The sequence below is a fragment of the Photobacterium angustum genome (genome assembly GCF_003026365.1).
GTDB lineage: Bacteria > Pseudomonadota > Gammaproteobacteria > Enterobacterales > Vibrionaceae > Photobacterium > Photobacterium angustum.
Genome location: NZ_PYOM01000015.1, coordinates 57,672 through 115,342 on the forward strand (window position 1 = coordinate 57,672; position 57,671 = coordinate 115,342).

Sequence of the window (57,671 nt, forward strand, 5' to 3'; positions counted from 1 at the left end):
CTCCAGTAGAAATTGCTGAAGGTAAAGACCTAGTATTCAAAGCGACTTTCGAAGTATTCCCTGAAATCGCACTTCAAGGCCTAGATAAAGTTGTTGTTGAGAAGCCAGTTGTTGAAGTAACTGAATCTGACGTTGATACAATGCTTGATACTCTACGTAAGCAACAAGCTACGTGGACTGAAGTAGACGCAGCTGCTGATGCAAACAGCCGTGTAACTATCGACTTCGTTGGTACTATCGACGGTGAAGAGTTTGAAGGCGGTAAAGCTGAAGGTTTCGCACTTGCTATGGGCCAAGGTCGTATGATCCCTGGTTTCGAAGAAGGTGTTGTTGGTAAAAAAGCGGGTGAAGAGTTTACTGTAGAAGTAACTTTCCCTGAAGAATACCACGCTGAAAACCTAAAAGGTAAAGCTGCAGTATTCGCTATCAAACTTCACAAAGTTGAAGCACAAGAGCTTCCTGAACTAACTGAAGAATTCGTTGCTAAGTTCGGTGTTGAAGACGGTTCTGTTGACGGTCTTAAAGCTGAAGTTCGTAAGAACATGGAGCGTGAACTTAAGCAAGCTGTTAAAGGTCGCATCAAAGATCAAGTTCTTAACGGTCTTGTTGAGCAAAACGACATCACAGTTCCTGCAGCGCTTATCGATCAAGAAATCGAAGCATTACGTCAGCAAGCTGCACAACGTTTTGGCGGTGATGCTAAGAACATGCCTGAACTACCACGTGAATTGTTCGAAGAGCAAGCTAAGCGTCGTGTAGTTGTAGGTCTTCTAGTTGGTGAAGTGATCAAGTCAGAAGAGCTAAAAGCAGACGAAGAGCGCGTTAAAGCAATCATCGCTGAAATGGCTTCTGCATACGAAGATCCATCAGAAGTAGTTAAATACTACGAAACTAACGAACAGCTAATGAACAACATGCGTAATGTTGCGCTAGAAGAGCAAGCGATTGACGCACTTCTAGCTAAAGCACAGGTTTCTGATAAAGACGTTAGCTTCAACGAGCTAATGAACCCTGCTGCTTAATTTGCTGAAATTGATGTAGAGATTTGACATTATCTCAAGTCTTCTGCTAACAATGGTCCGTGTGAGTCATTTCATTCGGGCCATTTATTTTAGGGAAATAACGTTATGAGCTACCAAGAAAAAAACGCCATGTCACCAATTTTGGATGCGCTGGTACCTATGGTGGTCGAGCAGACTTCTCGTGGTGAGCGTTCTTATGATATCTATTCTCGTCTCTTAAAAGAGCGTGTGATTTTCTTAACTGGTCAGGTTGAAGATCACATGGCTAACTTAGTAGTAGCACAGCTACTATTTTTAGAGTCAGAAAACCCAGATAAAGACATCTTCCTATACATCAACTCTCCAGGTGGTTCTGTTACTGCGGGTATGTCAATTTATGACACTATGCAGTTCATCAAGCCAAATGTGAGTACTGTATGTATGGGGCAAGCATGTTCTATGGGAGCATTCTTACTTGCTGGTGGTGCGAAAGGTAAGCGTTACTGTCTGCCGAACTCACGTGTAATGATTCACCAGCCATTAGGTGGTTTCCAAGGACAGGCATCGGATATTCAAATCCATGCACAAGAAATTCTAACAATCAAACAACGTCTAAATGGTTTATTGGCTGAACATACTGGCCAACCACTAGAGGTTGTTGAGCGTGATACTGACCGTGATAACTTTATGTCTGCAGAACAAGCTGTAGAATATGGTTTAGTGGATGCCGTGTTGAGTCAACGTGACTAAGTACTTATTTAGCTGATTAGCTCTAGATTGTTAACGCAGCAAAATAAGCCGACTTGTTATACACTCAAGACAAGGCAATGATGGGAATACCCCAATAAGAGGTTAGCGAATGACAGATAAGCGAAAAGAGAGTGGTAGCAGTAAGCTATTGTATTGCTCTTTCTGCGGTAAAAGTCAGCATGAAGTTCGCAAGCTGATTGCAGGCCCTTCTGTTTATATTTGTGATGAATGCGTTGATTTATGCAACGATATTATTCGCGAAGAAATTAAAGAAGTGATGCCTAAACGCGATGGCGATGAACTGCCGACTCCGCAAGAAATTCGTAACAACCTAGATGATTACGTAATTGGGCAAGCACATGCGAAAAAAGTGCTAGCTGTTGCGGTATATAATCACTACAAACGTCTACGTAATGGCGATACAACAAGTGAAGGTGTTGAACTAGGTAAGAGTAACATCTTACTTATCGGCCCTACTGGTAGTGGTAAAACGCTATTAGCTGAAACACTAGCACGAATGTTAGATGTTCCATTTACGATGGCTGACGCAACCACGCTGACTGAAGCGGGTTATGTGGGTGAAGACGTAGAAAATATTATCCAGAAATTGCTACAGAAATGTGATTACGACGTGGCGAAAGCTGAGCGTGGTATTGTTTACATTGATGAAATCGACAAGATTTCTCGCAAATCAGATAACCCATCGATTACTCGTGATGTTTCTGGTGAAGGTGTACAGCAAGCATTACTGAAGTTGATTGAAGGTACTGTTGCATCTGTGCCACCACAAGGTGGTCGTAAGCATCCTCAACAAGAATTCTTACAAGTTGATACTTCTAAGATCCTATTTATCTGTGGTGGTGCATTTGCTGGCCTAGATAAAGTTGTTGAGCAGCGTGTCGCAACAGGTACTGGTATTGGCTTTGGCGCAGAAGTGCGTTCAAAAGACCAAACAGATACATTAAGTGATCTGTTTGAAAAAGTTGAGCCTGAAGATCTTGTTAAATACGGCTTAATTCCGGAATTTATCGGTCGTCTACCTGTAACCGCAACATTAGGTGAGCTTGACGAAGAAGCACTAGTTCAGATCCTTCGTGAGCCTAAGAACGCACTAACTAAACAGTATGCTGCGTTATTAGAGCTAGAGAATGTTGAACTTGAGTTTCGTGATGATGCACTGGTTGCTATTGCACGTAAAGCAATGGAGCGTAAAACAGGTGCTCGTGGCCTACGTTCTATTGTGGAAGCGGTACTGCTTGATACTATGTATGAGCTACCGTCTCAACAAGGCGTAAGTAAAGTCGTTATTGATGAGTCAGTAATTAAAGGTGAATCTGAACCTCTACTGATTTACGAAAACACGGAAGCACCAGCAGCTGCAGCTGAGTAAGTGTCTAATAAGTGCACATAAAGGCTAAAAAAAGGAGGCATAAGCCTCCTTTTTTATTTTCTGTTACTTCTTTCGTTGAATAATCATGTTTTACCCCCATATACTCAATATAAGCTAACTTTCTAGTCGTATTAAGTAAGTGACTCAATCAGTTACTTAATACGATTAGTATTGACAGGAAGAGAGATGAATATGAACCTGGAGCGTTCTGAGCGCCTTGAGATCCCGGTTCTGCCACTACGTGACGTGGTGGTGTACCCTCATATGGTTATTCCATTGTTTGTGGGACGGGAAAAATCTATTCGTTGCCTAGAATCGGCAATGGAGAACAATAAACAGATTCTGTTGGTTGCCCAAAAAGAAGCAGCGACAGATGAACCGTCAATCACTGATCTTTATGATGTCGGTACTGTTGCAACTATTTTACAGCTATTGAAGTTACCTGACGGTACAGTAAAAGTATTGGTTGAAGGCCAACAACGTGCCAAAGTTGAAGATTTAGCTGACGATGAGTTCTTTACTGCTCATGCTGAATATTTAGTTACGCCTGAAATGGATGAGCGTGAACAAGAAGTACTTGTTCGAACCGCTATCAGCCAGTTTGAAGGTTTTATTAAGCTAAATAAAAAGATCCCGCCAGAAGTATTAACTTCACTTAACGGTATCGATGAAGCAGCACGCCTAGCAGATACCATTGCTGCGCACATGCCGCTGAAACTGGCTGATAAGCAAAAAGTATTAGAAATCGTTGATATTACAGAACGTTTAGAGTTCTTAATGGCAATGATGGAATCAGAGATTGATTTGCTTCAAGTTGAAAAACGTATCCGCGGACGTGTTAAGAAGCAAATGGAAAAATCTCAGCGTGAGTATTACCTAAATGAGCAAATGAAAGCTATCCAAAAAGAATTGGGTGAGCTTGATGATGCGCCAGATGAGTTTGAAGCGCTAAAGAAAAAGATTGAAGAATCTAAAATGCCAGCCGAAGCTCGCGAAAAAACCGAGCAAGAGTTGCAAAAGTTAAAAATGATGTCACCAATGTCAGCGGAAGCAACCGTTGTTCGTGGTTACATTGATTGGATGCTAAGCGTGCCTTGGTATAAGCGCTCTAAAGTGAAGAAGAGCCTTGCAAAAGCCGAAGAAGTGCTTAACGCCGATCACTATGGTCTTGAGCGTGTAAAAGAACGCATTCTTGAGTATCTCGCAGTACAAAGCCGTGTAAACAAGTTAAAAGGTCCAATCCTATGTTTAGTTGGTCCTCCTGGTGTTGGTAAAACTTCTCTAGGTCAATCGATCGCTGCGGCAACGGGCCGTAAGTACGTTCGTATGGCATTAGGTGGGGTACGTGATGAAGCGGAAATTCGTGGTCACCGTCGTACTTACATCGGTTCTATGCCGGGTAAATTGATCCAGAAAATGGCTAAAGTTGAAGTGAAAAACCCACTTTTCCTATTAGATGAAATTGATAAGATGTCATCTGATATGCGTGGCGATCCTGCATCAGCATTGCTAGAAGTGTTAGATCCTGAGCAAAATAGCGCATTTAATGATCACTACCTCGAGGTTGATTACGATTTATCTGACGTAATGTTTGTTGCTACATCTAACTCGATGAATATTCCTGGTCCTTTGCTTGACCGTATGGAAGTTATTCGTCTATCGGGCTATACCGAAGATGAAAAGTTAAATATTGCTAAGAATCACTTACTTGAGAAACAAATTAAACGTAATGGTTTAAAAGTAGGTGAGTTGACTGTTGATGATTCTGCGATTATTGGCATTATTCGTTACTACACACGTGAAGCGGGTGTGCGTAGCCTTGAACGTGAAATATCTAAACTTTGCCGTAAAGCAGTGAAAGAAATTTTACTTAATAAAGACATTAAACACGTTGAAATCAGCCAAGATAACTTAAAAGATTACTTAGGTGTTCAGCGTTGCGACTACGGTAAAGCTGACGAAAGTAATCGCATTGGTCAAGTGACAGGACTTGCGTGGACGGAAGTGGGTGGTGATTTATTAACCATTGAAACAGAGTCTATGCCAGGTAAAGGTAAGTTAACTTACACCGGTTCACTGGGCGATGTGATGCAAGAGTCGATTCAAGCGGCAATGACAGTGGTACGTTCTCGTGCTGAACGTCTAGGTATTGCACCTGATTTCTACGAAAAACGTGATATTCACGTTCACGTACCTGAAGGTGCAACACCGAAAGATGGCCCAAGTGCGGGTATTGCAATGTGTACAGCACTTGTATCTAGCCTAACGGGTAATCCTGTTCGTGCTGATGTGGCTATGACGGGTGAAATTACACTTCGTGGTGAAGTTTTACCTATCGGTGGTTTGAAAGAAAAACTATTAGCAGCACACCGCGGTGGCATTAAAACAGTGCTTATTCCCAAAGAGAACGAGCGTGACCTGGAAGAGATCCCAGAGAACGTAATCGCCGATTTGGAAGTACGTCCAGTACGTTGGATTGATGAAGTGTTAACTGTTGCACTTCAGAATAATCCAACAGGTATTGAGCTGGTAAATGCTCAAAATAGTGACCTGTAGCAAAATTAACTAAATAAAAAACGCTTTCAAAGACAAAAGTCCTTGTCAGCGTTTTTTTGTCTGGCTATAAGTTAACTCTAATCCGCGCTAAGCGATGTATTATTAAGGCCTGTTAAGTTTCTATTAATACAATCAGGTCTAGAAACTATTTATTGTCTACTATTCACAGCGTCTCAGTGACGAGTTACGGGTAGGCAAGTTCATTAAGGGGATTTAATCGTGAACAAAACTCAACTAGTAGATAAAATCGCAGAAAGCGCAGATATTTCAAAAGCATCAGCGGGTCGTGCTTTAGACGCATTTATCGAAGCGGTGTCAGATACATTGAAAGACGGTGAGCAAGTTGCATTGGTTGGTTTTGGTACTTTCTCTGTACGTGAACGTGCAGCTCGTACTGGCCGTAACCCACAGACAGGTGCAGAAATTCAAATTGCAGCTGCAAAAGTACCTGGTTTTAAACCGGGTAAAGCGCTAAAAGACTCTGTTAACTAAGAAATAGTTAGTTTTTTCTGACTGTTTTGTCATGTTATCATGGCTTAAATATTGCTACTGGAAAGGGTATACTGATCCAGTACAACAAAGGCGCATCGGTTGATGCGCTTTTTTACTTCATAATGATGCCTATTTGACTAGGGATTTATTCTTTTTCTTTTTAATCAATGTAAAGAACATTTCATTAGTCAAATCGGTATCAAGTTATCATACTATGCGCTTTGTGGCTTATTGTGTTAGTGCTATCTTTAGTTTAAAAGCTAATACAACAGGTTATTTACGTTTTAGTCAGTAACAGCTTAATAATATTGATGGTTCGGCTATCGCGTTGATACCGATATTTTGTGCACACATTTGTAGTTCGAAACCGTGCCAGATCGAACAAGTAGGAGAGACGGCAAATTATGATGGAGCGATTGCGCGAAGGCGCTAACAGCATCTGGGTTAAGATCATTCTTAGCTTAATTATTTTTTCTTTTGTATTTGCTGGTGTCGGCAGTTATCTGGCGGGCGGTAATGAGCAAGTTGCAGCAAAAGTTAATGATAAAGAAATTAGTCAGCGTGCATTCGAGCAGGCTTATCAAAATCAACGTAACCAAATGCAGCAACGTTTAGGTGATTACTTCTCAACACTAATGGGTGATCCTGCTTACGTACAGCAATTCCGTAATAGCGTGCTTGAGCGTATGGTTAATGATGAGTTGATTGAGCAACGTGCAACAGAACTAGGCCTTGGCGTGAGCGATGCTCAAGTAAAGCAAGCGATTGTAGCAATGCCTGCTTTCCAAGTTGATGGTGTGTTCAATAATGAACAATATAATTTAACATTACGTCGTGCTGGAATTTCTCCTGAGCAATTTGCAGAGTCAATTCGCAAAGACATGCTACGTCAACAATTTTTAAGCGCATTAGAAGGCAGTGACTTCGCACTTAATAATGAATTGAATGAACTTCGTAAGCTTGAATCACAAGAGCGTGTTGTTCGTACTTTGAAGCTGAATCTTGCAGACTTTACCGATAAAGTAACGGTAACGGATGAAGAAGCTAAAGCTTATTATGAAAAGAATAAAACGCAGTTTACGCGTCCAGCTCAAGTAAAAGTGTCTTACATTGAACTGTCAGATAAAAATCTAGTGAACAATATTAAGATCACTGATAAAGAAGCTGAAGCGTATTACAACGAACATAAGATTAAATACAGCACTGCTGAGAAGATTCAAGTTAGTCATATCTTAGTAAAAGGCGATAGCGATGCTTCTAAAGCAAAAGCGGAAGCATTACTGGCCGAGTTGAAAGCTGGTGCTAACTTTGCTGATGTTGCGAAGAAATCATCCGATGACACTTTCAGTGCAAAAGATGGCGGTAAGCTTGATTGGTTCGGTAAAGGTGTGATGGATCCTGCGTTTGAAAAAGCAGCATTCTCATTAGCAAAACCAGGTGATATGTCTGGCCTTGTGAAGTCATCTTTTGGCTACCACATTATTTTACTGGATGGTATCGAAGAGTCTAAGGTTAAACCTTTTGCTGATGTGAAAGCGAGCATTGTCACTGAACTTCAAGAGCAGCAAGTAGCAGAGCAATTCTATAAGCTACAAAGCAAGTTAGCTGAAACGGCATTTGAATCACCAGACTCTTTAGATGATGCAGCAGAAGCTGTAAAAGCGAAGATCATTAAAACAGGCTTTATTTCATTACAAGATGAGAAAGGTGTGTTAAGTGATAAGAAAGTGCAAGAAGCATTACAAAGCCCTGAGGTTCATGACGACGGTATGAATTCTGATGTGATTGAGATTGCACCAGAGCATGTTGTTGTTGTTCGTGTTGATGATGCGCGCCCTGAATCAGTGCTGCCATTTACCGATGTTGAAGCCAAAGTGAAAACACTACTCGCTCAACAAAAAGGTGAGAAGCAAGCAACTGAGAAGGCTGATTCAATCATTGCTGCACTACGTGACGGTAAGTCAGATGTTGTAGCAAAAGATGGCTTAAGCTTCTCTGGCGATCAAACCATAACTCGTTCAGGTCCTGATGCTAATGTAGCACGTGTTGCGTTTACACTACCTAAACCAAAAGACGGTAAAGTGTCTTATGGTATGACACGTGACAACAAAGGTAATGTTGAAATCATTGCATTAGATAAAGTTGTGAATGTTGCGCCATCGAAAGATGATGTTGATACTCAGTTTGCAACTCAAGTTGAGAATATGTTTGCTCAACAAGATCTATCAGCAACGCTTCAGACATTACGTGAGTCAGCGAAAGTAACTTACCCAATGTTGGACAAGCCAGCAAACTAATTGAAATTTACATTTCTATTAACGGGCCGCCATTGTGCGGCCCGTCGTTTTTTTATCTTTTATTTTTAAATAATCCCCTCATCGTCCTTCTTTTCTTTTTATCCTTTTTAAACACTCATATTATTAAAGGATACAAATATGCTTCTTAAATATCGCTTGTTTAAAGCCATTACGCTAGCGGGTGGATTAGCACTCGTCCCTTTAAGTCACGCTGATGACAACATGCATGAAGGTATTGATATAAAAATTAATATTAATACTGCTAATGTTGAGCAGTTGGATACATTACTAATTGGCATTGGAGCTGAGAAAGCATAAGCGATTATTAATTATCGAAAAGTGAATGGTAAATTTGCGAGCGTCGACGATTTAACAAAAGTGAAAGGGATCGGTGAGGCGACTGTTGATAAAAATAGAAAACGTATTGAATTGTAATTATTAACTGTAACGGGAGCTAGCGTGCTCCCGTATATTGATAGTCATTTAAAGCGGTTATATTCATCTTAAGAGTTGATTTTTTGCTTGATGAGCAAGGCATACAGCATGCCTGTGGTTGCACCAATCAAATGGGCTTCAGTTGCTACACGTACTCCAATCAACTCTTCAGAGCTCACAGAGCCCCCAAAGTATTGTTCCCAGCAGATCTTGGTGATAAGCCCGAGGAGTAAGAGCCATCCCCCCCGCGTTTTTGATTGAATATCACGAATACAACCCCAAGCGAAGATGCCATGTAGTACACCTGAAAATCCAGCATACCAAGTAATACTGGTAGCAAAGAGCCCAATACCTATAGTGAACGATAAAATTAAGATCAATAAGCTATATGACTTAACATTAAAATGGACACGGAAAATATAGCTAATGATTGCAAAGGCGCTAGCATTCATAGCAAGATGCACCCAATTGGTATGCGTGAAATTTCCTGATAGGATCCGCCATAATTCGCCATTAATAATTTCTTGGCGATCCCAAACTAATAATGGCTGACATTGTGGTAATTGAGCTATAACCATCATGATTATCGCAATAACAATATAATTTCGAATAGACAAGGCAACCTCAATGAGTCGGTACTGTGATAACTGTGGTAAAGCAAACAAAGCCTGCATTTGCCACTGGATTAAACCTATTGCAACTCAAACAGAGTTATGGATTTTACAACATCCATCAGAAGTTAAACGAGCAATTGGTACTGCAAGAATACTATCACTTTCTTTACCCAATAGCCGACTTTGGGTAGGTGAAGATTTTTCGCAGCATGAGGAATTAAATGCTGCTTTAGCTGATTCCGAACGTGATGTTTATGTGGTTTACCCAGGAGAACGTGCGACAGCACTGTCTGATGTAGTAGAGCAGGCTCAGCCGTCTCGCAAAAACGTGATTATTTTGCTTGATGGGACTTGGAAGAAAGCCTATAAAATGTGGCAACTATCGACCAATTTACATCAGTTACCGTTAGTCCATTTAGATAATGTAGAGACCGGAAATTATCGTATTCGAAAATCGCCAAAAGAGCAGGGGGTATCAACGGTTGAGGCGGGGTTTTTAGCATTATCAGTGTTAGAGCCAGCATCTTTAAACCTTCAGCCATTGCTTGATGCGTTTGAAAATATGATTAATTTTCAAATTCAACAAATGCCGCCCGGTGTATTTGATAAAAACTATAAAGGTTAGCAGGCACACAAAAGGGAGCATTCGCCCCCTTTTATATTAAATAAGACTATCGATTAAAAACCATAGCCATTATTACTGATGCCTGTTTCAGAAGTTGGTAAGAATAATGTGCTATAGAGACGTTGAGAGAATCCATCGGTCATGCCTGAAATGTAATCGGCGATGATCCTAAGCTCGTTATCTCCTTGTTCTTTAGCTTCTAACCACCGTAAGCGAGTATTATCTGGTAACAATCGTTCAGGATCAGAAGCAAAAGCTTCAAATAGCTCCATGATCAATTGTTGCCCTTTATATTCAGACAGCTGTATTTCAGGTTTTTTTACCACATAGATACTTACGAACTGTTTAAGCACTTCTAAAGCGCGCTCCATCGGCTCGGATAAAAATGCATTCCATTGTAATAATGGCTCATCAAAAAAATCGGTACCGTTTTGAATCGTAGGACTAATGGTTATAGAGGTAAGTAAACCATTGACCAGCGCTCCAATGGCATCTTTGCGCTGATGGTGGCTAGCAAACATTAGCTCACTGATATCACTTATGCGTTCTTCTAGCCATGTATCACCACATTCTGCTATTTTTGAGGCAACAGCTTCTTGCCAATCATCGCGTGTCACTATTCCCATCACGATGGCATCTTCTAAATCATGGACACCGTATGCAATGTCATCTGCTAATTCCATGATTGAACAATCTAATGATTTAAAACGTGTTTTACAGGGCTCTCGTGGCGATAAACGCTCACAACGCATTTGTGCAAAGAGGGTTCTATCTTTGTCTGATAACGGGCTTAATACCCAATCAAAGACCTCTTTATCATCCACATATAAGCCTTTCGCTGGATACCAGTCTTTTGCTTTAAGGTGACGAAAGTTTACGACATCAGGTGCGCGCTCTGGAGCGGTAGTTTCACTGAGTAGGGCTGGATATTTTAGTAAACCAAGTAAGGTGCGCCTGGCGAGGTTCATACCATACCCTTCGGTATAAGGTTCGAGTAAGGTTACAATTCGAAAGGTTTGTGCGTTTCCTTCAAAGCCGCCATGATTTCGCATCATGTAATTTAAGGCGACTTCACCACCGTGACCAAATGGTGGGTGACCGATATCATGTGCTAAGCACAAACTTTCCATCAAACTGGTTGAAGGGAGTAATGATTTAAACTCAGGTTGTTTTAATTTGAGTTGTGCAACAATCCCTGTACCGATTTGTGATGCTTCTAGCGAGTGGGTGAGTCGAGTCCGATAGAAGTCGTGATTACCAGCGCCATGGACTTGAGTTTTTGCTTGTAAACGACGAAAGGCGGCAGAATGAAGAATTCGGGCTCGATCGCGCTGAAAAGCTGAACGATGATCATCACGGCGCATTTTTTGTTCGTTATAAAAGCGCTCTTCCCATGCTGGTGAAATGGTAAATTCTGTCATTAACTAATATCGTCCAAAGTAAGATTAAAGCTATCAGCAAATGTCTCAAGAAAATAGGTCATCTCAGGTGTTTTACGCTGCTCAAGGGTTTCTTCCAATCTTTTCTTCGCACGAGTAAATTCATGGTTCCCTGCACTGAGTTCTTCAAGGCATTTTATATACGCACATAATGTATCGGCTTGTTTAACAATAGCAGCATTCTCAGCATCAATTTTATGGCTATCAAGTAGAGAGGCATAATCATCCTGGAATTCTTCAGGAAGCATAGAAATAAGTCGTTGCTCTGCCGCTAATTCGATTTTCTTATATTCTTCAGCAATTGCAGGATTGTAGTATTTTATTGGGGTTGGCATGTCACCTGTGAGTACTTCACTCACATCGTGAAATATACCTTGCAGCGCGATACGTTCAGGGTTTAGGTTACCACCAAATTTACGATTTTTAATTAGAGCAAGTGCATGAGCGACGAAAGCAACTTGAAGGCTGTGCTCGGAGATGTTTTCAGTTTCGACACTTCGCATTAATGGCCAGCGTTGAATTAAACGCATACGAGCAAGGTGAGCGAAGAAATGACTTTTTTCCATGATGATCAATTCTCTTAAACTAAATGTGCTGATGAGCAGCACCTATAGACGTTATGCACTAAAGGTAACAGAAGTTAGGGAAATATTGACAGCTTTTAGTTAATAAAAAGCCCCGGTTTACCGAGGCTTTAGAATTGTTTGCAAAGGCTATTGACGATAGCTATGTAAGAAGCGCTCTAAGCGTCCCATTGCCAGTTCAAGATCATCGACATGGGGTAAGGTAACAATGCGGAAATGATCCGGTTGTTTCCAGTTAAATCCGGTTCCATGTACAACAAGCACTTTTTCTTGTAGTAAAAAGTCCATTGCCATTTTTTGGTCGTCTTGAATATTAAATTTCTTCTGATCTAGTTTAGGGAATAGATACAACGCGCCTTTAGGCTTAACACAAGAAACTCCTGGAATTTGAGTTAATAGATCATAAGCTTTATTGCGCTGTTCTAGCAGGCGTCCACCCGGTAAGATTAATTCATTAATACTTTGGTAACCACCTAATGCGGTTTGAATGGCATGCTGCATAGGTACGTTGGCACATAAACGCATTGATGACAGCATTTCTAACCCTTCGATGTAACCTTTAGCGCGGTGTCTTGGCCCTGAAATGATCATCCAACCTGCACGGAAACCACATACTCGATATGATTTTGAAAGGCCATTGAATGTTACACAAACCACATCTTCTGCTAGTGGGGCAATAGAGGTATGTTGTGCACCATCGTAAAGAATTTTATCGTAGATTTCATCGGCGAAAATAATCAAATCGTGCTGACGTGCAATTTCAACCACTTTGATCAGAAAATCTCGGCTATATACCGCTCCCGTTGGGTTATTCGGATTGATTAATACAATACCGCGAGTATTTGGCGTGATTTTTTTCTTTATATCATCAAGGTCTGGATACCAATCTGATTGCTCATCACAGGTGTAGTGAACGGGTGTGCCACCAGATAATGAAACCGCTGCAGTCCATAATGGGTAATCAGGAGATGGAACCAATATTTCATCTTTATGGTTTAGCAGTGCTTGCATTGCCATAACGATTAATTCAGATACACCGTTACCGATATAAACATCTTCGACATCAAGATCAAGTAAGCCGCGCTTTTGGTAGTGTTGAACAACGGCTTTACGCGCAGAATAAATGCCTTTTGAATCACAGTAACCTTGAGATGTTGGTAGATTACGGATCACATCCACGAGAATTTCATCAGGGGCATCAAAACCAAACGGTGCTGGATTACCGATGTTTAGTTTGAGTATTTTTTGCCCTTCTTCTTCCATACGCTTAGCGTGTTTCAGAACGGGACCACGTATGTCATAGCAAACATTATTAAGCTTGGATGACATCCCGAATTTTTGCATATGAGGCTTTCCTGATGATTATTAGGTATAACCACAAATTACACTATAAAAGAGGGAGATAGGAACACCTTTTAGAAGATAATTATGTAAAAGAGTATTTTGTTTTATTTTGGCAGAATGAAAATGGCGTGTTTAGCTAGAATAAGCAAAGTTGAATAGAAGTTTCTGCTAGTCAGGTAAGTAATACAATTGTGTTACTTCATTAGTCAGATGCTTTCTTGTGAGGTAGAATGAGGCATCATTCTTCTTTACTAATAGAATTAGTAGTTATTCTCTCTCTTTTAGGGAATAAGTGTCTATTCTTAGTAAAGAAAATATGTCTAAGAGAGTGACATATGTATCTTTCAGCCAGGGATGAGCCGTATTGGTGTAATAGAGCTGAGCGAGGTTATCTTGACTGCGTTACAACAAGCCGTTGAACGATTAATTGCTAAATTAGAGCAAGCATCTGCAACAACCCAGCGTATTTTGGTTAAATTAGAACTATCAAAACATATTGACCTGATTGATTGGATGGATACACAAGCTTTGTATCCTAAATTCTATTGGCAATCGCGTAATTGCCGAGAAGAGGTTGTCGCGCTAGGCCAAATAAAAACATTTACTGATCCTAAAGCCGCTGAGAAAGTGATTTCTAATGAGCAGAGAGTGTGGGGCGGGCGATCTTTTGATGGAAGAACAGAGCGAAATAAACGTTGTCTCTCTTCCTTTTTCTTTTTACCGCTGCTTGAATTAAGCCGTCTGGATAATGAATGGCATATTGCTGTTAATGTCGGTGAAGATCGTGCACGTATTGTAACGGCATTACAACAATTGATGTTTGATACATCGTTGATCAGTGGTATTCACAGTAAAATTTTAAATCGCAGTAATACGCCGGATTTTTCGGGTTGGTCAAATATGCTGACACGAGCATTAGATAAGATTGAACATAAAGAATTTGAAAAAGTAGTGCTTGCTCGACGAACAACGTTGCAGCTAGATAAACCCGTATCACCCGCCCAATTACTGAAAGCTAGCTGTGCCAATAACAGCAATAGTTTTCACTTTTTACTGGCGCTGGATGAAAAGCATGGTTTTGTGGGCTCAACGCCAGAACGTTTATTTCAACGCCATGAACATGCCATTCAGACAGAAGCGTTAGCGGGTACGATTGGTCGTGGTAAAGATGATGTTGAAGATCAGCAATTAGCACAATGGCTATTATCTGATAATAAAAATCGCTATGAAAATCGTTTAGTGGTTGATGATATTGTTAATCGATTAGTGCCATGTAGCCAATCGATGAATGTGTCTCAAACCCCTGAGTTGGTTCAACTCCGTAAAGTCCAGCACTTAAAGCGAAGTATTGATGCTGAATTAAATAGTGGCGTCTTTAGTGCGGATTTATTAGATAACTTACAACCAACGGCTGCGATTGCTGGATTACCTCGTGATCCAGCTCTTCATTTTATAGCTGAAAACGAACCTTTTTCTCGCGGTTGGTATAGTGGTGCAGTAGGTTATATTAGCCAGCAGCATAGTGAGTTTTGTGTAGCTATTCGTAGTGCATTAATCATGGAAGGTGAAGTTCATTTATTTGCAGGAGCAGGTATTGTACCGGGCTCAGTTGCAGAAAGTGAATGGAAAGAGCTTGATCGAAAAACATCAACACTCTGTAGTTTATTTGAGCAAGAGACGGATAGCTCGTTAGCTGCTGAATTGGAGTATAAAAGCGCATCATGCAATTAACCTTATCGAATAGTCTTGCTTATAGGGCTGCATTAAATAGTTGTTGGGCCGAACTGATACTTGAAGAATTAGTTCGACAAGGTGTTCAGCATGTTTGTATTGCACCAGGATCTCGTTCAACACCATTGACGTTAGCGGCAGCAAAACAGCCCAAACTGACTATTCACACTCACTTTGATGAACGTGGTTTAGGCTTTCTCGCATTAGGTTTAGCCAAAGCATCGCAGACCCCCGTCGCGGTGATTGTGACATCAGGCACAGCGGTCGCTAATTTATTACCTGCTGTTGCTGAATCTGGGCTAACAAAAGAAAAGTTAGTGCTGTTAACCTCAGATCGTCCTGTTGAATTACTACAATGTGGCGCGAATCAAGCCATACGTCAGCATGGTATTTTTTCACAGCATGTAACAGACTTTGTTGATCTACCAGCTCCTACACTTGATATCTCTCCTAATTGGTTATTAGGTGTTGTTGATGAGTTGATGCATCAGCAACAGTTACGCGGCGGTGCCATCCATTTAAATTGCCATTACCCTGAGCCGCTATATGGTGAAGCGGTAGATTTTTCGACCTATCTAGCGCCAGTTAAAAAGTGGCAGGCAACCGTCTTACCGTATTGCCAACATCAACAAGCCACGAGTGCTGATATCGTTATTGATTCATCGAAATGGCAGCAGTTGCGCGACAAAAAAGGCTTAATCGTTGCGGGTAAGTTAGCGACCAATGAACTTGCTGATGTGAAAGCGTTAGCTGCCCGATTAGGCTGGCCGTTATTGGTTGATCCTCAAGCTGGAGGCTCCAGCGAATATGCGGGGTTTGATGGTTGGTTACAAAATCCAGCCTGTGCTGAAGTTTTGTCTCAAGCACAAGTGTTACTTCAATTTAGTGCACGGATTGTTTCTAAACGTTTATTACAGTTTATTGGGGATCAGCCGTGGGATGATTATTGGTTAATCGATCCACAACAAGGACGTTTAGACCCTCATAATCATTCTGGCTCTCGTATCCAAGCGAATGTGAGTACGTGGATCTGTGCAGCGCTTCTTAATGAAAAAACATCATCACATAGTGGATGGGCATTACCTTTAGTGGGCGCGTCTAAGCGTTATCGTGAAATAGCGAAGCGGCATTGTGACGATTTATCTGAAATGTCATTAGCGACATTATTGAGAGATTGGCTAGCACCAGATTCTGAGTTGTTTCTCGGTAATAGCATGATTGTTCGACTGCTAGATATGTTTGGTGATTTACCAACAACAGCGACATTTACCAACCGTGGTGCATCAGGTATTGATGGATTAATAGCAACAGCAGCTGGTGTGCAACGCGCTAGAAAAGCACCATTAGTGATGCTGTTAGGCGATACGTCATTTTTATACGATCTCAATTCTCTCGCATTAATAAAACAAACCGCATTACCTATGGTCGTGGTTGTTACGAATAATGATGGTGGCGGTATTTTTGATATGTTACCAGTACCAGAGCAGCAAAAAGATGATTTTTATCGTATGCCTCATGGTTTTGAATTTAGCCATGCTGCTGCCATGTTTGAATTGAATTATCAAAGCCCAACAACAGTCGCTGAAGCACAAACTGCGGTGGTGAATGCACAACAAGTTAACCAGACAACGATCCTCGAAATTAAAACGCCGGCTGGAGAAGCTGGGCAGATGTTAAAAGAGATCTTTTCTGAGGTAAAACGTGCGTCTTTACTCTGAAGTATTTGGAAAACGCCCGCAAGCAAGCCAACCTGTGATTGTTTTTCTTCATGGGTTATTGGGCTCAGGGCGGGATTGGCGATTAATTACTTCAGCACTAATGCATCACTATTGTTGTGTAACTATTGATTTGCCTGGGCATGGCTTTAGTGCGTCAGTATCTATGCCAATAGATGATTCTGATATTGGCTTCAAGCAGAGTTATCAGGCGATACTCAAAACGTTGGAACATCGTGGTATTCAACGTTTTGTGCTGGTGGGGTATTCGTTAGGTGCGCGACTTGCTATGTATCTGGCAACGCAATTAGAGAATGAGGGTACCACTAAGCGTCAGCCAAGGTTGCAAGGTGTCTTTTTAGAAGGTGGTCATTTTGGATTACCGCTTGCAGATCGTGCGGCACGTCTTGATAATGATGAAGCATGGACTGCACGTTTTTCTCAACAATCTCTTATTTCAGTGCTGAATGATTGGTATCAACAAACTGTTTTTTCATCACTGAACCATGACCAAAGACAAAGCTTAGTCGCTAAACGTAGTGATAACCTTGGGCAAGGTGTCGCGAATATGTTGCTAGCAACGTCATTATCTAAACAGCCATTATTACTCACACCGCTACAAAACTTAAAATTACCTGTTCGTTATGTTTGTGGTGAATATGATGCGAAATTTCGTCAGATCGCTATGCAATCAGAGCTAAGCGTAGAAGTGATCCCTGATGCTGGGCATAATATTCATGTAGAACAACCACATGCATTTACATCTGCCTTATCTGCTTTTATTCAAAAGTTGTAACGAGCCATTGTAATTAAAGTGATTTAATATGCCGTTAGACTAAGGTTTAGCGTGTTTTATGCTCTGGTATTAATTAAAGGTTATCAAGAATGCGCAGCGTTAAGTTATATCGATATCAGTTACCGATGGATTCTGGTGTTATTTTACGTGATCAACGTTTAGTAACGCGTGAAGGTTTGGTTGTCGAACTTATTCAAGGTGACAAAGTTGGTGTAGGTGAAATAGCGCCACTGCCTGAGTTTAGCAATGAAACGCTAGAGCAAGCGTTAGATCAAACAAAACAACTACTTGAACTTTGGGTTGAGGGCCAAGACATCCATATAAACGATGCTTATCCCTCTGTTGCCTTTGGTTTTAGTTGTGCAATGGCAGAGTTAGCGGGAGAGTTACCTCTTACTGCAAACTATGCGGTAGCACCATTATGCTCAGGTGATCCTGACGAGTTGATTGAACGTTTAAATACCGAAAATGGTGATAAAGTCGCTAAAATTAAAGTCGGTATGTATGAAGCGGTACGTGATGGTATTGTCGCTAATATGTTTATTGAAGCGATCCCTGAGGTTCAGTTACGTTTAGATGCTAACCGTAAATGGACACCGCTTAAAGCACAGCAATTTGCTAAATATGTGAAACCTGAAAATCGGCAAGGGATCGCGTTTTTAGAAGAGCCTTGTATTGATCCTCAAGACAGCCTGATTTTTGCGGAGCAAACAGGTATTAATATTGCTTGGGATGAAACTGTCCGCGAGCCTCATTTTGAAGTAAAAGCACAACCAGGTGTTGCTGCAATTATTATCAAGCCCACACTAACTGGTAGCTTAGCCCGCTGTATCGAGCTGGTGGAACAAGCTCAAGCGGTAGGGTTAACGGCAGTGATTAGTTCAAGTTTAGAATCAAGCCTAGGATTAAATCAGTTAGCGCGTTTCGCCCAGTGGCAAACACCCAATGTTATTCCCGGTCTAGATACCATGCAGTTGTTTAAAGCACAATTGTTGACACCTTGGCCGGATAGTGAACTTCCAATGATCTCTTTAGCAGAATTAGACCTAGTATGGCAGAAATAAAACACGATTTTCTAACATGGCCTTGGCAGCGATGGGCTGCAGTACGCCCATCAGATATAGCCATCTCTTTAGGTGATAAAGAGCATGATGCACAAACGTACACGTGGGCTGATATATCTTCAAACGTTGATGATTATGCACAAGGCCTAGTTGAGCAGGGCGTTAAGCGTGATCAGCTTGTGGCCGTCATCGCTGATAATTCGATTCAAGTGTTATGGTTGATGCTTGCTATTTTTCGAGTGGGTGCACGCTATGTAGGGCTTAATCCGAAGTTGTCTTCTTCTGAATTGCAGCAACAGCTAGTGATACTCGATAATGATTATATTTGGTCGGATAGTGAACACGATTTAACAGCGCTAACTGGGCAAAATATTGTTCTACAACTACCTACTGTTGCACGTATGGTACCTGTGACATGGCAAGAGCATCGCCCAATGACACTGACATTAACATCAGGTTCATCGGGTGTACCTAAGGCGGTGGTTCATAATGCCGAGTCACATTTAGCCAGTGCTTCTGGCTTGCTGAGTCAAATGACATTCACAGCAGAAGATAGTTGGCTATTATCATTACCGTTATTCCACATTTCGGGTTTAGCGATTGTATGGCGCTGGTTATATCGCGGAGCATGTCTAGTCATTGTTGATAAAGAACAGCAGCAACAAGCATTGCATTGGGTGACTCACGCATCATTAGTACCAACGCAATTACAACGTTTACTCGATAGTATTGATAATACAGCAACACCATCATCTATGATGCTGAAACAAGTGCTATTAGGTGGTGCACATATCTCTGTTACTCTTACTGATAAAGCGCACAGTGCTGGTATTAGCTGTTGGTGTGGTTACGGCATGACGGAAATGGCATCAACAATATCAGCTAAACAAGCGAATGATAGTAGTGGTGTCGGTAACGTATTACCGAATAGAGAATTACTTTTACGTGATGGTGAGATCTTAGTTCGAGGTAAAAGCTTGTGCTTGGGGTATTACCGTAACCATACTATTTTTTCTATTCTAGATAACCATGGTCACGATGGGGAATGGTTTGCAACCAAAGACATGGGTGAGTGGCACGATGATGAGCTATTTATTCATGGTCGCGCAGATAACATGTTTATTTCTGGTGGAGAGAATATTCAACCAGAAGATATTGAAGCGGTACTGTTACAGTATCCAGAGATAGAGCAAGCTGTTGTTTTACCCATTGATGATTATGATTTTGGTCAACGACCTGTTGCCATTGTAAAAACAACTTGTCCGATGGATGCGGTATTTATTGATCATGTGATGACTTATATGGCTGATAAAGTGGCAGCGTTTAAGCGCCCAATTCGTTATCTCGCATTACCTGATGGCGATATATATCAAGGGATAAAACTCTCTCGGACGAAATTAGCCAACTGGTTATCTAAGCAATAATAAAAAGGCGAAGCTAATATATAAGCTTCGCCTTTTTAATCTATTTGTTAGTTAAAATCTAACAAAGAAGAGTTCTATTTTCTATCGCCCCGTAATTGCGTCACTTGTTGATATAACAATTGGCTATTTGCCTCTTGGGAAGATAGACATTCCCCTGCGACGATAGTAACTTGTGACCAGAAACGTTTTGGCCATTTTAAAAATGCAACACCACCCTCTCGGCTAAAATAGCTTCCCCATAGCCCCTGCAGTGCCACAGGGATCACTGTGGCATTAGAACGTTTAATGATTAAATCAATTCCACGCATAAATGGGGCTATTTCGCCATCAAAGGTGAGCTGCCCTTCTGGAAAGACACAAACTATATCGCCATTATCTAAATGTTCTGACACTTTGGAAAAAGCATTACGAATAGATGTACGGTCATTCGCATCGACAGGAATTGCCTTACATGCTTTACAGAACGATTTGACCAGGGGCAGGTTATATATATCACGGTCCATTAAAAAGCGGATAGGGCGTGGACAGCTGCCTGCTAACAATAAAGCATCCATGTAGCTGACATGATTACAGACAAGTAGCACGCTCCCTTGTTCCGGAATATTATTCAAATTCTGTTTTTTTACTCGATACATCGTATGGGTGATCATCCAAACCACAAAGCGCCAAAAAAAGTCAGGCGCTTGGAAGTAGATATAGACAACAACTAATGAATTCACCGCCGCTAAGATTAAGAAAAACTGTGGAATTGAAAGTTTTAAAACAGATAAGAAGACAATGGCTGAAATAGCACTGACGACCATAAATACAGCATTCCATATATTATTTGCTGCAATAATCTGTGCGCGTTCATCTTCTTTAGAGCGCTGCTGCATTAAGGCATAAAGCGGAACAATAAAAATACCGCCAGCAATCCCCAGTAAAAGCAATGACGCAAAGATTGGCCATAGACTTGGTGCCGTCATAAACGCCATTAGGCTCTGAGTTTGCACTGTAGTTGCTGGAGCGAGAAAATATAAACCTGAACCAAATAACGTGATCCCTAAACTACCGATAGGAACTATTCCTGGATCAATTCGGTGTTGAGATAAGCGATCACAACACAGTGAGCCAATAGCAATACCAATAGAAAATAGCATCAGTAAGAAAGAGACCGAAGCGGCATTACCACCTAGGCTGATTTTTGCATAATTAGGAAATTGTGTGAGATAGCAAGCACCTAAAAACCAAAACCAACTAATCCCTAAAATACATTGGAAAATCGTTTTATCTTGTCGTGCGATTGCCATGGTTGAACGAGTTTGTTTAATCGGCTGCCACTTGAAGGTTGTTTTCTTTACCGTAGGAGGCGCGCTCGGAATAGCAAGAGATGCGAGATAGCCTAATATCGCAAAAAAGATCACGGCTCCTGCAGCAATATAGTGAGCGTTATGGCTGTCGGCAATAAAACCTGCGAGCAATGTACCAAGTAAAATAGCTAAAAAGGTCCCTGTCTCAACCAAAGCGTTACCTGATATTAACTCTTCTGATTTTAAGTGCTGGGGAAGTAAGGCATATTTTGCAGGGCCGAAGAAGGCCGATTGCGTTCCCATTAAAAAGAGTAACACCAGCAGAGCAGAATAACTTTGATAAAAGAAGGCTATTGCAGCAAGGCTCATTATCACAATTTCTGCTAGTTTAACTCGGCGCATGATCATTGCTTTATCGTATTGATCGGCAATAACACCAGCAGAAGCTGAAAATAAAAAGAAAGGTAAAATAAATAGCCCAGCGGCAATATTAATCAGTAAATTTGCACTCAGTGGAAGGCTATCAACAGAAGCGTAAGCGATAAGGATTAATAATATATTTTTGTAAACATTATCATTAAATGCCCCAAGTGCCTGCGTTAAAAAATACGGTAAGAAACGCCGCTTGGTTAGAAGACTCGATTGGGGCTTTGTGGTCATTTACGCTATCTCTATTACTATTTCCACTTATTTAGATAAGTATTTAAAAGATTATCAATAAGTGCTTTGCCGTCAACAGGCGTCGAGGTAAATAGCTTATCATCAACAGTCAGTAGTGTAATACCGTGAACACCAGCCCAAATAACACGGCTTGTTTCCAGTACTTCTTTTTTAGACATGTTACTGCTAACTTGACCAATCAATGACTCCAACATACCCGTCATGTTATTGATTCGATCTGATTGCCATTCTGGTAAATCTTCACCATTCATTGTGTGTTGGAAGATTAACTGCCAGCGGTATGGGTGGGCAATTGCAAAGTCGAGATAACAATAGGCAAGACTACGAAGTGCCTGCTCTGGATTGGTTGCCCCAGTTAAACACGTCTGTGCTTCTTGAGATAATTCATCAAGTGTTTGGGCAACTGCGTGTAGTAACAGTAAATTATAGTTACCGAATACATTCACTAATGTACTTGGAACATAACCAATCATAGCGGCGACTTTACGTAAACTTAGCTCATGGTGAGGGTGCTCATTGAGAAAGTTTTTTACCTGCTCCAGTGTCATGCTTACCAACTCTTCACGAGTATGGTCATTTCTTCTTGCCATGGATATTACTCTTTGATGTGTTTGCTTATCGTATTTTACAAAACTAACGTTTTTAATTATAGAACAATGTTCAATACTGTTATTGTTATCTAATTGAAACCATACTTATTAGGAGTTCGATGTCAGAAATAAATTGTTACAAATTTATTTCTAAAGGTCAGAAATGATATCTTGTCACAACAAAAATCACCAACACTAAACGCTATACAGTTTTATTTTTGGTGTTTTCTAAAGAAACTTGATCGTTTAACGTCCAAAAATCGATAAGAATACCTATTAGGAAGAAACCAAAGGTACAAAGATAAAGTATCCCAGTGATCCATTTACCCATGTACATACGGTGGACGCCAAACACGCCAAGGAAAGTAAGCAGTAGCCAAGCGATATTATAATCAATTTCACCACTAGCAAAACGTAAGTCTGATTCTCTATTCATTGATGGGATTAAGAACAAGTCAATCAACCAGCCAATACCGAATAGACCTAAGGTTAAAAACCAAATAGTCCCTGTTACAGGTTTGCCATAATAAAAGCGGTGAGCGCCCGTAAAGCCGAATATCCAGAGTAGATAACCAATGATTTTACTGTGCGTGTTATTATCTTGCATATAAATATCCATGTTAGTGTTGAAAATATCGTAAGATATAAACAACAAAGACTTAACGTTTGATTGCTTATAAAAGACCACTTTTGATGGAGAAAGTGCCATAAAATGAAGAATATTTTTATAAGTCGTTTAAATAAAAAACAGTATACAAAAATATTTAGGTGCTGTATTTAAAAATGATGAAATTATCATCGCTAAATGTTAAAAAATGGTAACAATTTCGCGGCGGCTTTGAATTGACATTCTCCGTTATATGGCTACGATGCATACAGGACATGGATAAGGTACTTCAACAATGATGAAACGCTTTTTTACCGTATTTGCTTTAGTGTTTGTGGTCGCATTGTCGACACCGCATGCTGAAGCAAAGAAATTCGGTGGTGGTAAGTCGTTTGGTAAAAGTTTTAAAACTGCGCCAATGAAAAAACAACAGCCACAACAAACAGATACTATTCGTAAACAAAATTCACCTGCGTCATCGAGCAAGAAAGGCTTAATGGGCGGCCTATTAGGTGGCTTACTTGCTGGTGGCTTACTTGCTGCTTTCTTTGGTGGTTCATTTGATGGTATCCAGTTTATGGATATTCTCATTATTGGTGTGATTGCATTTGTATTGTTTAAATTATTTAAAGCAATGCGTGCGAACAAAGGCACTCCGATGGGGCATCGTGAATCTTATGCAGGAAACTCTCCTCGACAGCAGCCACAACAAGCACAACAGCAATACCGTCAAGCTTCAGGTTCGCAGTCTCAACCACAAAATGGTGGTTTTGAGTCAACCGATAGTGATGTGCCATTTAATTTGCCGCCTAACTTTAATATGAATGCATTTTTAAGTGGTTCTCGTGATCACTATCGTATTATTCAAGGCGCATGGAACCATAACGAATTAGCGAAAATCAAAGAATACGTATCACCTGCGTTATTTGCTGATTTACAAGCTGAACGTGCCAAACTTTCAGGTGAGCAACATACTGAAGTAATGTACGTTGATGCAGAACTTGTACGTGCAGACTATGACGCGAATTCTGCACAGCTAAGTATTAAGTTCTCTGGTCGTTATAAAGATACCCAAGAAGGGATTGAAGAAGATATTAATGATGTATGGCATTTAGAGCGAGATTTAAAAACGCCGAATGCACCATGGTTAATTGTTGGTATTCAAGCTTAATTTTAAAAGCCGCTTTAATTAGCGGCTTTTTTATATCTCTCAACAGGTTAGGGTGTTTTTTGTACAGTTGTAAATATCTGAAAAAAGAGTTCTAAAATTATGAGCGTGATCGCGTTTCACTGATATAAAGATCGTAAGATGTTGATCTTGGCACCTAGTTTTATCACCAGTAACCGCTAGTATTAAATCATGATATTAAATAGGTCAGTCGTTAGACATTGAGATCTAAATAGAGACTAATAAGAGGTCGTTATGCCATACACTCAAGATATTGTTGAAGAAATGAATCTATTAGTGAAATTCCCTATTCACAGCAACATGGAAGGGGTAAAAGTTCATAGTGATGCAAATCCAGCATTGGTTTCAGCTGCTCAACGTTTATATGCGAAAGGATTGGTTACTCAACTTGATGGTGGTTATTTAACACATACTGGGCATCAGGTGGCGGAAAACGCAAAAATTGCGTTACGTATTCTGACGGGGAAAACGACAGAATAACGCAGTCGCAAGATAAGGAGCATTGATTAAGTCATTTGCTCTAATTCTGTAATTATCGTTAAAGCTTGCTCATTGGTTTTTCCACAAATATCAGGGCAAGCTTTAAAATGGTGGCATACAGCAGGGCGCTCGGCTTTGCCAAAAAGTTTACATAAATTCTGCTCATTGAGTTGAACGCATGGTACACCTGCAGGTTTGCCGTTGGGCATTCCTGGTATGCTTGATGAGATACTTGGGGCTATACAGCAGGCACCACAGCCAAGACGACATTCCATCAATCACTCTCTTCATTGTTTAAATTGGCTGCGCAAATTATCACTCCTTATTCATAAGATCAAAATTAAAGATCTATTTCAGTGTTATATTTATTTTATTACCCATAAATAATAATAGCTCTCATTTCGATGCTGTTGTTGATTAATAGGTAATTTGAATTTGCAGTTTACCGTCAGGGTCGCTATAAACACCGCGCTATAATAAAATAGTAAATGGTAATTTAGCGCTGTTCTAAAGCGCATAACGTGAATTTGGTGTAGGTATCATGACGCATTTTTGGCAAGAAAAAGACTTAGCAACAATGACCGATCAGGAGTGGGAATCACTTTGTGACGGTTGTGGTAAGTGCTGTCTGCATAAGCTTATTGATGATGATACAGATGATATCTATTACACCAATGTGGCATGTAGTTTATTAGATAATAAAACATGCTCTTGTAAAGATTATCCTAATCGTTTTGAATCTGGAGAAGAATGCCTAAAGCTGACTCGTGATCGCATAGATGAGTTTGTTTGGCTTCCTGAAACGTGTGCATACCGTTTATTAGCAGAAGGAAAGTCATTACCTGAGTGGCATCCATTACTTACTGGTTCAAAAGAAGCGATGCATAAAGCTAATGAATCGGTACGCGATAAGATTGTGTACGAAATTGATGTGATCGATTGGGAAGATCACATCCAAAACTTACCTGAATGGGCTAAAAAAAGATAAATAACTTTTAAAGTTGAGAATTTTTTAGTGATTCATATATAACATCCTGACTCACGATTGCTCAATACAGATCAAGAATGCCGCCACTAATGCATACCATTGCAACAGTGGCGGCATTTTTATTGGCTCAATTTCGGTGAAGGTACTTGCCAGCCATACCCATAGTTCACCAGAGACAAGTCCCCCAACATCAAAGCCAATCCAAAGCGGTATCATTCATCTAAAGGCATGGCACAGCATCCACTGGACTGAAAAAACGGTTAGGCCCGATTACACGATAGTATTTATTAACGTTAAGCATTATTAACTTACTGTTATATAATTAGTTGTTTGTTTTTAAATGTTCCTATTTAAGTTTGGGAGTTATGTATAAATGGGAAGGCCTTCAGAGCGTCATTATCATACAAAAATAAAAGATGGCTATTGTGTTATCTGTGGTGAGTTTGGTCGGTTATCTCAAGATCATGTTCCACCGAAAGGGGCTATAACGATAACTAAAGTAGAGCAAAAGCATATAATGGAAGCAATGGGAGCGAATGCAAATTCTATCGATGGGGTTCGCTCGCCAAATGGGAGTAAATTTAAAACTATTTGCAAAAAATGTAACAATGAAAGGCTTGGTGCAAATGATGGAGAGGTTGCAAGAGTTCATAAAGAGTTAACTGCGAAGATTAAAACATATTTCGATACCTTGGCTAGCCCTTATCCTATTATCTCGGTTCATCTCGATTCATTAAAATATGTCAGAGCAATGATTGGGCATATTTTAGCTGCGACTTCTGTTGATGAGTGTAAACAACCCCTTCAAGAGTCTCCATACTTTAGACCGTTAGAAATGTTTGTTTTAGGTGATGATGGAGCATTGGATGATACACATGATATATACTATTGGTTCTATCCTCACAATCGGCATTTAAGTGCGAAATATGTACAAATGTATAATAAGGGGCATTCGACTGGATTAAGTCTTTTATCATTTTTTCCTATCGCGTTTTTAGTGACCCCTAAAGGACAAGGTATATACCCTGCTCAAGCGAATAAACTTAAAATAGGTGATGATAGATTATATTTAAATTTATCTTCAGTGAATGTGGAGTTTGCAGAATTTCCTTTTTCAACGCTAAGGGGAGACCAATTCCGCATGTGTGCCAGTAAGCAAACAATAATTAGTTACCCTATAAAAAATACGTAAAGAAATTTATCGGATAGGCATCCATGAGGGTGCTTTTTTTTATCTGCTACTTAATACATCAAACATTTCAACGTAACGCACTCGAAAGTCACACAGAAATGAAAAGGTCACGGAAACCTCACTCCTCCTCTCCTGAGAGCTACATTTAAAAAATATTTCAGTTTTGGTTTTCTGCATTTTTAAACGATCAATGATCACGCCTAAATAGTGCAACGCCTTATGGTTGGTGGGTTGTGACGATTAGTAATTGTAAGGGGGGGCGGTGTTTTCGTTGCGATTTTTATCAATTTAATGCTCTCGTTAATGTAAAAGCATCGAAAGGAAACACCAGTAATGGCAAGGCTTGCAGCGGTATTTGCTTAAAAGGATAAACTGAAATGAAACAAGTAGTTGCTAGGTGTTGATAGTAACGATATAAAGTGATGGATTTTTACTCTTACTAACCAAGTTCAGGTGTTTATGGAAGCTCAAACAATTATTTCATTCTTAGCTGGTCTTATTGGTGCAGGTATTGGCGCATATGCAGTTTCATATTTTAAAGTATCTGCGCAAGTTACAGCGCAAACAAATCATATTAAAGAAATATTAGATCAAAAATATCTTATGAAAAATCAAGAAGAGTTAGCAAAGATTGATACTGTAACAAATAAAATTGATGAAATATTAGAGCAACAAAGAGCGATAACATCTATTAACGAAGCAGCAAAAATTGACGTATTAACTGCTAAAATGGATCAGGTTGTAGAACAGCAGAAAAATATTACAACGACAACAGAAACTATTAAATCTAATGTTGATATTGATAATTGGAGAAAAAAAGAAAATCAAATTTTATGTAGAGAAAAGATAGAGTTACTTTACTCTAAATTTTCAGAGTACTTTTTAGAGTGCAAGATAATGCTTAGCCCAATTACTGATTCAACAACAATTGAGCATAAGAAAGAAGCAAGTAAGAAAGTTTTCTTACTATGTGATGAAGTGAATATGATCTCTAATTTGTACTTTCGTTCAAACTCTGAACTCATGAGACTAAAGGAAATATTCAATTGGAAAATGTCTGCTTCAATGCATCTGTTTAAAAAATATTCAGAATTTGGGCTTAATGTTCCAATTGATGAATATAACTCCGTTGTGGATGAATCTTTGCAAATAGCACATGAAATAAAAGTTTTGTTGAGTGACACTATGGCAAGAGAACTTGATTAAGATAAAGGTATTTATTGTATTTGAGAGTACATTCAATGGTCACTACTTTTTGCCGCCACAGGCGGCATTTTTGATTGCAAAAACGAACACCCTCATAAATAACTTTTCAAGTTGAAAATAAAATATATACTGTTTTTATATACAGTTTTTCTGCGGGGTGTGTATGTCAGAAAATGATGAAAATCAGAAAAAGCTCATACGAAAAGAGGTTGAAATTTCACCTATCCCTAACTTCGCTTATGAGAAACCATTGGTATCCATTGATGAGAATGGCGAACCTCAGATTACATACCGAGCCAGTGGCAATAAAATCCCCATCAAGAAACTTCCTTTACTCTATATCGCTGGATATGACGACAAAGACAACCTAATCAGCTACCAGCCATTAGACATGGTCAATGAGTTCTTATTGTCGAAAGCAATCGATAATGGTGTGCTTGAGCTTGGTACAGATGCACAGGGGCTTGCCCATTACTTCAGCTTTGTATTGGACAAACAGGCTGAGTGGGATACTGAATACGATGAAGATGACTTTGACCCTCTCTACGATGATCCCCGCCCAGAATGGGATGCTTTTCCCCGTAATAAACAAGAGCGGTTAACCTACCAATATCGAGATGGAATAAAGCAGCTCGCTATTGATGGTGTATTGGCTAAAACAACGGCTAGGCAATATATGAGCAGTGTCGTTGGTTTCTATAAACACTGTCTTCGCCAAGGCATCCGCTTTAATAACCCACCCTTCCAGTTTGAGACCGTGAATATCCATTTCGAGGCGTCTGCATCGAGTATGAAAGCTTACCAACGTAAGCAAGTCCACACGACGGATATGCGGATTAAATTTGCTAAGTCATCTCGCAGTGGCGGCGCAAACCTCAGCAACCTACGCCGTGATCTAAAACCGTTTACTAATAATGAATGGAGCATCTTGCAAACTATATTAATGAAATCCCGTAGGGTGGTTCGTCATGGTGATAATAATAAACTGCACTCACTGCCGATTGAGTTTTGCCTGCACCCAATGATTTGCCGTAATACTGGATTGCGGCGTGAGGAAGCAGCGAGCCTGCATTTGGGACAGATTGTTAACCCTGAAACCACGATTCAGGATGGCAAAGAGGTATTTAAAAAGCTTGTGATGGATCTGGGTGTCGGTGATAAGTACCAATCACTCACAAAGACGGCGGAGGGCTTCGCAGAGAAGAATAAAAGCCGCGTTACCATTATCCCCGCCGCATTGATGAAGATGCTTTACGATTACTCGCAGTCTGAAAGGTATCAAAAGCGCCTTGAAAAATTCAAAGCATGGTGCAAGGAGCAGGTTGAAGCAGGTAATACGCATTTCTTTGGGGGTGACGATGCCATTAACCCAGAACTGGAATACCTGTTTATTACCCAGTCTGGAAAACCCATGTTTATACGGCTACAAGACTTTACTGGGCGCTGGGTGGAAATTCGTAACACTGCAAACCTAACTCAAGGTCTCGACAAACCGATAGTCGGCTCCATACATAATTTACGCTCAACGTTTGCTGTGAATATCTTCAGCCACCTTTTAAATAAAAAGGATGAGTATGGCAACCCGTCAATCACACCCGATGAGGCATTGGATAGGGTATCGGCTTTGCTAGGTCATGAAGATAGGGCGACGACCATGGAATACCTGAAAATAGCACAGGACATGCCCTCTGCCGACGAAATCTACGAGGATGTACTGGACTATATTGGCGCTTTTGATGATTTAGAGGGTTTATTATGATTCAAGGACGAAAGCGTACCAGAATTAAAATAGAGAAGAACAGAGCACTTATTGTCCAATTAAGCTGGAAAGACATGGTTTTACTCTGTGGTGATAGGAGTAAAGCTCATACTTACCGCTTGCGTTACCTTAATGCTCCGACGGTGAAACAAATTGAACTAGGGAGTGAAGTGTTGGCTAATCGGGATGATATTGTTAGAGAAATACATCAAATGTTAGCCCCTCTGCCTGAAAACCAATCAAAGCAATATCATTTTAATGGGCTTGTTTACTACTTTCGATATCTTGACAACATTGGTTATCAAGGTGACGCTTTCAGTAATGCCGTAATGATTGATTGCATTAAGCACTTCAATCAATTACGTGATAAAGGAGAGCAGGTATCGAAATCTTTGCATATTAAGGGTAGTTTATCCTTTCTTTTACGGCAGTGGAGCCGAGAGTCTGACCTTAAAACGCTGCCAGAAGTTTCAGCAAAATCTGCTGCTTTGAATAAAGTGTTTCAAGTGGAATTAGAGCTGAAGCCATTATCCAAGGTATTGGTTAAAGGCGCACTGGCCTTTCAGGAAGCGATTGAGAAAAGTAAATTATTAGATATTCACCCGTTCTTTGATGAAGAGATGTTTTCTGAAAGGGCAAAGTCTCATGGATGGACAGCCCACAAAATTGGCACGAATAGACACGGTTTTAGAGCGTGCATGAAACCTCTGGCTGGAACAATAAAGGGTAGTCAACTCTCAAGTGAACGACTTCATAGACAGGTTTTTTATAATCATGCGTCGCGCAATTGGTTTTTCGTGTTTTCAATGCTGACAGGCATGAATACATCGGTGCTTGCGAATGTGCGACATAAGGATATTGCATTTAAAAGTATTGGTAGCGGACGGTTTGTATTTGATGGTAAAAAGTTTAGGGCAGGCTATAAAAACTTGGACAATAGCTGTGGCTTTAGTGACCGAACCAAAGAGCTGATTACTCGGTGGCTTAAAACATCTAAAGTGATGTACCAATCACTGGGTATCCCATTGTCAAACGAGATGCCGCTCTGCCCTTTCTTTAGTGCCAGTGGGGAGGTTTGGACTTTCAATGTCAAAGGTTCAAACTTAGCCTACATTAATACACAGCTTGAGAAGGTATTGGGATTAAGGGTTACTACAAGTCGATTTAGGGCAACGAAATCGGATGTGCTTATGCGAGTAACTGAAGATATCTTCCTTGTTTCACAGGGGCTGAACAATACCGTGAATGTTGTCGCCAAACGTTACTCTAGTGGTGTTCAGGCAGACCATGACAATAACCTCAATGCCACGTTTGGCGCGTTAAGTGCTGCGGCCAAGGGTGAGGAAATAGGTAAGGCCATCGAGGATGCAAAGGTGATGCGCAGCGATATTTTATCAGATTATGATTACAAGAATTTGCGCAGCCGTGAAAGCAAAGAGCAGCCATTAATGACAACGCCCAGTGGCATCAAATGCACGGGGGCAACACCAGAGAAGCTCGTTGCTGAGGCGAGGCGCATGAAGCAGCTAGGTATTGATTTTTCAAAAGATACTGGTCGTTGCACGGATTTTCTTGCCTGCTTTGATTGTGACAGCCACAAACTGGTAGCGTCAGAAAGTGATATTTGGCTGATGCTGTCATTTTTAGAGCAAATTGAAGATCTCAAAGAGGTGGTCGCGAGTAATTCCTCACCGAAGGATGAGTATTTCGTGGTGGAAGGTATGCTAAAAAAAGTCCTTGTCAGACTGAAACAAAAAGCACCTAAAAACTACGTTCAAGCAAAACAGAAAGTGGATGACGGCGATTACCACCCGCTTTACCAAAACCGAGCCAGCGCAAACGAATTTTTCAAGGGATAGGGTATGTCTGAAAAACTTATACTGTTCTACCAAGATGTTGATCAAAATCCGTATGTGACGTTTAACTCAGACGGTGAGGGGGTATCCCGAATTTTTGATATCGACTGGAATTTTTATGCTTTAAACCAGAACAAAAAAACAATTTCTTTTAGACATATTGATAAAAAGTACTGTCAAGATATTCAGTATTACCTTTATATTCTGATGCAATGGCAAAAGAAGAACTCAAGCTCTGATTCCCATGCAGCTATTGGCACTTTGATAAATATTAGGAATAAATTAAACAGCCTTGCGACCCGTTGGGGGAAAAGTGATTTCAGCTTACTTTCGAGTGAACGAGAATGGAAAAGGTGTACAAAAAAGTTAGAAGGGGTTGGATCAGAAAGTACGTGTCAACTCATTGCTTCTGTTATTAACGCACTAAATAAAGCAGGGCTTGTGACACGTTATGTCCATAAACGAGAGTATATCAAGTGGGTTAATCCTGATGCCGCTGAGGGGCAAGCAATTGCATTTCCTGAAGCAATTCATGTCAGTATTTTGAAAACGGTTGTTGAGTTTGTGGAAACCTATCATCCGTATCGCCATCAGATATCAAAGGCGATGGAAAAGCTGTATAAGTATCAGGATGAAATGCTTAATGCTGAGCTTAAAGTGTTAGGTGTAAGTGCTCTAACTGAGAGGCAAATGAAGACAATCAGCGTAAAGATATCTCGCAGAACAAGTAAATGGTCTGAACGAAAAGCCATTCCTAATTTCTCATTTCATAGGCGTGGAAATTGGTTAGGCACATTGCTCAGGATGTGTTTTATCTGTATCGGTTTGTTCTCCGCAGCCCGAAAGGAAGAGCTACTCTCCATGAACAAAGAGAGCTATGACGATACATTAGCCGCAGTCTCCAAGGTCTCAGGGTTTTCGACAAAGGGAAATAAGGGCGAAAAGATTTATACGACTTGGAATACTGCACCTATTGCAAAGTTAGCGCTGGAGCTAGCTTTTGATGCCACGCAGGCCGCAAGGAAATATCAGTTAGAGCTACTGGATAATGGTTATCAAAATGGTCAGCTATCCAAAGACAAATATAACGCAATGCGACAAGACCTTGAAGGTGCCTTCATTTCCTCTGATATCCCTTATGACAGCTCGGTATTATTAAATAAATCGTCGCTACAGAGCACGCTTGTAGGCGTTGGTGATGCATTGAATATGAAAGAATTCAACATTATTGCGACCGCCGAAGACGTTGACGAATTCAACCAGTTAAATCCAAGCCGCGTAGGTAGCTTAAAGGTCGGAGGCGGTTTACCTAAGCTTACCCCTCACGATTTACGGCGGAGTTTTGTGGTATTTATGGTGAAGAACCGACTGGGCAATGCGCTTACAGTCAAATACCAGCTTAAGCACCGCAACATAAACATGTCCAATTGGTACGCAAATTATTCCGAGCTGGCGCGTACCAACCAACTGTTGATGGATACTCAGTTAATGAGTGAATTTGATGAAGCTATTGAAAGTTCAGCGGTCGACGCATGGGATGAGATTTACAACGTATCCAACACCTTAAGCGGTGCAGAAGGTGAACGCATAGCCCAGAGTAAAGCAGAGAGGCTGGCACAGGGAGAGGAAATTGTTATGTCCCGAAGTGAGTTGCTCGCTTTGGTAAGGTCTGGTGACAAATCCATTGTGTTACTTCCTACAGGGGGCTACTGCACCAACCGTAACTGTGAGCGCCTTTGCTCTCTGATGGATATTGTTGAAGCTCCCTGTGAGCATAAGGTAATCACTGATAAGGCGGCCAAAAGGCTTTCAAAGGAGCGGGACAACCTCATTGCTTCATTCAGGGCAATAAATGACATGGGTGATTATGCCAGTGAATTGATTCTGGATGCCAGAAAAAAGAAGATTCAGTCCATTGAACCTACATTGGTCAAACACAGCATCCCTTTTGATAGCTTCAATGATGATATTAAGGCGGTATGGTCATGAAAGTTGAATATAAGGCAACCTGCAAGGCAGAAGGGTTACTAGTCAATGCATTTCAGCGACTATTAGTTGGTAAGCCGCTTCATGTTAAGGCAACGGGTAAACTCACATTAAATCGAATCAATAAAGAAGCCCAGCTTGGTAATAGCTATGTCCATAAGTTCAAAGAGTTTGTGGCCTACGCCAAACCTGTTATCGATGAATACAACTTTAACCGCGATAAGGCGATGACAACAGGATTAGATATTGAGCTAGATGTTCCTTTGTCTGAACTTGACAGGCTAAAGCATGAATTAAAAAAAGCTAATGAGCTTAAGGATAAATATAGATTGCTACGAAACAATGCCATTGAGGCGCGAAAACAGTTAGAGGCTGAAAATGCTAGGTTACGATTTAGGGTGTTTGACCTTCAACAAGAGTTATCAGATGAAAATTCAGTTGTGACCCCAGTCAAGTTCTGAGACTGATGTGTCGATACAACTTGACTTGGTTGTTGAGCTTAAGTTACTGCTTTATAAAATAATATAGCTTTTTCATAGTGGTTCATTCACTCTTTCTGTAAATGGATTGTGGTGATAGACTACATGGATAGATACTAAATTATTTACTCCCACTCTGGAGCGCATTTTGTCAACTTGAGTGACTTGAGGGTTCAGTTTTGATTATAAAAAACTTAAAGGTTGAAGAAGGTTTTTTTAATAACCTCGATCTAGATTTTTCTACAGGACTAAATGTGCTGGTAGGTGGTCGAGGTGTGGGGAAAACCTCTATTATAGAATTACTTCGATTCGGGTTAGGTGCTACCAGTCTATCAGGGGAAGGGGCGTCATCTTCAGCCACACATGCCCTATCAATACTCCAATCATCCGGAAGGGTAACTATAGAACTTGAACTTCCGTCTGGTGAAGAGATTAGTATTTCTAAATCAGCCCAAGAGAATACCCCTTTAGTCGGAGCTTCTTATGTTCCTCCAATTATTTTCTCACAGAAAGAGATTGAAACGGTTGGTGTAAGTAAAGCTGGCCGTTTGGCTTTGATTGATAGTTTTTTACCTGATGTAGAAAACACGAAAGAGCTTATAAAGCAATCTAATTTTGTTTTGAGAAGTCTTTGTGCTAATTATCACTCTGCCAAACAAGAGCTAACTGATCTGATAGAGAAAACTTCAGATGAGAAGAACTTAAAAGAGCGAGAGCTAAGTCTTCAGAAAATGCATGAGGATCACCAAAAAGCAAACAAAAGGCTTCTAAAGAGTGAGGGAAATATATCAAGAGTACAACAGAAATTAGCCACTATCTCCGTTAATATTCAAAACTTATTGACAGTTAAAGAGTCTGTTGTAAGAAGAGTAAGTACATTAAATTCGATCTTTACTTTCGATGATAGTGATTTTTCCAGTTTGTTGTTAGATTTTGATAAGCCCCTTTATTCATCATTGATATCTCGTCGAGAGCAAGATGAAATGATGCTTCAAGCAATACTAGATAACAATAAATCGTCTTTGAAAGAAATTGATGATCATTTAAGTTTATTGCAACTCCAAAAGACTGAACTTGAGAAAGAAGCACGTAAAACCAGAGCCGAAGTAGATAGTTTTACAGAAGGCGCTGGTGCAATGTTAAGTGAACTGGGACGCGTAAGGGAGCAACTTGCTCAAGTAGCTAACTATACCCATATCGCGAATCAAAAGAGTGCTCAGGTAAATGATTTATATAATCAAATACAAGATCAACTATTAAAAACCTATGAATTAAAAGATGCAATTTACAAATCTAGACTAGATGTCGTGCAGCATTTGAACACAAATCTTCAGCCAAATGTAACAGTCGTTTGCCGCCAACAAACAAATCTATCTGAGTACTCATCAAACTTAGAGGCTGCATTAAGAGGTTCTGGGCTTAAATATAAGGAACTGTTGGAGAAGATTACTAATAATGTAAGTCCACAATGGCTTCTTTATTATACTGCAGCTAATAAGTTTGAAGAATTTTCTAGTGCGCTAAATATACCTGTAGATAGAGCTGCACGACTACTTGGGCATCTATCTGAAATTGATCTAGGGTTAGTGCTGTCTTCTAATATAGAAGATGTTGTTGACTGTATGCTTCTAGATCATGGTAAATATAAAAGTATTGGAGAGCTATCGATCGGCCAGAGATGCACAGTAGCTCTGTCAATAATTTTAGAAAATAAAAATAGGGTACTTGTTATAGATCAGCCAGAGGACCATTTAGACAATGAGTTTATTGTAAATACTCTGATTAAGGCAATCCGACAGAGAGCCGATCTAGCTCAGACTATTCTTTCTAGTCATAATGCAAATATTCCAGTCTTAGGGAATGCGTCTCGAGTTATTAACTTAGACTCTAATGGTCGAAAAGGCTTTGTTAAAACTTTTGGTGGCATCAATGAAGCTGCAGTGAAGAATAGCATTGAGTCGATTATGGAAGGGGGAAAGGAAGCTTTCCAACATCGTTCAACTTTTTACTCGAGCTAAAATGACTATTTTTGACATAATCAATGAGATCAAGGGCCTTACTCCAGAAGCTCAACATGAACAATTTAAGAAACTCAAAACTTCTCTTTCGAAACAAGAGTTACGCCAAATTGCTGATGAAGCCCATACGATTGATCCTCCTTGGTTTCGGAATGCTCTTTTAAAAGCTATTGAGCTTAGAACTCCGATTCTTGTTGATGAAGCACAACCCGAAGTTAAAGGAGATGTAGCTTACAATATTGAAGAGATTCGTAGTGAAGCCGTAGCGGAGAGTATCGGCCAAATTGTTCATGAGTTATCTCCAATAATTGGTTCTTTAGAGCTATCTGCAGCTAGAGAGTTACAGTCATATGATAATTCTCGCACAAAAAGAGAAATAGGAAGGCTACAAGAAATGGTAGAGATGTTCTCTGCTTGGCGACGTGCAGAGCAACGACCTAATTACCGAAAGGTAAATGTATATTCATTAGTTTATGATGAAGTTCAAAGAGGTTGTGATAAAGCTCCTGATATTGAAATAGTAGTTAATATTGATGATGATCTTAGTTTTGATTTGGATTGCTCATTAACACAAACAATTATATCCAATGCTCTTAGAAATGCGATTGAATCAACTAAGCAAGTACTTCACAGAAGTCCTAGAGGAATATTAGTTAGTTCCGGCCTAACAGACACACACTTTTGGTTATCTGTAATCGACGATGGTATAGGGCTACCAGAGTCTGAAGAGGTTTTACTCAAGAGTAGGTATACGACTAAAGTTGGTAATACTGGATTAGGTCTTTCTATTGTAAATAAATCGATTTCATCAATGAATGGTACTTGGAACTTAAAGAACTCTTTACCTAATGGTGCAGAGTTCTACTTTGAAATACCGCGTGGAGAAAACTAATTGAAAGTACTACATGTAGAAGACAACGTTGCGTGGTTCAATGAAACTATACTTCCTGAACTGAATGAATTTTGTGAAGTAGTTGATCATGCAGTTCACTTTTCTGCTGCTACTGAAAAACTTGAGCATAATACATATGACTACATTATTGTTGATCAATCTATACCTATAGACGATAGTGGTTCATCTCCAGACATATCAAATGGTATTCGTTTTGCAGACCATGTTAGAGATAAATCGCCTGGTACTCCATTATTGATTTTAACTGGGCAAGATAGAGACGAAGTTACTGAGAGATATGTAGAAGACCAAGAGCGTGTGATTTTTTGGGACGGGCAAGATAGAGGTCTTGTTAAAGTTCGCTCTAAAAGTCGACTGCTTTCTGCGCTAAGCTTGATTCAGGAAGCCGCCAAAGAACTTTCTCACGTAGAAAGTATTGAATTAGATATCGAAGGAAGTTTATCACTTAAGCACCTTCATAAAAGAGTCATCAAAATTTTTGCCAAGCGTAACGGGGCTGTTGCTGCGAAAGTTGAAGCATTAGGTGGAGGCCTATCTTCTTCAGCAGTGTTGAGAGTAACTTTAATAAATAGTTCTCTTCAACCTTTTCAACATGCGTTAGCCAAAATTGATCGGAAAACTGAAGTTGTAAAAGATGCATCAAATTATACAAACTATATTCAGAAGCTTCCGGTAGGAAGTTTTCCTACATTGTTAGGACGATACTTTGCTGGGTGTGCTGATATGCAAGGGGTCTTCTATCAATTTGCAAGTGACTATTCAGCAGATTATTTTGATGTTTTAGTTCAAGATCATGCTAGGGCTAAAATAGCTTTAGAACATGTTTTTCAGATATTAGATTGTTGGGAGCAGGCTAGAATGGCGAGTAGCGTCCAACTTAGAGACATTAGAAGGAAATTATGTAGCGACCAAAAGTTTGCAGATTTGCAAGAGCAATTCTCAGATATAGATTTTGAAGCTCTTGAAAGAATGCAGATTCAGGTGTATCAGTCTATTCAACATGGGGACTTGCATGGTAAGAATATATTACTCACTGATTCTGGAGTGCAACCCATTCTGATTGATTACGGTGATATTCAAGAAGCACCTTGTGTACTGGATGTTGTTACGCTTGAGTTGAGTCCTTACTTTCATCCTGATATAGCTGATAATTTTCGACCAAATCCAGACTACTTTGAGTTTTGGTTTGATGACTCGAAATATATAAATAATTCACCTTTTCCTGAAATCGCGAAATTCCTTCGAGAGAAGAAACAGGAGCGGGCAATATTGAATAAGGGATACGTAGCGACAGTTTATGCATATGCTTTAAGACAGCTTACATATAAAGATACGGATCACCAAACTGCAACTTCTTTGGTGTACGCAGCAACAAAAAAATTAACTCAGTAGTAGGGTGTTTATAGATTTCATAACATTAGTGGTGAAATCTATAATAGTCTCTCGAGCTATGTTTGAAATACTACGTTTCAAACTGTTGTTTTTAGATCAGGCCTATATGTGATTTTACTTTCTTATACAAAGTAATTTTTGTCTAGCTTCATTGCAGGTAGTTATTCTGACTCCTCAGGTCAACTGTACGAATAAATCATGATTAATCAGGGCCAGTGTTAGATCGAGATGAGCAACTACAAGTAAATGTACCTCATTTGAACGTTGAGAATTTATTGGATCAATTCTCAACTTTTTCCCCGAAGATTCCTAAAAAATCAGAAATCGCTCCATCCCTCGTCATAACTCGCTTCTCTCATGATTCATAAAAAACAAAGTTAATTATTGGAAGAAACAAATCATCCTTTACGTCGTTGATTTTAAAAATATATTAAAGGCTCGTTATCTAACGAGCCTTTTTGTTTATTTTTACAATAATCTAAAGCAGCGTTCTATCGCCTTGCTCAGTGAAGATAAAATTAACGCCTAGTTTATTATCGGCTTGAAGCTCTTGCTCTATAACGGTTTGTGGATTCGTGCCTTTTTTTAAGCTGTGCTTAATGTGTGTGATGATCACATTAAGATCTTTTAATGGTTGTTCACCGCCAACATAGCCTGCCAATGAATCTAATTCTGTGAGTAACCATCTAGGTGTTAGGTGACCAAAGAGTAATTTATCAGGTGTGCTATTGCTAAAAGAAGTCTCAATGAAGATCCCTTTTAGTTTCTTTTGCTGAATATACGGTGCAATCTGCTGCCAAATAGTATCTAACGCTGTGCTTTTTTCTACTGCGTCAGGACCAGTATCCCCTAAATAAATGACCACTTCGTTGGCGGCATTTTTAAATAAGAATGCGGTAGATTCTGCACCTGAGTGGCTTAATGGAAAGGCTTTTACTTTTAATTCGGTATTGGCAACGGGCAACCACTGGTTGATAGTCAGTGTTGCTAATTCATATTTGCCGAGTTTAAAGCCTTCACCTTGACTCGTAAAATTAGGCCATGCTTTCCAATTAAAATAATCTTGGCTGATAGTTTGATGAACAGATGGAAGGGCATAAATAGGTTTTTTACTGTCATCTGGTGAAGCAATAATAAGTCCTGCGATGTGATCAAGATGGGCATGACTAATGAAGTAGCCTTGAATTTTCTGGGTTAGGATATAACCTTCTTGGGTATAAGGGCTGGATATAGGTACCATCATGTCACTAAACGCATCTTTATTAGTCGCAGCGATAAGCCCATTGACAATGCTACCTGCATCTAAGGTTATGTAATTGTTGTCGGTGTTTGATTTCAGCATAAATGCGGTAAGGTTGCCGTCTTGGATCCCACCTTTAGCGCCAAGTGTAATAACATCAAACCCTGCAAAGCTGAACGATGAATAGCAACACAGTGCAGCCATAATTAAATGTTTGTTCATAAAAATCCATACTGATAAGAAATGATTTTAGTGCTTTTAAGCGCTAAAACGTAACTTGAAAGAGTCCTAATACAGCGAGATATATACAAAAGACTCGGTTGAGAGCAAAGTGATTTTTATAAGAAGTGAGAGATAGCTGAAATAAAAAATAGCCTAATAAATAAGTATGCTTATTAGGCTATTTAGTGAAGGGGTTACTGAAGTAGTTACAACGTGTTAAAAGTATTACATTGACGAGGATCGCCAGTTGTTAGTCCTTTCTTAAACCATTCAATACGTTGTGCAGAGGTGCCATGTGTAAAACCGTCAGGTTGAACGGCATGGCCTGCCATTTTCTGTAAATGGTCATCGCCTACCGAGCTTGCAGCTTTGATGCCTTCATCAATATCTCCAGCCTCAAGTATGCCTTGTTGATTGACGTAATGTTCCCATACGCCAGCATAACAGTCTGCTTGTAATTCAAGTTTTACACTTAAACGGTTGGCTTCGACTTTGCTGCTACGTTGCTGCATTTGATGTACTTTGGTACTGATGCCTAATAGGTTTTGTACATGATGTCCTACTTCGTGAGCGATAACATAAGCAAAAGCAAAATCACCGGGGGCGCCTAGTTTTTTAAGCTCGTTCATAAAGCTTAAATCCAAATACACTTTTTGATCTGCTGGGCAATAAAATGGACCTGATTGCGCTGAGCCTGTGCCACAAGCTGTTTGGGTTACATTATTGTAAAGCACTAGCTTGGGTGGTTGGTATTTACCATCAAGGATCTTATCCCAGACGGTTTCAGTTGTGCCTAACACAGCTGCGACAAATTGCTTATTTTCGTCATTTTGTGTTGTTGGTTGAGAAGATGGAGTGGATTGTTGCAATCCCATCATGTCTCCGCCAGTAAAGTGTTGATACGCTAAAAATAAGCCACCGACAACAAGAATAATTCTGCCCATCTTTGTTTTAATTAAAAAAGGAATAAAGCGAAGTAAACCGCTCATCGGCAATCCCGCTTGAGTCGAACCTTGGCCTCGACGATCTTCAATATTGGTACTTCGGCGGGAGTTTTTCCAACGCATAGTGGATCCTTAATAAACATAGCATTATCAATAAATAATGGCCTACATTTACGCACAAGTGTGAATTTTTTCTTATGGTAGAAAAGCATGCTGTTTTAGTGCGATAAATGGGGGAGAATTCAATAATGGTGAAAGGTAAAAGAAGACAGCCCAATAAGATTGGGCTATAAATGAAGGTTATTGCTGCTGCGCGCGCTGAAGCACTTCGATAATTGGTGCTGCTTTATTTAAGGCACGAATATCGGTGAATAATAATTTGGCTTGAGGGTACTCATGACGCAGGTAAGAGAACCATTGCTTTACGCGGTTAGGGTAGTAAAGCCCTTTATCTCCTTTGATCTCAAACTGAGAGTAAACTAATAGTAAAGCGAGTACGTCTTCCCAACTCATATGCGCTTGATTATGTTTTACGACATTACCTAAATTTGGCAAATTAAGCGCGCCGCGACAGACCATTAATGCATCTGTATTGGTGGTAGATAGGCATGCTTGACCATCCTGATAATTCCAGACTTCGCCATTAGCAATAATAGGGATAGTGACACTTTGTTTAAGCTGCTTAATATAATCCCATTTAATAGTCTCTGCGCGGTAACCATCTTCTTTAGTACGCGCATGAACCACCATTTCATCTGCGCCAGCTTGGGCAATAGCATCTGCAATTTCAAAACATTGGGCAGGATCATCCCAGCCTAAACGTATTTTTGCCGTTAAAGGTTTAACGGGATTGACAGCAGCTCGACAAGCTTTAACTATTTGATAAATACGCTCAGGCTCTTTTAGCAAAACTGCGCCACCACGGCTTTTATTGACTGCTTTTGCTGGACAACCAAAGTTAATATCAACGCCTGCAGAGCCTAGTGAACATGCACGCTGCGCATTTTCAGCCATCCAGTTAGGATCTTGTCCTAAAATTTGTACCCGAACAGGCGTACCTGAGCGTGTTTTTCCACCTTGACGTAACTCGGGACATAAGCGATAGAAAACACTGCTAGGCAATAGGCTATCAATGACACGGACAAATTCGGTGACACAAAGATCATAGTCATTAATTTCAGTCAGCATCTCGCGCATTAAATGGTCTAAGACGCCTTCCATCGGGCCTAAAATAACTCGCATAGTGGTTATAGCTCTGCTCGGTAATACATATAAGGGGCAAGATTCTAGTGCGAGAGGGTTAATTTGTCACCATTGATTTTAAATAGTGCGGAGTTGATGACCCGAAACTATGGTTCTTTGCTCAAGTTGATGTTTTTGACAAGATAGCGCCATTTTTACCATGCTACGTGCCACGTACTCTGCAGGTATTGGGGAGAAATGCTTTAGAGGACCGACAACCAATGGATTGATCACATCAAAAACGTGTTGCAATAATTGCTCGTCAGTACGAATTTCACTACGTTCACCTTTTAAAGGGCCTGGTCGAATAAAAATGCAGTGTTCAAACCCCATCTTAGTGATTGCTTGCTCCATTTTTCCTTTGCAGCGTAAGTAATGGGAAGGAGAGTGGCTTGATGCACCAAGGCTTGATACTACAATAATGTGTTTAACGCCTAGGTTTTTCATTGTTGTAGCGACATCTTTTACCAAATCGAGATCAACTGCGGCAAGTGCTGATTTACTGCCAGCCTTGCGTTTTGTCGTTCCTAAACAAATAAAACCATATTGTGGCTGAGGCGTTTCGTGCTCCCAGCTATTAATCCGAAGAAGCGGATCAATGATTTGGTGTAATTTACTGCTGTGAAACGGTAAGTCACGACGAGATAGAGCATAAATATGTTTAAATCTTTTATTGGCAAGTAGCTGGTGTAAGAGTTCATCTCCAACTAAACCACTCGCGCCAGCAATGATTGCATTTAAATCGTGATTATCCATGGCTATTCCCATCGCATAGATTATAAATGATGACATTTATCTGTAATTAAACAGAATATATGTTTAATTTCGCTGAACTGCATCAAATATCAAGTAATTAGCATAATAAATTTTTAATTAGCACTACTTACATTGTTATCAGAAACAATCAATATTGCGTTTTTTTCTACTCAATAAGTGATGATATGAAGTTAAAGGATGAGTTCAGGTATAATGACGGTAGAAACTTTTATTGGAAATTATCATGAATACATTAATGACACTCCCAACAGGTTGGGATGGCATGTCTGCTCCTTTTATTGAAGGCGCGTTATTTGCTGCAAATGCAAACCCGAAACCTATGGAACCTGAGATTTGGTTACCTGTGTTATTAACTGGTGTTGTCACTGAAGATAGTAATATAGCGCTATCAGAGACCGATAAAGTTGCCGTATTAAATCACTTTGAAATGCTGTATCGCACAGTAAAAGCCGGTGAATACCAATTACCGGTAGAGCTTAAATGGCAAGAAAGTGGTGATACAAACGTGGCACTTTCACAGTTTGCTCAAGGCTTTTTAGCCGTTTGGCATTACATTGAGCCAAACTGGGAAGAGATGTCTATTTCAGATGGCACAATGCGCATGTTATCAGCATTACTGACAACGTTAATGTTATGTGTTGATGAAGCGGGTACTCTGGAACAAATGGAGCAAGCGGGCGTGACAGGAATGCCAGCACCAAGTGAGCTTTATTCGCAACTACCATTGATGCTAACTGAAGTGATGATGGCAGCGGATCAACTTCAAATTGGCGCAGGAGCTCAAGCGATTAATCCTTATAAAAATATTGGTCGTAATGATCCTTGCCCATGTGATAGTGGTAAGAAATTCAAACAGTGCTGCGGTAAGTCACATTAATGCAAAAGCTTAAAACAATCGTTGTTGTTGCGGGAGTTATTGAGAAAGAAGGTAAGTACCTACTTGCTCAGCGATTAGATAATGCGAGCCAAGGTGGTTTATGGGAATTTCCTGGCGGTAAAGTTGAAGTGGGGGAATTACCAGAGCATGCATTAGAGCGTGAGCTTATGGAAGAGTTAGCGATCACGACTAAAACACAGCAATGGCTGGCTGATAGTGTGTTTGATTACGGTGATAAAACCATTGAATTAAAAGGTTATTTAACTCGATGGTGTGAAGGCGATATTGTATTAAATACGCATCAAGCAATGGTGTGGGTGAGTTTAAACGAATTTAAACGCTATACATTATGTCCTGCTGATTACCCTATTCTGACCGCCTTAGAACAAAGCGCATTAACGAAGTAAGTACTAACAAAAAAGCGAAGCCTACATTGTAGTCTTCGCTTTTTCTGTCTTATTTATTCGCTGCTAACTTAAGCTGATTTCTTACCGAAGAACTGCGCGATAACCATGACTGCCCAAACAATAAGATTTCCCGCAAAAATAACAACCAACCATTGTGGCATTGTTAGTGTTAAGAAATGCCAAACAATTTTGGCACAATCACCGTATGCTTCAAACATCCAAGGAGCCCAATGGTTTATTGGCGCCCAGGCTGGAAATTGGACGAATAAATCACAGGTTGCAAACGGTGATGGGTTTAGCTGAAAACCCACATGTTGATAGGCCAATACAACACCGCGGTATGCACAATATCCCCAACCGGCTAAACCAATCCAACGGAAAAACGCATTTTGAGGGGCGAGAAGACCAACAATAGCGGCAAAACCGATCCCCATCATAGCGACACGTTCATAAACACACATCACACACGGTGCAAGGTTCATTACATGTTGGAAGAATAGGGCACAACCTTCAAAGATAAATATAGAAAGAAGTAGTAGCAGCCATGCTAAACGTGATTTTGAAAAGGTATTGAGGTATTGCATCATCGATACTCTACGTACTAATTAAGATAAAAGAAAACCCTGAACTATCAGGGTTTTCATATACGTTATGACACTAATCTAACAGCAATATTCAATCATAGCTTTATAGATAAGTAAATCATCTGTCAATTTCGCTATTGTGAATTAGTGAGCAAGTGCCGGTATTGTTGCGGCGGCTGATGATGCATCAGTGATCCAGCCCATGGTATAGAACCAATCTGTCATTGGTACTAGCATTAGCTCAATGCCAGCTAAACCTACGGATGCAAGAACAATAGTATAAGGTAACGCCATGTATACCATACGACCGTAAGAAAGACGGATAAGTGGCGCAATAGCCGAGGTTAAAGCAAACAAGAATGCCGCTTGACCATTTGGTGTTGCTACTGATGGTAAGTTAGTACCTGTATTGATAGCAACGGCTAACATATCAAACTGACTACGGTTAATAACACCGTTTGTTAGCGCGGTTTTTACTTCGTTAATATATACCGTACCAACGAATACATTGTCTGAAACCATTGATAGCAAGCCATTTGCAATGTAGAACATAGTAAGTTGTGAACTACCTTCAAGGCTTAACACCCAATTAATAATAGGTGCGAATAGTTGTTGATCAATGATTACTGCAACAATAGAGAAGAACACCGCAAGTAGTGCTGTAAAAGGAAGCGCTTCTTCAAATGCTTTACCCAGAGCGTGCTCTTCGGTGATACCAGTAAACGATGTTGCCAAAATAATAACGGTTAAACCGATTAAACCCACCGCAGCTAAGTGCATTGCAAGGCCGATAATTAACCATACTGCAATTGCTGCTTGAATAATTAATTTAGCGTAGTCAAGGTTAGTACGTGATTTACGTTCTTCATTATCAAAGTCGACTAAGATTTGGCGAACATTTTCAGGTAATTCTGCACCGTAGCCGCAGATTTTAAATTTCTCAACCAGTGCACAGGTTAATAAGCCACAGAAAAAGACAGGAACAGTAACGGGCGCCATACGAATAATAAATTCACCAAAATCCCAACCAGCTTGATCGGCAATGATTAAGTTTTGTGGTTCACCTACCATTGTCATTACGCCACCTAACGCTGTACCCACACCAGCATGCATTAACAAGCTACGTAGGAATGCACGGTAATTTTCTAAGTCATCGCGGCTTAGCTCTGGAACGTGATTATCATTAGTATGATCATGATTAGAATGAGGATCTTGCCCTGAAGCAACCTTATGATAAATGCTGTAGAAACCAACAGTTACACTGATAACAACCGCAATAACGGTTAGTGCATCAAGGAAAGCGGATAGAAAAGCGGCCATCACACAAAATGCGAGAGAAAGTAAAATTTTAGAGCGGATGCCGATTAATATTTTAGTAAACATGAACAACAATAGCTGTTTCATGAAGTAGATACCCGCGACCATAAAGACCAGTAAGAGTAGCACTTCAATATTTGCAACAAGTTCATGTTTCACTTGATCTGCACTTGTCATTCCAATGGCAACAGCTTCTATTGCCAGTAAACCACCAGGTTGTAATGGGTAACACTTTAATGCCATTGCAAGCGTGAAGATGAATTCGATTACTAACAACCAGCCAGCAACAAACGGATCAATAAGAAAAAAGACAATAGGGTTAATGATCAAAAAAGTAATGATAGCGATTTTGTACCAGTCAGGTGCCTTACCCAAAAAGTTTTTGATAAAGGCATTCCCTAGCGATATAGCCATGTGTTGGATCTCTTTATTATTAGCGCAAAATAGTATGGATTTGATGTCGGCTAAATGCCTTGATTGATCAATCAGCAGGGTAATCAGTCGCTTCTTGCAAAAGATTATTGGTCGAGATTGAGGTATCAAAGTTAAACAAGAGTATCGTTCTCGGATGTTATAACTTTCTTAGGCAGCAGCTTCCATTCGCTCCCAGTTCATCTTTATATAACTCTACCGTTTAAGAGGGATTAGTCAATAAGTTAAACAAAAATGCAATTATTTCGTTACATTTTCATCTTGAAATGGGAGTTGAATATGTCAGTGTTATAAACCGCACAGTATACAGAAAAAATAATAGGAATTGTTAGATGCATTCAAAACACCTTTTTTTAGTGAGCAGTCTAACAATATCGCTGTATTTTTATACTTCTCTTTCATGTTCATGTCAGAGTTAATAGCGAGGTTTCTTCTCAGAAGAAACTAGTGGTATGATGAGTACAATTATAAAAGTGCATGAAGCGAACTGGATTTTACTTAGATGGTCATTAAGGCAGATAGCCCAGCGACATTTGCTGAGAAATATATTATTGAAAGCATTTGGAATAATCACTTTCCTCAGGGGTCGATTCTTCCTGCTGAGCGTGAACTTTCAGAGTTAATTGGAGTAACTCGGACAACATTACGTGAAGTATTGCAACGTTTAGCACGTGATGGATGGTTAACCATCCAACATGGTAAGCCAACGCGTGTTAATAACTACATGGATACTTCAGGTTTAAATATTCTTGATACCTTAGTGACACTAGATGGGCAGGATGTTCAACGAGTATTAACCGATCTTCTTGCTGCTCGAACTGATATTAGTAGTGTCTTTATGCGTTATGCCGTAAAAGGTAACGCAGAAGAATCAAGTCTTCTAATTCAGCATGTCATTGATTCAGTTGAAAGACTTCGTAAAGCATCAAGCTTTGCTGAGTTTATTGAAAACAGCGATGATCGTATTGATCTTATCCAAGAAGTTAAAAAAATCGTAGATAAATACGGTAAAGATGATCCACAGCTTTGTGAAGAAATTTGTTTAGCTCGTGCGTTCAACTATTATGATTATCGTCTATTCCAAGGTATGGCAGGTAAGTCTGGTAATACACTTTATGTTTTAACTATTAATGGCTTACGCAAAATTTATACACGTGTTGGTGGTTACTACTTTATGAAGCCAGAAGCATGTGAATTAGCATTAAACTTCTACCGCGATATGAAATTATACTGTGATGAGAATAAACCAGAGCTAGTTGCTGATCGTATTCGTTTATATGGTCGTGAAAGTGGTGCGATTTGGTATAGTCACCGTGTTGAAATTTCAAAATATATGTACGAAGAAGAGCAATAATTTAAAATTACTGCGGCGAATATTAAACCAAGTGTTAAGCACTTGGTTTTTTTTATGCCTGTATTTCTGCTGTTTAAATCAGCATATTGATGTAAATAGGAATGCTTGAAGGTGAATTACTCGATTGTAAGTTGATTGTATAGTTAGCATAACTAATAATTAAGGATAAATTATGTTAATAAAATGGTCAGTATGGCAAGCAGTGAAGTGTACCGAATTGGTTCCGTAACCTACGACAGTTCCACACGAACTCTTACTCATGACAATGGACAGACAGAGTATTTTACGCCCCGTGTGAGTGATGTATTTTTACTTTTACTTGCACACCAAGGAAAATGTGTAGAAAAAGAGTTTTTATTATCTCAGTGTTGGGGAGATACGATTGTATCTGAGCAGGCCTTAACGAATGTGATTTCTAAACTTAGAAAAATATTAGCTAAGCACGCTTTAGAGATGATTACGATAACAACAGTCAGTAAGTCTGGCTATTTACTTGAAGTCAAAATGGATGATAGTTGTGTTGTTGATAAAGATAATAAGCAAGCAAAACAACAACCAGAACGCAAAAAAATAAAACCTTCTTTGTTATCTGACGATATTATTCAAATTAATGAAAATGATACAATAAAATCCGTAGAATCCCATATTCTTTGTAGAAAAAGTGTTTCATATTTATTAATTATACTTATTAGTTTTACTGCATTTTTAATTTATTACATAAATAGCGTAATAAATACTACACCATATTTTATTGATACTAAAAATTATAATCATGAAATAAATATTGGTTCAAATAAGGTTTACTTTAATGAAGTCGATGACTACGATGTAGATAAAGAACTTTTTATAAAAGGCATAAAAAAAAGCCTATCATCAGTTTGCAATTCAAATATATATTCACAGTTTTATTATAATACTCGAATAGCGAATAATAGTTCGATAGTAGTCTTTATTATGCCATCTGATGGAAGGGCATTTAACTTTAGAATGTCTAAATATACATATGGCAGCTTTTCTAAGCAGTTGAGTGATTACTTAAACAGTAAGAATATAAAATGCTAAAAAAAATAAATACATTACTAATTTTTATTTTGGTTGGCTTAGTGATAGCTGATTTTTATTTGGCAACAAAGAAAGATAATTTGCTCTCAACAACTTGGATTTGTGATCAGAGAAAAACAGGTTTTATATTTGAATCTTTTTCTAAATATAGTCAAGTTTCTGAAGAAATGATTTTAACTTTTAGCTCTAAAGATCGATTTTTTATTAATGAGTTTATCCAAGTAAAAGAGAATGATAAAGATGCTAAGTTAATGGAACTTTATTATGATGGTGATTACCTGCAAACAAGAGATCACTTAACACTAAATTTTGAGAGTGTTCATATTCTAAAAAAATATGATGATGTAAATTTAAATAGAGCTTATAAAGAGTACGAAGGCCACAGTATTTTATATAGATATAAAAAAATTAGTAATCGACTATATTTTTATACTGATAGTAAAAATGAAGCGTTTGATATGGTTTGTTATAAAAACAAATAAATATTTAATATTCTGTTTTTTAAAGTGTTTTTATTGTATTTATTTTTGGTTTTCATAAGGTTTGGTTTTGGTTTGTTTTTTATATGAGGATTTCAATATTATAAATATCTCTTTTGAAAAATAGTTTAAAAAGTAAAACTCATGAAAAAATTAGTATTAGCCACTTTGGTTTGTTCATTATCATCAACATATGCAGTAGCATCTGAAAACACGACTCATTATAATAAATATCAAGGTTTTTATGTTGGTGTTGGTGTTGGTGCCACTGACTTCCATGATTCTCGTTCTATAAATGTTTATAATAATGATTCTTTTGGTTATTCAACAGAATCAAATGATGCTAGTTATAAAGCTATTGCTGGTTATCAATTTAACCGTATTGTTTCTTTAGAGGCGCAGTACACTAAATATGGCGATATTAAACATAATATTGACGTATTAGGTAAAGTTAAATTGAATTTTGCTAAAACAGAACATGAATCATTTACTATAGCAGCTAATCTTGGTTACACTTTTGATAATGGTATTCGTCCATTCGCTACAGTTGGTTATGGTCAAATATCATTAAAAGATCCAATGATAAAAGATGATGGTGACTTAATTCGCTTAGGTGCAGGTTTAGAATATCAAATTAAGCAAATTCCAGGATTAGGTATCCGTGCAGCTTATGAAGCCGATTTCTATACCCTAGAAGAGGGTAATAAAGATTTTGAACAATCGATTGGTTCTTGGTATATAGGCACAACATATAAATTTTAATTATTAAATTACTCTAACAAATGAACGCCACTGGAATTAAATATTTTAGTGGCGTTATTTTTAACTAGAGATAAAAGATTAAATCTCAGTATTATATTGTGTCCTAATTGGACAAGTCGCAAGGATTTGGGTGCGTCCGTCTGGTAATTCTTCTTCCAATGTGACATCAAACCCCCAGAGACGATGAAGATGTTTGATCACTTCTTTATGGCTATCAGCAAGTGGGATCCGATTATGGGGAATATAGCGTAGTGTTAATGAGCGATCACCGCGCAAAGCAACATTCCATACTTGAATATTGGGTTCATTATTACTGAGGTTATATTGTGAGGAGAGCTTTTCTCTGATCGCTCGATAACCTTCTTCATTATGTATAGCGCTCACTTCAACATAGTTATGACGATCATCATCGTTAACTGCGAAGAGCTTAAAATCTCGCATGAGTTTAGGCGACAAGAATTGGCTAATAAAGCTTTCATCTTTAAAGTTTTCCATCGCAAAATGTAGGGTATCAAGCCAATTAGATCCTGCTATATCAGGAAACCAATGCTTATCTTCTTCTGTAGGATCTTCACATATCCGACGTATATCTTGAAACATAGCAAACCCTAAAGCATAAGGGTTTATACCACTGTAATAGGGGCTGTTATATTCAGGTTGAGCTACAACATTAGTATGGCTATGGAGAAATTCCATAATGAAGCGCTCAGTCACCAATCCTTCATCATAGAGGTGATTAAGTATCGTGTAGTGCCAAAATGTCGCCCAGCCTTCATTCATGACCTGAGTTTGTTTTTGAGGATAAAAATATTGGCTGATCTTGCGTACTATCCGGACTAATTCACGTTGCCAAGGTTCAAGCAATGGAGCGTGCTTTTCGAAGAAATAGAGAATATTTTCCTGTGGCTCAGAAGGAAATCGCGTTTCTTCAATCACGGTTTCTTTTTCAGCTTGAATAGGAATGGTCCGCCATAGCGAATTAACTTGCGATTGAAGGTAGTCTTCACGGGCTTTTTGACGAGCTTTCTCTTCGACTAATGAGATTTTTTGCGGACGTTTGTAACGATCAACACCGTAGTTCATTAGCGCGTGGCAGGAATCAATCAGTTTCTCGACATCATTGACGCCGTATTTTTCCTCACATTCAGTAATGTATTTTCTAGCAAAGAGAAGATAATCTATGATTGAACTTGCATCGGTCCAGGTTTTAAACAGGTAATTCCCTTTAAAAAATGAATTATGACCATAGCAGGCATGCGCCATGACCAAGGCTTGCATGGTGATGGTATTTTCTTCCATTAAATAAGCGATACAGGGATTCGAATTGATAACGATCTCATAGGCGAGTCCCATTTGCCCGTGCTTATAGCCACGCTCCGTCTCAATAAAACGTTTACCAAAAGACCAATGATGATAATTGATTGGCATACCAATGCTTGAATAGGCATCCATCATTTGTTCGGCAGTAATGATCTCAATTTGGTTCGGATAGGCATCTAGGCGATAGTGCTCTGCAACTCGCTTGATCTCGACATGGTATTGTTCTAGTAAGTCAAAGGTCCAATCTGGCCCATCGCTGAGTGTTTTTGTTTTTGTCTTTGTATTCATGACTAAGATCCCCCTTAAAGCGCGTGATACCGGCCAGAAAGAGTAGCGATATTATTTTCAATATCGCTGACTATCATTTAGTAAGTTTTCAAATATTAACTCACTTGTTTTTTAAATAGCTCTCTAAATACTGGGAAAATATCATCTACAGTCCGTATGTTTTGCATCGCAAAATTATCATGGCTGTTATGTAGCGCTTCATACTCACGCCATAATGTCTGATGTGCTCGTCGTGTAATTTCTATGTATGAGTAATAACGTGAAAATGGCAATATATGCTTATCTAATAGCTCTCGGCAACCGGGAGAGTCATCAGCCCAATTATCGCCATCAGAAGCCTGAGCTGCATAAATATTCCACTCTTCAGGACGATATCTATCTTTTACAATATCGTTCATCATACGAAGTGCGCTTGAAACAATAGTGCCCCCAGTTTCCTGTGAATAGAAAAATTCGTGTTCATCTACTTCTTTTGCTTGGGTATGGTGGCGAATAAAAACAACATCCACATTTTTGTATGTGCGGTTTAAAAAGAGATAAAGCAAAATATAAAAACGTTTAGCAATATCTTTTGTGGCTTGATCCATCGAGCCTGATACATCCATCAAACAAAACATTACCGCTTGGCTTGATGGTTGCGGTCGGCGTTCATAATTTTTATAGCGAAGATCAAAGGTATCAATAAATGGTGTTCTATTTATTTTTTGTTTCAATGACTCGATTTCTTTCTTTATCCTTTCTTCTTCAAACGGTTGTGCAGGTTCGGTGTTAAATAATAAAGTGAGTGCTTGCTCTAAATCACGCAGTTTTCTTCTTTTTCCTGCGGTCATTGCAGTACGCCTTGCCAATGAATTTTGCAAGGTTTTCACAATAGCAATATTGGCGGGAACCCCTTGTGATTTATAGCCAGAACGGAAGGTTTTCCACTCTACTATTTTGTTCATTTGGTTCTTTTGTAAATTGGGTAATTCAAGATCTTCAAATAAAAGATCAAGATATTCATCTTTAGATATTTGGAAAACAAATTCATCATTGCCTTCGCCATCAGGACTTGCATCTCCTTTACCAGCCCCACCTTGACCGGCGCCACCTGGCGGTCGCTCGATACGATCGCCGGGTGTGAATTGGTCGTTGCCAGGGTGGACAACTTCACGTTGTCCACCTTTACCTTGGTGAAAGCTAGGTTCTCGGATATCACGTGATGGGATCGTGATATCTTCACCACTATCAACATCTGTGATCGAGCGTTTATTTACCGCATCAGCAATAGATTCTTTAATTTGCTGCTTATGGCGGCGTAAAAAGCGCTGGCGATTCACCGTACTTTTATTTTTACCATTGAGCCTGCGGTCGATAAAATATGCCATAGCTCCCCCTTATCTCATTTGCAGCTGGTTTACGACGATTTACGTACGCGTAAATACCATTCAGACAATAAGCGTACTTGCTTGCGGGTATAGCCTTTTTCCATCATACGAGCGACGAAATCATCATGTTTCTTTTGCTCATCTGTGGATGTTTTAGCATTAAATGAAATAACAGGAAGTAGCTCTTCAGTATTAGAGAACATCTTCTTCTCTATTACTGTTCTGAGTTTTTCATAGCTGGTCCAGTTAGGGTTTTTGCCTGCATTGTTTGCTCTAGCACGTAAAACGAAGTTAACAATTTCATTTCGGAAATCTTTAGGGTTACTGATCCCCGCAGGTTTCTCTATTTTCTCTAATTCGTTATTGAGTGCTTCGCGATTAAAGAGTTGTCCAGTTTCAGGATCACGGTACTCTTGGTCTTGAATCCAGAAGTCGGCGTAGCTGACATAGCGATCAAAAATGTTCTGACCATATTCGGAGTAAGATTCGAGATAAGCGGTTTGGATCTCTTTACCAATGAACTCGACATACTTCGGTGTGAGGAAGCCTTTTAAGTGCTCAAGGTATTTTTCAGCAATATCTTGTGGGAATTGTTCTCGTTCAATTTGTTGCTCAAGCACGTAGAACAAGTGAACAGGGTTTGCTGCAACTTCTGAATGATCGAAGTTAAATACCCGCGACAAAATCTTAAAGGCGAAACGAGTTGATAACCCATTCATACCTTCATCGACACCTGCATAATCGCGATATTCTTGGTACGATTTTGCTTTAGGATCGGTATCTTTTAGTGTTTCACCGTCATAGACACGCATTTTTGAATAAACACTTGAGTTTTCTGGCTCTTTCAAGCGAGAAAGAACGCTGAATCGAGCAAGAATCTCAAGCGTGCTTGGTGAGCAAGGTGCGGATGATAGCTCACTGCTTTCAAGTAGTTTTTGATAGATTTTTATTTCTTCAGAAACCCGTAAACAGTAAGGGACTTTGACGATATAAACACGATCTAAGAAAGCCTCATTCGTTTTGTTATTTCTAAAGGTTTGCCATTCTGACTCATTAGAGTGAGCAAGGATCATTCCATCGAAAGGTAATGCGGATAGTCCTTCAGTACCGTTGTAGTTACCCTCTTGCGTTGCGGTTAGAAGTGGGTGAAGTACTTTTAACGGCGCTTTAAACATCTCAACAAACTCCATTAAGCCTTGGTTAGCTTTACACAGAGCACCTGAATAACTATAAGCATCAGGATCATCTTGAGAGTAATGTTCAAGTTGACGAATATCTACCTTACCAACTAACGATGAAATATCTTGGTTATTTTCATCTCCCGGTTCAGTTTTTGCGATACCGACTTGGTCAAGAATGGACGGACGAACTTTCACCACCTTAAATTGTGTAATATCGCCACCAAATTCATGGAGTCGTTTTGCTGCCCACGGCGACATGATGGTATTTAAATAGCGTGATGGAATATTATATTCATTGGCAAGCAACTCACCATCTTCTGATTTATCAAATAAACTGAAAGGATGATCATTAACTGGGCTACGCTCACCATTTGCCGTCAGAATATAAATAGGCACTTTTTGCATTAAACTTTTTAATTTTTCTGCTAACGATGACTTACCACCGCCGACAGGGCCTAATAAATAAAGAATTTGCTTACGCTCTTCAAGCCCTTGGGCTGCATGTTTGAGGTAAGACACTATTTGTTCTATCGCATCTTCCATGCCGTAGAAGTCTTCAAACGTTTTATAACGAGAGATGACACGGTTAGAGAAGAGACGGCTAAGATATGGGTCTTGTGCGGTATCAATCATTTCTGGTTCGCCAATCGCCATTAAAAGACGCTCTGCGGCGTTGACGTAGGCGCTGCGATCGTTACGACAAATATCAAGGAACTCTTGTAATGAAAGCTCTTCATCCTTGGATTCTTCATAGCGATGACGATAGTGGTCAAAAATACTCATGGTATGCCCCCTGAATCGTTCTTTGATCATTTAGACAGGACGAAAATCAACCTCTTTTGCATCCCTTACTTTAAGACTAGTCCGAACTGATCAATTTGCTGTACTGAGTTAATGATTTTTAAATAAAAATACCTTGTGATAGTGGTTTTAAACTGGACGTTTTTTAACCGTATATTTTTACTATCCTCTTATGGGATGGGTTCTGCAAGCGCTTTTGAAGCTAAAACATTTTTGTTTTTTCTTGTTGGTATGCAGATCTACTATTAATTATAGTAATTAATAGTAGATCTTGTTTTTTACTGAATATATTGAAGTAAAAGTCCGTAAAACTTTTTTGTGTTGAATTTTTATTTTGGCTAATTGCCATTATATGGTTTTATTGATCTTTTTTTTTTATTGTTGATTGAGAGGGACAATTATTGAGAATTTTTTGTGTATTTGAGCCTAAGGCATATTTTTTCCACGAAACGGCCTGCTCTGACATAAGCTAAAATAAGGTCCTAAAAATTGTATAGGTAGGTGGCTTTATGACAATTTCACGTGTCGATACTGTTTCTATTCCGGTTTCGGATCAAAACCAGGCTTTGAAGTTTTATCGAGATGCACTTGGTTTTGAATTGATCCGAGATCATTACTCGAATAATCAAAAACGCTGGCTGCAATTAGCACCAAGAGGTGCAGAAACGACAATCAGTTTAGTAACGCCATTTGGCGGAATGGAGCCAGGTACCGTGCAAGGACTAGTCGTTCAAACGGATGATATACAGTTAACGCATAAAGAGCTCAAGCAACGCGGTGTATTATTATCAAGTATTGTTAATTTAGTGGGGGGGAAGTTTGCTACGTTTAACGATCCCGACGGCAATGGCTGGGTATTGATAGAAGCCTCTGCGAGAATGTATGCTTGACCACGAGCAATGATATTGCTCGTGGTTAGTTTTGAATTAACGGTTAGAAATCGTTGTTAATAAAGTATGAGACTGTCCTGGCGCTAGCTCAATACTTGGCTGGTGGATTGTTGATTCCACGCATACCATAGTTTCATAACTATTATCAGCCATATCACCCATACTAACGGATAGCGCTTGCCAAGGGTTCCAAATTACAGCGGCATTGTGACCTTCGTTAGTGACCAAAATTTCACGATTATTGTTTTTATCATTAATAGTGATAGTGGCTTCTGGCTGAGTGTATACACGATCAGTTTCGCTGTTGAAGGTCAGTGTAGAACCACCTTCACATACTTTACCTTGTTGCGTACTATCAAGGTATTTTGGCCCCATTCCTGTAATATCAACATCGTTAATATTGGCAATATCGAAGTAAGTATGTAATGCGCCGCTGTATGACCATGGTTGATTGTCGGTATTAGTCGATGTCAGGCTTACTTTGAGTTCTTGACCGATTTCAAACGTTAGGACGTTTTTAAATTTATGCGGCCAAATAGCATAGGTTTCTTCATTATCTTCCAGTGCTAGACTGACTATAACGCCGTTTTCATTTTCACGGTGCTCTAATAATGACCACTGCGATGTGCGCGCAAAACCATGAGATGGTGTGCCAGCTTGGCCAAACCAAGGCCAACAAATTGGAATACCGCCACGTACCGCTTTTGACTGATCAAAAATGGCTTTTTCACTTAACCAAATAATGTCTTTTTCACCTTGTGGTTTAAACCATAATAGATGACCACCATGCAGTGAAATACCAGCTTCAGCAAGAGGGTGGATCACTCGAATGATATTAATCCCTTGATATTCACAAGCGGTGACGTTGTCGGATAAAGCGTTAACAGTAGAAAGTTGACGTAGATTCATCTTCATTCCTTAAAAGTTAAAAGCAGAAAGTGCTCATTTGTTTAGCGCTTATTTGTAAATTAAGCAATAAACAAAAAAGTACTTATTTTGCGCTTTAAAATATCAAAAAATATGAAAACTAATTTGTTAAAATCGTGAAGGTTTATGATTGTTTTTTGCCATTGTACTAGATACAAAAAAGGCGCCGCAAAATGCGCCGCCTTTTTAATTGCTTTCAAAGAAAGCTAGCTAATGCTTACATTACTTAGAGATGTGAGCGATTAGGTCTAGAACTTTGTTTGAGTAGCCGATTTCGTTATCGTACCAAGATACAACTTTAACGAAGTTATCAGTT

51 protein-coding genes and 1 pseudogene (2 of these 52 cut by a window edge) are annotated in these 57,671 nt (G+C 39.5%); 32 read left to right on the plus strand and 20 right to left on the minus strand.

Annotated features, from left to right (window positions below; genetic code table 11):
- From tig to CTN01_RS15745, 7 genes and pseudogenes are all read left to right on the plus strand, one after another.
- Positions 1-1,022, plus strand: partial view of a trigger factor gene (gene tig / locus CTN01_RS15715; RefSeq protein WP_045148292.1) — the 3' portion only. 277 nt of this gene lie to the left of the window's left edge; the window shows 1,022 of its 1,299 coding nt (coding positions 278-1,299); its start codon lies beyond the left edge, outside the window; it ends in the stop codon at positions 1,020-1,022.
- A 105-nt stretch (positions 1,023-1,127) separates the two neighbouring features.
- The gene (clpP, locus tag CTN01_RS15720; protein ID WP_005369103.1) at positions 1,128-1,751 is read left to right on the plus strand and encodes an ATP-dependent Clp endopeptidase proteolytic subunit ClpP; all 624 of its coding nucleotides are present in this window, start codon (positions 1,128-1,130) and stop codon (positions 1,749-1,751) included.
- 109 nt (positions 1,752-1,860) lie between these two features.
- A complete protein-coding gene (clpX, locus tag CTN01_RS15725; protein ID WP_045127750.1) occupies positions 1,861-3,141 on the plus strand; it encodes an ATP-dependent protease ATP-binding subunit ClpX in 1,281 nt (426 codons plus the stop codon).
- 192 nt (positions 3,142-3,333) lie between these two features.
- On the plus strand, positions 3,334-5,697 hold the full coding sequence (gene lon, locus CTN01_RS15730) for an endopeptidase La (RefSeq protein WP_005369099.1): 2,364 nt from the start codon (positions 3,334-3,336) through the stop codon (positions 5,695-5,697).
- A gap of 219 nt (positions 5,698-5,916) precedes the next feature.
- Complete coding sequence (locus CTN01_RS15735; RefSeq protein ID WP_005369098.1) at positions 5,917-6,189, plus strand: HU family DNA-binding protein; 273 nt, start codon at positions 5,917-5,919, stop codon at positions 6,187-6,189.
- A gap of 404 nt (positions 6,190-6,593) precedes the next feature.
- On the plus strand, positions 6,594-8,486 hold the full coding sequence (gene ppiD / locus CTN01_RS15740) for a peptidylprolyl isomerase (protein WP_045148293.1): 1,893 nt from the start codon (positions 6,594-6,596) through the stop codon (positions 8,484-8,486).
- 138 nt (positions 8,487-8,624) lie between these two features.
- Positions 8,625-8,921, plus strand: a pseudogene (locus tag CTN01_RS15745) (ComEA family DNA-binding protein).
- A gap of 68 nt (positions 8,922-8,989) precedes the next feature.
- Here the strand turns inward: CTN01_RS15745 and rrtA are convergent.
- Positions 8,990-9,538: a rhombosortase gene (gene rrtA, locus CTN01_RS15750; protein WP_244156002.1), complete on the minus strand. Its 549-nt coding sequence runs from the start codon at positions 9,536-9,538 to the stop codon at positions 8,990-8,992.
- 10 nt (positions 9,539-9,548) lie between these two features.
- Between rrtA and CTN01_RS15755 the strand changes: the two genes are divergently transcribed.
- Positions 9,549-10,160 carry a tRNA-uridine aminocarboxypropyltransferase gene (locus CTN01_RS15755; protein ID WP_045084030.1) on the plus strand — a complete coding sequence of 204 codons (612 nt, stop codon included), beginning with the start codon at positions 9,549-9,551 and terminating at the stop codon, positions 10,158-10,160.
- 53 nt (positions 10,161-10,213) lie between these two features.
- Here CTN01_RS15755 and CTN01_RS15760 read toward each other — a convergent pair whose 3' ends face one another.
- The 3 genes from CTN01_RS15760 to CTN01_RS15770 form a co-directional block, all read right to left on the minus strand.
- A complete protein-coding gene (locus tag CTN01_RS15760) occupies positions 10,214-11,581 on the minus strand; it encodes an anti-phage deoxyguanosine triphosphatase (RefSeq protein ID WP_045148295.1) in 1,368 nt (455 codons plus the stop codon).
- Positions 11,581-12,165, minus strand: coding sequence for a 5'-deoxynucleotidase (gene yfbR / locus CTN01_RS15765; protein ID WP_045148296.1), 585 nt, complete (start codon positions 12,163-12,165; stop codon positions 11,581-11,583). The genes CTN01_RS15760 and yfbR overlap by 1 nt, the downstream gene beginning before the upstream one ends.
- A 147-nt stretch (positions 12,166-12,312) precedes the next feature.
- Positions 12,313-13,527 (minus strand): pyridoxal phosphate-dependent aminotransferase, encoded by a 1,215-nt coding sequence (locus CTN01_RS15770; protein WP_045148297.1) that lies wholly within the window; start codon positions 13,525-13,527, stop codon positions 12,313-12,315.
- A gap of 393 nt (positions 13,528-13,920) precedes the next feature.
- Between CTN01_RS15770 and CTN01_RS15775 the strand changes: the two genes are divergently transcribed.
- The 5 genes from CTN01_RS15775 (at position 13,921) to menE (ending at position 20,257) form a co-directional block, all read left to right on the plus strand.
- Positions 13,921-15,258 carry an isochorismate synthase gene (locus CTN01_RS15775; RefSeq protein ID WP_045148410.1) on the plus strand — a complete coding sequence of 446 codons (1,338 nt, stop codon included), beginning with the start codon at positions 13,921-13,923 and terminating at the stop codon, positions 15,256-15,258.
- Complete coding sequence (menD, locus tag CTN01_RS15780; protein ID WP_045148299.1) at positions 15,249-16,976, plus strand: 2-succinyl-5-enolpyruvyl-6-hydroxy-3-cyclohexene-1-carboxylic-acid synthase; 1,728 nt, start codon at positions 15,249-15,251, stop codon at positions 16,974-16,976. Before CTN01_RS15775 ends, menD begins: the two co-directional genes overlap by 10 nt.
- Entirely contained in the window at positions 16,960-17,769 is an 810-nt protein-coding gene (gene menH, locus CTN01_RS15785; protein WP_045148300.1) for a 2-succinyl-6-hydroxy-2,4-cyclohexadiene-1-carboxylate synthase, read from the plus strand. The genes menD and menH overlap by 17 nt, the downstream gene beginning before the upstream one ends.
- Before the next feature lie 89 nt (positions 17,770-17,858).
- Positions 17,859-18,833 (plus strand): o-succinylbenzoate synthase, encoded by a 975-nt coding sequence (gene menC, locus CTN01_RS15790; protein ID WP_045148302.1) that lies wholly within the window; start codon positions 17,859-17,861, stop codon positions 18,831-18,833.
- Complete coding sequence (menE, locus tag CTN01_RS15795; protein ID WP_045148303.1) at positions 18,821-20,257, plus strand: o-succinylbenzoate--CoA ligase; 1,437 nt, start codon at positions 18,821-18,823, stop codon at positions 20,255-20,257. The genes menC and menE overlap by 13 nt, the downstream gene beginning before the upstream one ends.
- Before the next feature lie 74 nt (positions 20,258-20,331).
- Here the strand turns inward: menE and CTN01_RS15800 are convergent, their stop codons facing one another.
- The 3 genes from CTN01_RS15800 to CTN01_RS15810 all read right to left on the minus strand — a co-directional run bounded on the left by CTN01_RS15800 (position 20,332) and on the right by CTN01_RS15810 (position 23,424).
- Positions 20,332-22,206 (minus strand): MFS transporter, encoded by a 1,875-nt coding sequence (locus CTN01_RS15800; RefSeq protein WP_107188273.1) that lies wholly within the window; start codon positions 22,204-22,206, stop codon positions 20,332-20,334.
- Between the two features lie 17 nt (positions 22,207-22,223).
- Positions 22,224-22,817: a TetR/AcrR family transcriptional regulator gene (locus tag CTN01_RS15805; protein WP_045148305.1), complete on the minus strand. Its 594-nt coding sequence runs from the start codon at positions 22,815-22,817 to the stop codon at positions 22,224-22,226.
- A gap of 202 nt (positions 22,818-23,019) precedes the next feature.
- Entirely contained in the window at positions 23,020-23,424 is a 405-nt protein-coding gene (locus tag CTN01_RS15810; protein WP_045148307.1) for an NINE protein, read from the minus strand.
- A 298-nt stretch (positions 23,425-23,722) separates the two neighbouring features.
- Between CTN01_RS15810 and CTN01_RS15815 the strand changes: the two genes are divergently transcribed.
- A complete protein-coding gene (locus tag CTN01_RS15815) occupies positions 23,723-24,595 on the plus strand; it encodes a Tim44 domain-containing protein (protein ID WP_045084072.1) in 873 nt (290 codons plus the stop codon).
- Between the two features lie 252 nt (positions 24,596-24,847).
- Positions 24,848-25,093, plus strand: a complete 246-nt coding sequence (locus tag CTN01_RS15820; RefSeq protein ID WP_005369066.1) for a TIGR02647 family protein — start codon at positions 24,848-24,850, stop codon at positions 25,091-25,093.
- A gap of 26 nt (positions 25,094-25,119) precedes the next feature.
- Here CTN01_RS15820 and CTN01_RS15825 read toward each other — a convergent pair whose 3' ends face one another.
- The gene (locus CTN01_RS15825; protein ID WP_006646428.1) at positions 25,120-25,368 is read right to left on the minus strand and encodes a zinc/iron-chelating domain-containing protein; all 249 of its coding nucleotides are present in this window, start codon (positions 25,366-25,368) and stop codon (positions 25,120-25,122) included.
- Positions 25,369-25,634: 266 nt separating this feature from the next.
- Here CTN01_RS15825 and CTN01_RS15830 point away from each other — a divergent pair, with 266 nt between their 5' ends.
- A complete protein-coding gene (locus tag CTN01_RS15830) occupies positions 25,635-26,081 on the plus strand; it encodes a YcgN family cysteine cluster protein (RefSeq protein WP_045148308.1) in 447 nt (148 codons plus the stop codon).
- A 51-nt stretch (positions 26,082-26,132) separates the two neighbouring features.
- On the opposite strand, the gene CTN01_RS22810 is transcribed toward CTN01_RS15830, so the two are convergent.
- Positions 26,133-26,297 carry a hypothetical protein gene (locus tag CTN01_RS22810; protein ID WP_155395445.1) on the minus strand — a complete coding sequence of 55 codons (165 nt, stop codon included), beginning with the start codon at positions 26,295-26,297 and terminating at the stop codon, positions 26,133-26,135.
- Positions 26,298-26,454: 157 nt separating this feature from the next.
- Here CTN01_RS22810 and CTN01_RS15835 point away from each other — a divergent pair, with 157 nt between their 5' ends.
- The 9 genes from CTN01_RS15835 to CTN01_RS22920 all read left to right on the plus strand — a co-directional run bounded on the left by CTN01_RS15835 (position 26,455) and on the right by CTN01_RS22920 (position 38,882).
- Positions 26,455-27,273 (plus strand): hypothetical protein, encoded by an 819-nt coding sequence (locus CTN01_RS15835; RefSeq protein ID WP_045148310.1) that lies wholly within the window; start codon positions 26,455-26,457, stop codon positions 27,271-27,273.
- Between the two features lie 459 nt (positions 27,274-27,732).
- Positions 27,733-28,479: a hypothetical protein gene (locus CTN01_RS15840; protein WP_045148312.1), complete on the plus strand. Its 747-nt coding sequence runs from the start codon at positions 27,733-27,735 to the stop codon at positions 28,477-28,479.
- A gap of 163 nt (positions 28,480-28,642) precedes the next feature.
- Complete coding sequence (locus CTN01_RS15845; RefSeq protein WP_045148313.1) at positions 28,643-30,238, plus strand: tyrosine-type recombinase/integrase; 1,596 nt, start codon at positions 28,643-28,645, stop codon at positions 30,236-30,238.
- Positions 30,235-32,097 carry a hypothetical protein gene (locus CTN01_RS15850; protein ID WP_045148315.1) on the plus strand — a complete coding sequence of 621 codons (1,863 nt, stop codon included), beginning with the start codon at positions 30,235-30,237 and terminating at the stop codon, positions 32,095-32,097. The genes CTN01_RS15845 and CTN01_RS15850 overlap by 4 nt, the downstream gene beginning before the upstream one ends.
- Positions 32,098-32,100: 3 nt before the next feature.
- Complete coding sequence (locus CTN01_RS15855) at positions 32,101-34,083, plus strand: site-specific integrase (RefSeq protein WP_045148316.1); 1,983 nt, start codon at positions 32,101-32,103, stop codon at positions 34,081-34,083.
- Positions 34,080-34,541, plus strand: a complete 462-nt coding sequence (locus CTN01_RS15860) for a hypothetical protein (protein WP_045148317.1) — start codon at positions 34,080-34,082, stop codon at positions 34,539-34,541. The genes CTN01_RS15855 and CTN01_RS15860 overlap by 4 nt, the downstream gene beginning before the upstream one ends.
- A gap of 197 nt (positions 34,542-34,738) precedes the next feature.
- A complete protein-coding gene (locus tag CTN01_RS15865) occupies positions 34,739-36,577 on the plus strand; it encodes an AAA family ATPase (protein ID WP_045148319.1) in 1,839 nt (612 codons plus the stop codon).
- Position 36,578: 1 nt separating this feature from the next.
- Positions 36,579-37,469, plus strand: a complete 891-nt coding sequence (locus tag CTN01_RS15870; protein ID WP_045148320.1) for a sensor histidine kinase — start codon at positions 36,579-36,581, stop codon at positions 37,467-37,469.
- On the plus strand, positions 37,470-38,882 hold the full coding sequence (locus CTN01_RS22920) for a response regulator (RefSeq protein ID WP_045148321.1): 1,413 nt from the start codon (positions 37,470-37,472) through the stop codon (positions 38,880-38,882).
- Between the two features lie 478 nt (positions 38,883-39,360).
- Here CTN01_RS22920 and CTN01_RS15880 read toward each other — a convergent pair whose 3' ends face one another.
- The 4 genes from CTN01_RS15880 to CTN01_RS15895 all read right to left on the minus strand — a co-directional run bounded on the left by CTN01_RS15880 (position 39,361) and on the right by CTN01_RS15895 (position 43,286).
- Positions 39,361-40,344 (minus strand): MBL fold metallo-hydrolase, encoded by a 984-nt coding sequence (locus tag CTN01_RS15880; RefSeq protein ID WP_045131974.1) that lies wholly within the window; start codon positions 40,342-40,344, stop codon positions 39,361-39,363.
- Between the two features lie 206 nt (positions 40,345-40,550).
- Entirely contained in the window at positions 40,551-41,411 is an 861-nt protein-coding gene (gene ypfJ, locus CTN01_RS15885; protein ID WP_045148322.1) for a KPN_02809 family neutral zinc metallopeptidase, read from the minus strand.
- Between the two features lie 177 nt (positions 41,412-41,588).
- Positions 41,589-42,530, minus strand: coding sequence for a tRNA dihydrouridine(16) synthase DusC (gene dusC / locus CTN01_RS15890; RefSeq protein ID WP_045148324.1), 942 nt, complete (start codon positions 42,528-42,530; stop codon positions 41,589-41,591).
- 78 nt (positions 42,531-42,608) lie between these two features.
- Positions 42,609-43,286, minus strand: coding sequence for an NAD(P)H-binding protein (locus CTN01_RS15895; RefSeq protein WP_107188272.1), 678 nt, complete (start codon positions 43,284-43,286; stop codon positions 42,609-42,611).
- 244 nt (positions 43,287-43,530) lie between these two features.
- On the opposite strand from CTN01_RS15895, the gene CTN01_RS15900 reads away from it, so the two are divergent.
- The gene (locus CTN01_RS15900) at positions 43,531-44,184 is read left to right on the plus strand and encodes a YecA/YgfB family protein (RefSeq protein WP_045148325.1); all 654 of its coding nucleotides are present in this window, start codon (positions 43,531-43,533) and stop codon (positions 44,182-44,184) included.
- Positions 44,184-44,591 (plus strand): (deoxy)nucleoside triphosphate pyrophosphohydrolase, encoded by a 408-nt coding sequence (locus CTN01_RS15905; RefSeq protein WP_045084020.1) that lies wholly within the window; start codon positions 44,184-44,186, stop codon positions 44,589-44,591. Before CTN01_RS15900 ends, CTN01_RS15905 begins: the two co-directional genes overlap by 1 nt.
- 68 nt (positions 44,592-44,659) lie before the next feature.
- Here CTN01_RS15905 and dsbB read toward each other — a convergent pair whose 3' ends face one another.
- Together dsbB and nhaB are read right to left on the minus strand one after the other, a co-directional pair.
- Positions 44,660-45,175, minus strand: a complete 516-nt coding sequence (gene dsbB / locus CTN01_RS15910; protein ID WP_045148411.1) for a disulfide bond formation protein DsbB — start codon at positions 45,173-45,175, stop codon at positions 44,660-44,662.
- Between the two features lie 144 nt (positions 45,176-45,319).
- On the minus strand, positions 45,320-46,906 hold the full coding sequence (gene nhaB / locus CTN01_RS15915) for a Na(+)/H(+) antiporter NhaB (RefSeq protein WP_045084019.1): 1,587 nt from the start codon (positions 46,904-46,906) through the stop codon (positions 45,320-45,322).
- A gap of 520 nt (positions 46,907-47,426) precedes the next feature.
- Between nhaB and fadR the strand changes: the two genes are divergently transcribed.
- From fadR to CTN01_RS15935, 4 genes are all read left to right on the plus strand, one after another.
- A complete protein-coding gene (fadR, locus tag CTN01_RS15920; RefSeq protein ID WP_045148326.1) occupies positions 47,427-48,278 on the plus strand; it encodes a fatty acid metabolism transcriptional regulator FadR in 852 nt (283 codons plus the stop codon).
- A gap of 192 nt (positions 48,279-48,470) precedes the next feature.
- Positions 48,471-49,340, plus strand: a complete 870-nt coding sequence (locus CTN01_RS15925; RefSeq protein ID WP_249033686.1) for a winged helix-turn-helix domain-containing protein — start codon at positions 48,471-48,473, stop codon at positions 49,338-49,340.
- Positions 49,334-49,822 (plus strand): hypothetical protein, encoded by a 489-nt coding sequence (locus tag CTN01_RS15930; RefSeq protein ID WP_107188270.1) that lies wholly within the window; start codon positions 49,334-49,336, stop codon positions 49,820-49,822. The genes CTN01_RS15925 and CTN01_RS15930 overlap by 7 nt, the downstream gene beginning before the upstream one ends.
- 141 nt (positions 49,823-49,963) lie before the next feature.
- A complete protein-coding gene (locus CTN01_RS15935) occupies positions 49,964-50,581 on the plus strand; it encodes a porin family protein (RefSeq protein WP_045148328.1) in 618 nt (205 codons plus the stop codon).
- Positions 50,582-50,659: 78 nt separating this feature from the next.
- On the opposite strand, the gene CTN01_RS15940 is transcribed toward CTN01_RS15935, so the two are convergent.
- The 3 genes from CTN01_RS15940 to CTN01_RS15950 all read right to left on the minus strand — a co-directional run bounded on the left by CTN01_RS15940 (position 50,660) and on the right by CTN01_RS15950 (position 55,520).
- Positions 50,660-52,189, minus strand: coding sequence for a SpoVR family protein (locus CTN01_RS15940; protein WP_045148329.1), 1,530 nt, complete (start codon positions 52,187-52,189; stop codon positions 50,660-50,662).
- Between the two features lie 95 nt (positions 52,190-52,284).
- Positions 52,285-53,556, minus strand: coding sequence for a YeaH/YhbH family protein (locus tag CTN01_RS15945; protein ID WP_045148330.1), 1,272 nt, complete (start codon positions 53,554-53,556; stop codon positions 52,285-52,287).
- Between the two features lie 29 nt (positions 53,557-53,585).
- Complete coding sequence (locus tag CTN01_RS15950; RefSeq protein ID WP_045148332.1) at positions 53,586-55,520, minus strand: PrkA family serine protein kinase; 1,935 nt, start codon at positions 55,518-55,520, stop codon at positions 53,586-53,588.
- 527 nt (positions 55,521-56,047) lie between these two features.
- Here CTN01_RS15950 and CTN01_RS15955 point away from each other — a divergent pair.
- A complete protein-coding gene (locus CTN01_RS15955) occupies positions 56,048-56,428 on the plus strand; it encodes a VOC family protein (protein ID WP_045148333.1) in 381 nt (126 codons plus the stop codon).
- Between the two features lie 36 nt (positions 56,429-56,464).
- Here the strand turns inward: CTN01_RS15955 and CTN01_RS15960 are convergent, their stop codons facing one another.
- Together CTN01_RS15960 and gap are read right to left on the minus strand one after the other, a co-directional pair.
- Positions 56,465-57,337, minus strand: a complete 873-nt coding sequence (locus CTN01_RS15960; RefSeq protein WP_045148335.1) for a D-hexose-6-phosphate mutarotase — start codon at positions 57,335-57,337, stop codon at positions 56,465-56,467.
- Between the two features lie 240 nt (positions 57,338-57,577).
- Positions 57,578-57,671, minus strand: the 3' end of a protein-coding gene (gene gap, locus CTN01_RS15965; RefSeq protein WP_005369026.1) for a type I glyceraldehyde-3-phosphate dehydrogenase. It continues 902 nt past the right edge of the window; only the last 94 of its 996 coding nucleotides appear in the window; the start codon falls outside the window, past its right edge; it ends in the stop codon at positions 57,578-57,580.

Excerpts from the sequence above, each read along its gene's own strand:
- CTN01_RS15895 (WP_107188272.1), bottom strand. The coding sequence starts at position 43,286 with ATGGATAATCACGATTTAAATGCAATCATTGCTGGCGCGAGTGGTTTA.
- CTN01_RS15815 (WP_045084072.1), top strand. The coding sequence starts at position 23,723 with ATGAAACGCTTTTTTACCGTATTTGCTTTAGTGTTTGTGGTCGCATTG.
- dusC (WP_045148324.1), bottom strand. The coding sequence starts at position 42,530 with ATGCGAGTTATTTTAGGCCCGATGGAAGGCGTCTTAGACCATTTAATG.
- clpX (WP_045127750.1), top strand. The coding sequence starts at position 1,861 with ATGACAGATAAGCGAAAAGAGAGTGGTAGCAGTAAGCTATTGTATTGC.
- CTN01_RS15855 (WP_045148316.1), top strand. The coding sequence starts at position 32,101 with ATGTCTGAAAAACTTATACTGTTCTACCAAGATGTTGATCAAAATCCG.
- CTN01_RS15955 (WP_045148333.1), top strand. The coding sequence starts at position 56,048 with ATGACAATTTCACGTGTCGATACTGTTTCTATTCCGGTTTCGGATCAA.
- clpP (WP_005369103.1), top strand. The coding sequence starts at position 1,128 with ATGAGCTACCAAGAAAAAAACGCCATGTCACCAATTTTGGATGCGCTG.
- CTN01_RS15960 (WP_045148335.1), bottom strand. The coding sequence starts at position 57,337 with ATGAATCTACGTCAACTTTCTACTGTTAACGCTTTATCCGACAACGTC.
- CTN01_RS22810 (WP_155395445.1), bottom strand. The coding sequence starts at position 26,297 with ATGATACCGCTTTGGATTGGCTTTGATGTTGGGGGACTTGTCTCTGGT.
- CTN01_RS15925 (WP_249033686.1), top strand. The coding sequence starts at position 48,471 with ATGGCAAGCAGTGAAGTGTACCGAATTGGTTCCGTAACCTACGACAGT.
- menE (WP_045148303.1), top strand. The coding sequence starts at position 18,821 with ATGGCAGAAATAAAACACGATTTTCTAACATGGCCTTGGCAGCGATGG.
- ppiD (WP_045148293.1), top strand. The coding sequence starts at position 6,594 with ATGATGGAGCGATTGCGCGAAGGCGCTAACAGCATCTGGGTTAAGATC.
- CTN01_RS15835 (WP_045148310.1), top strand. The coding sequence starts at position 26,455 with ATGGGAAGGCCTTCAGAGCGTCATTATCATACAAAAATAAAAGATGGC.
- CTN01_RS15845 (WP_045148313.1), top strand. The coding sequence starts at position 28,643 with ATGTCAGAAAATGATGAAAATCAGAAAAAGCTCATACGAAAAGAGGTT.
- CTN01_RS15805 (WP_045148305.1), bottom strand. The coding sequence starts at position 22,817 with ATGGCAAGAAGAAATGACCATACTCGTGAAGAGTTGGTAAGCATGACA.
- CTN01_RS15820 (WP_005369066.1), top strand. The coding sequence starts at position 24,848 with ATGCCATACACTCAAGATATTGTTGAAGAAATGAATCTATTAGTGAAA.
- CTN01_RS15930 (WP_107188270.1), top strand. The coding sequence starts at position 49,334 with ATGCTAAAAAAAATAAATACATTACTAATTTTTATTTTGGTTGGCTTA.
- CTN01_RS15850 (WP_045148315.1), top strand. The coding sequence starts at position 30,235 with ATGATTCAAGGACGAAAGCGTACCAGAATTAAAATAGAGAAGAACAGA.
- menD (WP_045148299.1), top strand. The coding sequence starts at position 15,249 with ATGCAATTAACCTTATCGAATAGTCTTGCTTATAGGGCTGCATTAAAT.
- CTN01_RS15880 (WP_045131974.1), bottom strand. The coding sequence starts at position 40,344 with ATGAACAAACATTTAATTATGGCTGCACTGTGTTGCTATTCATCGTTC.
- CTN01_RS15770 (WP_045148297.1), bottom strand. The coding sequence starts at position 13,527 with ATGCAAAAATTCGGGATGTCATCCAAGCTTAATAATGTTTGCTATGAC.
- CTN01_RS15870 (WP_045148320.1), top strand. The coding sequence starts at position 36,579 with ATGACTATTTTTGACATAATCAATGAGATCAAGGGCCTTACTCCAGAA.
- CTN01_RS15825 (WP_006646428.1), bottom strand. The coding sequence starts at position 25,368 with ATGGAATGTCGTCTTGGCTGTGGTGCCTGCTGTATAGCCCCAAGTATC.
- CTN01_RS15935 (WP_045148328.1), top strand. The coding sequence starts at position 49,964 with ATGAAAAAATTAGTATTAGCCACTTTGGTTTGTTCATTATCATCAACA.
- CTN01_RS15810 (WP_045148307.1), bottom strand. The coding sequence starts at position 23,424 with ATGCAAGATAATAACACGCACAGTAAAATCATTGGTTATCTACTCTGG.
- CTN01_RS15800 (WP_107188273.1), bottom strand. The coding sequence starts at position 22,206 with ATGACCACAAAGCCCCAATCGAGTCTTCTAACCAAGCGGCGTTTCTTA.
- ypfJ (WP_045148322.1), bottom strand. The coding sequence starts at position 41,411 with ATGCGTTGGAAAAACTCCCGCCGAAGTACCAATATTGAAGATCGTCGA.
- CTN01_RS15860 (WP_045148317.1), top strand. The coding sequence starts at position 34,080 with ATGAAAGTTGAATATAAGGCAACCTGCAAGGCAGAAGGGTTACTAGTC.
- fadR (WP_045148326.1), top strand. The coding sequence starts at position 47,427 with ATGGTCATTAAGGCAGATAGCCCAGCGACATTTGCTGAGAAATATATT.
- CTN01_RS15900 (WP_045148325.1), top strand. The coding sequence starts at position 43,531 with ATGAATACATTAATGACACTCCCAACAGGTTGGGATGGCATGTCTGCT.
- dsbB (WP_045148411.1), bottom strand. The coding sequence starts at position 45,175 with ATGCAATACCTCAATACCTTTTCAAAATCACGTTTAGCATGGCTGCTA.
- CTN01_RS15755 (WP_045084030.1), top strand. The coding sequence starts at position 9,549 with ATGAGTCGGTACTGTGATAACTGTGGTAAAGCAAACAAAGCCTGCATT.
- CTN01_RS15760 (WP_045148295.1), bottom strand. The coding sequence starts at position 11,581 with ATGACAGAATTTACCATTTCACCAGCATGGGAAGAGCGCTTTTATAAC.
- CTN01_RS15830 (WP_045148308.1), top strand. The coding sequence starts at position 25,635 with ATGACGCATTTTTGGCAAGAAAAAGACTTAGCAACAATGACCGATCAG.
- CTN01_RS15950 (WP_045148332.1), bottom strand. The coding sequence starts at position 55,520 with ATGAGTATTTTTGACCACTATCGTCATCGCTATGAAGAATCCAAGGAT.
- CTN01_RS15840 (WP_045148312.1), top strand. The coding sequence starts at position 27,733 with ATGGAAGCTCAAACAATTATTTCATTCTTAGCTGGTCTTATTGGTGCA.
- lon (WP_005369099.1), top strand. The coding sequence starts at position 3,334 with ATGAACCTGGAGCGTTCTGAGCGCCTTGAGATCCCGGTTCTGCCACTA.
- CTN01_RS15945 (WP_045148330.1), bottom strand. The coding sequence starts at position 53,556 with ATGGCATATTTTATCGACCGCAGGCTCAATGGTAAAAATAAAAGTACG.
- yfbR (WP_045148296.1), bottom strand. The coding sequence starts at position 12,165 with ATGGAAAAAAGTCATTTCTTCGCTCACCTTGCTCGTATGCGTTTAATT.
- menC (WP_045148302.1), top strand. The coding sequence starts at position 17,859 with ATGCGCAGCGTTAAGTTATATCGATATCAGTTACCGATGGATTCTGGT.
- CTN01_RS15905 (WP_045084020.1), top strand. The coding sequence starts at position 44,184 with ATGCAAAAGCTTAAAACAATCGTTGTTGTTGCGGGAGTTATTGAGAAA.
- CTN01_RS15940 (WP_045148329.1), bottom strand. The coding sequence starts at position 52,189 with ATGAATACAAAGACAAAAACAAAAACACTCAGCGATGGGCCAGATTGG.
- nhaB (WP_045084019.1), bottom strand. The coding sequence starts at position 46,906 with ATGGCTATATCGCTAGGGAATGCCTTTATCAAAAACTTTTTGGGTAAG.